General features: G+C 61.8%; 58 protein-coding genes, 2 tRNA genes and 1 other RNA gene (1 of these 61 running past the window's edge). 22 read left to right on the top strand and 39 right to left on the bottom strand.

Annotated elements, in window-relative coordinates; translation table 11 throughout:
* On the bottom strand, window positions 1-269 hold the 5' portion of the coding sequence (locus ADU59_RS04725) for a TIGR02300 family protein (RefSeq protein ID WP_068952611.1). 121 nt of this gene lie to the left of the window's left edge; 269 of the gene's 390 nt are visible here — the first part of the coding sequence; its start codon is at window positions 267-269; the stop codon falls past the left edge of the window.
* Between the two features lie 361 nt (window positions 270-630).
* Here ADU59_RS04725 and cmk point away from each other — a divergent pair, with 361 nt between their 5' ends.
* Window positions 631-1,254, top strand: a complete 624-nt coding sequence (cmk, locus tag ADU59_RS04720) for a (d)CMP kinase (protein WP_068952117.1) — start codon at window positions 631-633, stop codon at window positions 1,252-1,254.
* Between the two features lie 128 nt (window positions 1,255-1,382).
* Window positions 1,383-3,086, top strand: coding sequence for a 30S ribosomal protein S1 (gene rpsA / locus ADU59_RS04715; RefSeq protein WP_068952114.1), 1,704 nt, complete (start codon window positions 1,383-1,385; stop codon window positions 3,084-3,086).
* Between the two features lie 88 nt (window positions 3,087-3,174).
* Here the strand turns inward: rpsA and ADU59_RS04710 are convergent, their stop codons facing one another.
* Complete coding sequence (locus ADU59_RS04710) at window positions 3,175-5,229, bottom strand: hypothetical protein (RefSeq protein WP_139093141.1); 2,055 nt, start codon at window positions 5,227-5,229, stop codon at window positions 3,175-3,177.
* A 365-nt stretch (window positions 5,230-5,594) separates the two neighbouring features.
* On the opposite strand from ADU59_RS04710, the gene ADU59_RS04705 reads away from it, so the two are divergent.
* Window positions 5,595-6,977: a nicotinate phosphoribosyltransferase gene (locus ADU59_RS04705; RefSeq protein ID WP_068952109.1), complete on the top strand. Its 1,383-nt coding sequence runs from the start codon at window positions 5,595-5,597 to the stop codon at window positions 6,975-6,977.
* 58 nt (window positions 6,978-7,035) lie between these two features.
* A complete protein-coding gene (locus ADU59_RS04700; RefSeq protein WP_068952106.1) occupies window positions 7,036-7,371 on the top strand; it encodes a DUF6665 family protein in 336 nt (111 codons plus the stop codon).
* Here ADU59_RS04700 and ADU59_RS04695 read toward each other — a convergent pair whose 3' ends face one another.
* The 4 genes from ADU59_RS04695 to ADU59_RS04680 all read right to left on the bottom strand — a co-directional run bounded on the left by ADU59_RS04695 (window position 7,372) and on the right by ADU59_RS04680 (window position 11,508).
* Entirely contained in the window at window positions 7,372-8,430 is a 1,059-nt protein-coding gene (locus ADU59_RS04695; protein WP_068952104.1) for a BAR domain-containing protein, read from the bottom strand.
* Between the two features lie 70 nt (window positions 8,431-8,500).
* The gene (locus ADU59_RS04690; RefSeq protein WP_068952102.1) at window positions 8,501-9,871 is read right to left on the bottom strand and encodes a hypothetical protein; all 1,371 of its coding nucleotides are present in this window, start codon (window positions 9,869-9,871) and stop codon (window positions 8,501-8,503) included.
* Window positions 9,872-10,006: 135 nt separating this feature from the next.
* Window positions 10,007-10,882, bottom strand: a complete 876-nt coding sequence (locus ADU59_RS04685; protein ID WP_068952100.1) for a DUF817 domain-containing protein — start codon at window positions 10,880-10,882, stop codon at window positions 10,007-10,009.
* The gene (locus ADU59_RS04680; RefSeq protein WP_068952098.1) at window positions 10,882-11,508 is read right to left on the bottom strand and encodes a ribonuclease D; all 627 of its coding nucleotides are present in this window, start codon (window positions 11,506-11,508) and stop codon (window positions 10,882-10,884) included. Before ADU59_RS04680 ends, ADU59_RS04685 begins: the two co-directional genes overlap by 1 nt.
* A gap of 143 nt (window positions 11,509-11,651) precedes the next feature.
* Here ADU59_RS04680 and ADU59_RS04675 point away from each other — a divergent pair, with 143 nt between their 5' ends.
* Window positions 11,652-11,963 carry a hypothetical protein gene (locus tag ADU59_RS04675; protein WP_139093140.1) on the top strand — a complete coding sequence of 104 codons (312 nt, stop codon included), beginning with the start codon at window positions 11,652-11,654 and terminating at the stop codon, window positions 11,961-11,963.
* A gap of 103 nt (window positions 11,964-12,066) precedes the next feature.
* Window positions 12,067-13,098 carry a hydroxyacid dehydrogenase gene (locus ADU59_RS04670; protein ID WP_068952609.1) on the top strand — a complete coding sequence of 344 codons (1,032 nt, stop codon included), beginning with the start codon at window positions 12,067-12,069 and terminating at the stop codon, window positions 13,096-13,098.
* Between the two features lie 6 nt (window positions 13,099-13,104).
* On the opposite strand, the gene ADU59_RS04665 is transcribed toward ADU59_RS04670, so the two are convergent.
* The 9 genes from ADU59_RS04665 to ADU59_RS04620 form a co-directional block, all read right to left on the bottom strand.
* Window positions 13,105-14,382 carry an MFS transporter gene (locus ADU59_RS04665; protein ID WP_068952094.1) on the bottom strand — a complete coding sequence of 426 codons (1,278 nt, stop codon included), beginning with the start codon at window positions 14,380-14,382 and terminating at the stop codon, window positions 13,105-13,107.
* Between the two features lie 241 nt (window positions 14,383-14,623).
* On the bottom strand, window positions 14,624-15,070 hold the full coding sequence (locus tag ADU59_RS04660) for a winged helix-turn-helix transcriptional regulator (RefSeq protein WP_068952092.1): 447 nt from the start codon (window positions 15,068-15,070) through the stop codon (window positions 14,624-14,626).
* Window positions 15,071-15,151: 81 nt separating this feature from the next.
* Window positions 15,152-15,334, bottom strand: a complete 183-nt coding sequence (locus tag ADU59_RS04655) for a hypothetical protein (protein WP_139093139.1) — start codon at window positions 15,332-15,334, stop codon at window positions 15,152-15,154.
* Between the two features lie 177 nt (window positions 15,335-15,511).
* Window positions 15,512-15,700, bottom strand: a complete 189-nt coding sequence (locus tag ADU59_RS04650) for a hypothetical protein (protein ID WP_068952088.1) — start codon at window positions 15,698-15,700, stop codon at window positions 15,512-15,514.
* Between the two features lie 759 nt (window positions 15,701-16,459).
* Complete coding sequence (locus tag ADU59_RS04640; RefSeq protein ID WP_068952084.1) at window positions 16,460-16,873, bottom strand: hypothetical protein; 414 nt, start codon at window positions 16,871-16,873, stop codon at window positions 16,460-16,462.
* A 4-nt stretch (window positions 16,874-16,877) separates the two neighbouring features.
* Window positions 16,878-17,255, bottom strand: coding sequence for a hypothetical protein (locus ADU59_RS04635; protein ID WP_068952081.1), 378 nt, complete (start codon window positions 17,253-17,255; stop codon window positions 16,878-16,880).
* Between the two features lie 10 nt (window positions 17,256-17,265).
* Window positions 17,266-18,177, bottom strand: coding sequence for a glutathione-dependent disulfide-bond oxidoreductase (yghU, locus tag ADU59_RS04630; protein ID WP_068952079.1), 912 nt, complete (start codon window positions 18,175-18,177; stop codon window positions 17,266-17,268).
* Window positions 18,178-18,311: 134 nt separating this feature from the next.
* A complete protein-coding gene (locus tag ADU59_RS04625; protein WP_068952077.1) occupies window positions 18,312-18,860 on the bottom strand; it encodes an RNA 2'-phosphotransferase in 549 nt (182 codons plus the stop codon).
* 34 nt (window positions 18,861-18,894) lie between these two features.
* The gene (locus tag ADU59_RS04620) at window positions 18,895-20,427 is read right to left on the bottom strand and encodes an acyl-CoA carboxylase subunit beta (RefSeq protein ID WP_068952075.1); all 1,533 of its coding nucleotides are present in this window, start codon (window positions 20,425-20,427) and stop codon (window positions 18,895-18,897) included.
* A gap of 540 nt (window positions 20,428-20,967) precedes the next feature.
* On the opposite strand from ADU59_RS04620, the gene ADU59_RS04615 reads away from it, so the two are divergent.
* Window positions 20,968-21,993, top strand: a complete 1,026-nt coding sequence (locus ADU59_RS04615) for a porin (RefSeq protein ID WP_068952073.1) — start codon at window positions 20,968-20,970, stop codon at window positions 21,991-21,993.
* A gap of 137 nt (window positions 21,994-22,130) precedes the next feature.
* Here ADU59_RS04615 and ADU59_RS04610 read toward each other — a convergent pair whose 3' ends face one another.
* The 3 genes from ADU59_RS04610 to ADU59_RS04600 form a co-directional block, all read right to left on the bottom strand.
* Complete coding sequence (locus ADU59_RS04610; RefSeq protein WP_139093138.1) at window positions 22,131-22,727, bottom strand: RrF2 family transcriptional regulator; 597 nt, start codon at window positions 22,725-22,727, stop codon at window positions 22,131-22,133.
* A gap of 392 nt (window positions 22,728-23,119) precedes the next feature.
* A tRNA-Leu gene (locus tag ADU59_RS04605) sits at window positions 23,120-23,206 on the bottom strand.
* A gap of 150 nt (window positions 23,207-23,356) precedes the next feature.
* On the bottom strand, window positions 23,357-24,790 hold the full coding sequence (locus ADU59_RS04600; protein WP_068952069.1) for a phosphomannomutase: 1,434 nt from the start codon (window positions 24,788-24,790) through the stop codon (window positions 23,357-23,359).
* A gap of 218 nt (window positions 24,791-25,008) precedes the next feature.
* On the opposite strand from ADU59_RS04600, the gene ADU59_RS29505 reads away from it, so the two are divergent.
* The gene (locus ADU59_RS29505) at window positions 25,009-25,404 is read left to right on the top strand and encodes a BA14K family protein (RefSeq protein ID WP_083198135.1); all 396 of its coding nucleotides are present in this window, start codon (window positions 25,009-25,011) and stop codon (window positions 25,402-25,404) included.
* Between the two features lie 76 nt (window positions 25,405-25,480).
* Here ADU59_RS29505 and ADU59_RS04595 read toward each other — a convergent pair whose 3' ends face one another.
* Window positions 25,481-25,918 (bottom strand): YqaA family protein, encoded by a 438-nt coding sequence (locus ADU59_RS04595; protein ID WP_083198119.1) that lies wholly within the window; start codon window positions 25,916-25,918, stop codon window positions 25,481-25,483.
* A gap of 4 nt (window positions 25,919-25,922) precedes the next feature.
* Complete coding sequence (locus ADU59_RS04590; RefSeq protein ID WP_068952066.1) at window positions 25,923-26,204, bottom strand: Rdx family protein; 282 nt, start codon at window positions 26,202-26,204, stop codon at window positions 25,923-25,925.
* 189 nt (window positions 26,205-26,393) lie between these two features.
* On the opposite strand from ADU59_RS04590, the gene ADU59_RS04585 reads away from it, so the two are divergent.
* Window positions 26,394-26,843 (top strand): DoxX family protein, encoded by a 450-nt coding sequence (locus tag ADU59_RS04585; protein WP_068952605.1) that lies wholly within the window; start codon window positions 26,394-26,396, stop codon window positions 26,841-26,843.
* Window positions 26,844-26,989: 146 nt separating this feature from the next.
* On the opposite strand, the gene infB is transcribed toward ADU59_RS04585, so the two are convergent.
* From infB to rimP, 4 genes are all read right to left on the bottom strand, one after another.
* Window positions 26,990-29,692, bottom strand: coding sequence for a translation initiation factor IF-2 (infB, locus tag ADU59_RS04580; protein WP_068952064.1), 2,703 nt, complete (start codon window positions 29,690-29,692; stop codon window positions 26,990-26,992).
* Between the two features lie 104 nt (window positions 29,693-29,796).
* Entirely contained in the window at window positions 29,797-30,483 is a 687-nt protein-coding gene (locus ADU59_RS04575) for an RNA-binding protein (protein ID WP_068952062.1), read from the bottom strand.
* Between the two features lie 45 nt (window positions 30,484-30,528).
* Window positions 30,529-32,136, bottom strand: a complete 1,608-nt coding sequence (gene nusA / locus ADU59_RS04570) for a transcription termination factor NusA (RefSeq protein WP_068952060.1) — start codon at window positions 32,134-32,136, stop codon at window positions 30,529-30,531.
* A 58-nt stretch (window positions 32,137-32,194) separates the two neighbouring features.
* A complete protein-coding gene (gene rimP, locus ADU59_RS04565) occupies window positions 32,195-32,812 on the bottom strand; it encodes a ribosome maturation factor RimP (RefSeq protein WP_068952058.1) in 618 nt (205 codons plus the stop codon).
* A 267-nt stretch (window positions 32,813-33,079) separates the two neighbouring features.
* Between rimP and ADU59_RS04560 the strand changes: the two genes are divergently transcribed.
* The 3 genes from ADU59_RS04560 to ADU59_RS04550 all read left to right on the top strand — a co-directional run bounded on the left by ADU59_RS04560 (window position 33,080) and on the right by ADU59_RS04550 (window position 35,620).
* Window positions 33,080-34,708, top strand: a complete 1,629-nt coding sequence (locus ADU59_RS04560; RefSeq protein ID WP_068952056.1) for an MFS transporter — start codon at window positions 33,080-33,082, stop codon at window positions 34,706-34,708.
* A gap of 155 nt (window positions 34,709-34,863) precedes the next feature.
* A complete protein-coding gene (locus tag ADU59_RS04555; RefSeq protein WP_068952054.1) occupies window positions 34,864-35,199 on the top strand; it encodes an ArsR/SmtB family transcription factor in 336 nt (111 codons plus the stop codon).
* On the top strand, window positions 35,192-35,620 hold the full coding sequence (locus ADU59_RS04550; protein WP_068952052.1) for an SRPBCC family protein: 429 nt from the start codon (window positions 35,192-35,194) through the stop codon (window positions 35,618-35,620). Before ADU59_RS04555 ends, ADU59_RS04550 begins: the two co-directional genes overlap by 8 nt.
* Window positions 35,621-35,668: 48 nt before the next feature.
* Here ADU59_RS04550 and ADU59_RS04545 read toward each other — a convergent pair whose 3' ends face one another.
* The gene (locus ADU59_RS04545; RefSeq protein ID WP_083198118.1) at window positions 35,669-36,952 is read right to left on the bottom strand and encodes a lytic murein transglycosylase; all 1,284 of its coding nucleotides are present in this window, start codon (window positions 36,950-36,952) and stop codon (window positions 35,669-35,671) included.
* Between the two features lie 206 nt (window positions 36,953-37,158).
* Window positions 37,159-37,764, bottom strand: a complete 606-nt coding sequence (gene recR, locus ADU59_RS04540) for a recombination mediator RecR (protein ID WP_037104101.1) — start codon at window positions 37,762-37,764, stop codon at window positions 37,159-37,161.
* Between the two features lie 58 nt (window positions 37,765-37,822).
* On the opposite strand from recR, the gene ADU59_RS04535 reads away from it, so the two are divergent.
* Window positions 37,823-38,437 (top strand): MOSC domain-containing protein, encoded by a 615-nt coding sequence (locus ADU59_RS04535; protein ID WP_068952050.1) that lies wholly within the window; start codon window positions 37,823-37,825, stop codon window positions 38,435-38,437.
* 240 nt (window positions 38,438-38,677) lie between these two features.
* Window positions 38,678-39,526, top strand: coding sequence for a DUF2865 domain-containing protein (locus ADU59_RS04530; protein WP_068952048.1), 849 nt, complete (start codon window positions 38,678-38,680; stop codon window positions 39,524-39,526).
* Between the two features lie 51 nt (window positions 39,527-39,577).
* Here ADU59_RS04530 and ADU59_RS04525 read toward each other — a convergent pair whose 3' ends face one another.
* From ADU59_RS04525 to ffs, 3 genes are all read right to left on the bottom strand, one after another.
* The gene (locus ADU59_RS04525; protein ID WP_068952046.1) at window positions 39,578-39,901 is read right to left on the bottom strand and encodes a YbaB/EbfC family nucleoid-associated protein; all 324 of its coding nucleotides are present in this window, start codon (window positions 39,899-39,901) and stop codon (window positions 39,578-39,580) included.
* Window positions 39,902-39,940: 39 nt separating this feature from the next.
* Entirely contained in the window at window positions 39,941-41,815 is a 1,875-nt protein-coding gene (locus tag ADU59_RS04520) for a DNA polymerase III subunit gamma/tau (RefSeq protein ID WP_068952044.1), read from the bottom strand.
* 69 nt (window positions 41,816-41,884) lie between these two features.
* Window positions 41,885-41,981, bottom strand: an RNA gene (gene ffs / locus ADU59_RS04515) — signal recognition particle sRNA small type.
* A 62-nt stretch (window positions 41,982-42,043) separates the two neighbouring features.
* Between ffs and ADU59_RS04510 the strand changes: the two genes are divergently transcribed.
* Together ADU59_RS04510 and nudC are read left to right on the top strand one after the other, a co-directional pair.
* Entirely contained in the window at window positions 42,044-42,490 is a 447-nt protein-coding gene (locus tag ADU59_RS04510) for an HIT domain-containing protein (protein WP_068952042.1), read from the top strand.
* Between the two features lie 2 nt (window positions 42,491-42,492).
* A complete protein-coding gene (gene nudC, locus ADU59_RS04505; RefSeq protein WP_068952040.1) occupies window positions 42,493-43,467 on the top strand; it encodes an NAD(+) diphosphatase in 975 nt (324 codons plus the stop codon).
* Between the two features lie 60 nt (window positions 43,468-43,527).
* Here the strand turns inward: nudC and ADU59_RS04500 are convergent, their stop codons facing one another.
* The 3 genes from ADU59_RS04500 to ADU59_RS04490 form a co-directional block, all read right to left on the bottom strand.
* Entirely contained in the window at window positions 43,528-44,601 is a 1,074-nt protein-coding gene (locus ADU59_RS04500) for a porin (protein WP_068952038.1), read from the bottom strand.
* A gap of 183 nt (window positions 44,602-44,784) precedes the next feature.
* Window positions 44,785-45,639 (bottom strand): prephenate dehydratase, encoded by an 855-nt coding sequence (locus ADU59_RS04495; protein ID WP_068952600.1) that lies wholly within the window; start codon window positions 45,637-45,639, stop codon window positions 44,785-44,787.
* A gap of 11 nt (window positions 45,640-45,650) precedes the next feature.
* Window positions 45,651-46,403, bottom strand: coding sequence for a 3-deoxy-manno-octulosonate cytidylyltransferase (locus tag ADU59_RS04490; protein WP_068952036.1), 753 nt, complete (start codon window positions 46,401-46,403; stop codon window positions 45,651-45,653).
* Between the two features lie 157 nt (window positions 46,404-46,560).
* On the opposite strand from ADU59_RS04490, the gene ADU59_RS04485 reads away from it, so the two are divergent.
* Complete coding sequence (locus ADU59_RS04485; protein WP_068952035.1) at window positions 46,561-47,205, top strand: c-type cytochrome; 645 nt, start codon at window positions 46,561-46,563, stop codon at window positions 47,203-47,205.
* A gap of 83 nt (window positions 47,206-47,288) precedes the next feature.
* On the opposite strand, the gene ADU59_RS04480 is transcribed toward ADU59_RS04485, so the two are convergent.
* On the bottom strand, window positions 47,289-48,233 hold the full coding sequence (locus ADU59_RS04480) for an AEC family transporter (protein WP_068952033.1): 945 nt from the start codon (window positions 48,231-48,233) through the stop codon (window positions 47,289-47,291).
* Window positions 48,234-48,375: 142 nt separating this feature from the next.
* On the opposite strand from ADU59_RS04480, the gene ADU59_RS04475 reads away from it, so the two are divergent.
* Together ADU59_RS04475 and ADU59_RS04470 are read left to right on the top strand one after the other, a co-directional pair.
* Entirely contained in the window at window positions 48,376-48,624 is a 249-nt protein-coding gene (locus ADU59_RS04475; protein ID WP_068952031.1) for a DUF982 domain-containing protein, read from the top strand.
* A 49-nt stretch (window positions 48,625-48,673) separates the two neighbouring features.
* Window positions 48,674-48,937 carry a BON domain-containing protein gene (locus ADU59_RS04470; protein WP_068952029.1) on the top strand — a complete coding sequence of 88 codons (264 nt, stop codon included), beginning with the start codon at window positions 48,674-48,676 and terminating at the stop codon, window positions 48,935-48,937.
* Between the two features lie 42 nt (window positions 48,938-48,979).
* Here the strand turns inward: ADU59_RS04470 and ADU59_RS04465 are convergent, their stop codons facing one another.
* From ADU59_RS04465 to ADU59_RS04445, 5 genes are all read right to left on the bottom strand, one after another.
* Window positions 48,980-50,194, bottom strand: coding sequence for an alpha/beta hydrolase (locus ADU59_RS04465; RefSeq protein WP_244506354.1), 1,215 nt, complete (start codon window positions 50,192-50,194; stop codon window positions 48,980-48,982).
* A 374-nt stretch (window positions 50,195-50,568) separates the two neighbouring features.
* Window positions 50,569-50,811, bottom strand: coding sequence for a hypothetical protein (locus ADU59_RS04460; protein WP_068952025.1), 243 nt, complete (start codon window positions 50,809-50,811; stop codon window positions 50,569-50,571).
* A 111-nt stretch (window positions 50,812-50,922) separates the two neighbouring features.
* Window positions 50,923-51,528, bottom strand: coding sequence for a DUF4865 family protein (locus ADU59_RS04455; RefSeq protein ID WP_068952023.1), 606 nt, complete (start codon window positions 51,526-51,528; stop codon window positions 50,923-50,925).
* A complete protein-coding gene (locus ADU59_RS04450; protein WP_068952021.1) occupies window positions 51,525-51,959 on the bottom strand; it encodes a cupin domain-containing protein in 435 nt (144 codons plus the stop codon). Before ADU59_RS04450 ends, ADU59_RS04455 begins: the two co-directional genes overlap by 4 nt.
* On the bottom strand, window positions 51,959-52,357 hold the full coding sequence (locus tag ADU59_RS04445) for a tautomerase family protein (protein ID WP_068952019.1): 399 nt from the start codon (window positions 52,355-52,357) through the stop codon (window positions 51,959-51,961). Before ADU59_RS04445 ends, ADU59_RS04450 begins: the two co-directional genes overlap by 1 nt.
* A 105-nt stretch (window positions 52,358-52,462) precedes the next feature.
* Here ADU59_RS04445 and ADU59_RS04440 point away from each other — a divergent pair, with 105 nt between their 5' ends.
* The gene (locus ADU59_RS04440; RefSeq protein WP_068952598.1) at window positions 52,463-53,395 is read left to right on the top strand and encodes a LysR substrate-binding domain-containing protein; all 933 of its coding nucleotides are present in this window, start codon (window positions 52,463-52,465) and stop codon (window positions 53,393-53,395) included.
* Window positions 53,396-53,597: 202 nt separating this feature from the next.
* Here ADU59_RS04440 and ADU59_RS04435 read toward each other — a convergent pair.
* A tRNA-Ser gene (locus ADU59_RS04435) sits at window positions 53,598-53,687 on the bottom strand.
* A 302-nt stretch (window positions 53,688-53,989) separates the two neighbouring features.
* On the opposite strand from ADU59_RS04435, the gene ADU59_RS04430 reads away from it, so the two are divergent.
* On the top strand, window positions 53,990-54,307 hold the full coding sequence (locus ADU59_RS04430) for a hypothetical protein (RefSeq protein ID WP_068952017.1): 318 nt from the start codon (window positions 53,990-53,992) through the stop codon (window positions 54,305-54,307).
* 131 nt (window positions 54,308-54,438) lie between these two features.
* Window positions 54,439-55,086 (top strand): peptide-methionine (S)-S-oxide reductase MsrA, encoded by a 648-nt coding sequence (gene msrA / locus ADU59_RS04425; RefSeq protein WP_068952015.1) that lies wholly within the window; start codon window positions 54,439-54,441, stop codon window positions 55,084-55,086.
* Window positions 55,087-55,118: the final 32 nt, after the last annotated feature.

Genomic DNA, 55,118 nt, shown 5'->3' with positions numbered 1-55,118 from the left:
AGATCCGGAATGTCGTCGCCGCCGGCTGCTTCGCTGTCGGCATCCTCGAGCGAAACCAGTTCGACTTCGGTGTTCTCCGCGTCGACTTCCTGGACCTCGTCCTCCTCGGCAGCCTTCTCCATGACCTTGGCGACGGATGTTTCCTCGAAGAAGGACAGGGGATAGGATTTGCCGGTATAGGGAGAAACGATCGGATCCTTGTTCAGGTCGTAGAATTTACGGCCTGTCTCCGGATCGATGCGTTTTGTTCCAAGTTCCGCTTTTGCCACAGTCAAAGCCTCTTGAATGGCCGGGGTTACCGGCATTTGCCGGAATACCGGCGTTGAACGTAAAAAGAATTAGCCGGTCCCCATAATGGTCTTGGCCTGTTCTGTCAAAGCCTAACTTTCCGATCTCCCGCCCACGCGGGCAAGAGGGCTGCCGGATGGTCATTTTTACCATGCAAAGCCCGATATTGTGCCTGTACCTGGGGTGCGTGCGCGAGAAGGTCAATGATCGGCATGATGTTCTATAATGTGCGAGAGGGGGCGGGTATGGGCTGTTGACGTTGCTCTTGCTGCATTGGCATTTCGCGCCAGTTTCCGCTAACTGTGCCGGATATTTGAGAAGAGCAGTTCTGAAGGACATTCCATGATCATCGCCATCGATGGACCCGCGGCGGCGGGCAAGGGGACCTTGTCGCGCCGGATCGCCGGGGAATACGGGTTTCATCATCTCGACACCGGCCTGACCTATCGCGCCACGGCCAAGGCGCTGCTCGATGCCGGCCTGCCGCTCGACGACGAAACCATTGCCGAGCAGATGGCGCGGGACGTGGAGCTTGCCGGGCTCGACCGCGGCGTGCTGTCGGCGCATTCGATCGGCGAGGCGGCCTCAAAGATTGCGGTCATGCCGCTGGTGCGTCAGGCTCTGGTCGAAACCCAGCGCGCCTTTGCCGTCCGTGCGCCCGGAACGGTGCTCGACGGCCGCGATATCGGCACGGTCGTCTGCCCGGATGCGCCGGTGAAGCTCTATGTCACGGCATCGGCCGAGGTGCGTGCGCGCCGCCGCTTCGACGAGATCGTCGGCAACGGCACGCCGGCTGATTTTCTCGAGGTCCTGGCCGATATCGTCAAGCGCGACGAGCGCGACATGGGACGGGCCGACAGCCCGCTGCGCCCGGCCGCCGATGCGCACTTGCTAGATACGTCCGAAATGAGTATAGAGGCCGCATTCTTGGCGGCAAAGACCATCATCGATGCCGCATTGAAATAATGAAATAGTCCGAACCACCATCCCCGCGCCGGATTTGCTCCTCATCTGAATGGAGCGGATGGTTTTCGGACCTGTCAACGCTAACCCCCGGCGCCTGTGCCCCATATGAAGGCACATCAGGAGTATTCATGTCTCAAGCTAACCCCACCCGCGACGATTTTGCCGCGCTGCTGCAGGAATCCTTTGCCACGCAGGATCTTGCCGAAGGCTACGTCACCAAGGGTATCGTAACGGCCATCGAGAAGGACGTCGCAATCGTTGACGTCGGCCTCAAGGTCGAAGGCCGCATCGCTCTGAAGGAATTCGGCGCGAAGGCCAAGGACGGCACGCTGAAGGTCGGCGATGAAGTCGAAGTTTATGTCGAGCGCATCGAAAATGCGATGGGCGAAGCTGTTCTGTCGCGCGAGAAGGCTCGCCGCGAGGAAAGCTGGATCCGTCTCGAAGTCAAGTTCGAAGCCGGCGAACGCGTCGAAGGCGTCATCTTCAACCAGGTCAAGGGTGGTTTCACCGTCGATCTGGATGGTGCCGTTGCCTTCCTGCCGCGCTCCCAGGTCGACATCCGTCCGATCCGCGACGTCACCCCGCTGATGCACAACCCGCAGCCCTTCGAAATCCTCAAGATGGACAAGCGCCGCGGCAACATCGTGGTTTCGCGCCGCACGGTTCTCGAAGAATCGCGTGCTGAACAGCGTTCGGAAATCGTCCAGAACCTCGAAGAAGGCCAGGTTGTTGACGGCGTCGTCAAGAACATCACCGATTACGGTGCGTTCGTTGACCTCGGCGGCATCGACGGCCTGCTGCACGTCACCGACATGGCATGGCGCCGCGTCAACCATCCGTCGGAAATCCTGAACATCGGCCAGCAGGTCAAGGTTCAGATCATCCGCATCAACCAGGAAACCCACCGCATCTCGCTCGGCATGAAGCAGCTCGAGTCGGATCCTTGGGATGGCATCGGTGCCAAGTACCCGGTCGGCAAGAAGATCTCCGGTACCGTCACCAACATCACCGACTACGGTGCATTCGTAGAGCTGGAGCCGGGCATCGAAGGCCTGATCCACATCTCCGAAATGTCCTGGACCAAGAAGAACGTACACCCCGGCAAGATCCTGTCCACGACGCAGGAAGTCGACGTTGTCGTTCTCGAAGTCGACCCGACCAAGCGCCGCATCTCGCTCGGCCTCAAGCAGACGCTCGAGAATCCGTGGCAGGCATTCGCGCACAGCCATCCGGCTGGCACGGAAGTTGAAGGCGAAGTCAAGAACAAGACCGAATTCGGCCTGTTCATCGGTCTCGACGGCGACGTTGACGGCATGGTGCATCTCTCCGACCTCGACTGGAACCGTCCGGGCGAACAGGTCATCGAAGAGTTCAACAAGGGCGACGTCGTCAAGGCTGTCGTTCTGGATGTGGACGTCGAAAAGGAACGCATCTCGCTCGGCATCAAGCAGCTCGGCAAGGATGCGGTCGGCGACGCCGCTGCATCGGGCGATCTGCGCAAGAACGCCGTTGTCTCGTGCGAAGTCCTGGCCGTCAACGACGGTGGCATCGAAGTGAAGCTCGTCAACCACGAAGACCTCACCTCGTTCATCCGCCGTGCCGATCTGTCGCGTGACCGCGACGAACAGCGTCCGGAGCGTTTCTCCGTTGGTCAGGTTGTCGACGCCCGCGTCACCAACTTCTCCAAGAAGGACCGCAAGGTCATGCTGTCGATCAAGGCACTGGAAATCGCTGAAGAGAAGGAAGCCGTCGCACAGTTCGGTTCGTCCGACTCGGGCGCTTCGCTCGGCGACATCCTGGGCGCAGCCCTGAAGAACCGCGGCGGCGAATAAGCCTTAGCCGTTGGAATGAAAGAGCCCGCGGAAAGCGATTTCCGCGGGCTTTTGTTTGTCTTGTCCTTGCCGGTGACGGCCCGTCCGTTCAGCCAAGTCCGCCCATGCGGCGGTAGAGATCGTAGGCGACGTCGGTGTTGCTCTCGTCCGCTTCTGGCTGCGATGCGGCAGCGGCACCGTTGTCGCGGTTCTCCGGCTGATCGCCACTTTCTCCACGCTGGCCTTCGTCCTCGTCGTTGGCAAACGTCGGTTGCTCCTCGTCTTCAGCCTTTGCGGTTCGCGTATCCTGCCCCTTTGCCGGCAGGTAGGGGATCATCGCGAACGGGATAATATCCCGGACAATGGCCGTATCCGGCAGCCGGGGCATTTGCGGTTCGCGCGCGGCCTCCTCGGGAGCGATGGGACGCGGGAGGACCTGCCGGTTGACGGTGTTTTCCTCCGGTCCGTCCAGCATTGCGCTCCAGGCTTCGGCTTCAAGGCCCGGCAGGTCCGCCGGGTCGCCGATATCGCCGGTCAGCAGCGCCCTGTCCGGCAGCGCACCGGCATCGTCAGCGGCCTCAAGCTGCGCAAACAGGATTTCGGCGCCCATATCCGCCGTCTCGCCGGCCAGCGCCGCAAACAGCGTATCGGCGCCACCGGTGGCTCCTCCCGGCAGCGGCAGGCTGGCTTCGACCAGTGCCTTCAGCGTTTGAGCAAGAGCCCTTTCCGGGCGGCTCATCTCGGGTTCGTCCGCCGGAAGCGGGATCTCTTCCGCAACCGTTGCGGATCGGCCCTCAACCTCGGTTTCCAGCTCCCATTCGCCCAGATCATGGCCCTTGAAGCCATTGACCTCATTGACCGTCCGGGCAAGCGGTGGTCTGGCGGAGGAAACGGGGGGCTCTGCCCCATCCTCGATATCGGTGGAGACATCCTCCATATCGGCGGAGACAAGGCTCGCCGGCTCGGCGTCGATGTCCGGCGAAGGCAGGTCTTGCACGGAAGGCAATTCTTCTCGCGGAGGCAAGTTTTCCAGCGAGGGAAAGTCTTCCGGCAGAGGCAAGTCGCGTGCGCCGGTGGACCGATTGTCAAGTGTCGCCGGTTCCTTGCCGTTGTCCGCGCGGGTTTCGGGGGCCGGCCTGTTTTCTGCTGCCGAATGCTCGGCGGGCTTCTGTGGTTCCGATTGTGCCGGCTGCTCCAGCGGCTCCGTTGGCTCGAAAAGATCGAGCCCCAGTTCCTGCTCCAGCTCGCTCTTGAGCCGGCTATCGATATCGCCGGTGGCAATCGCGGCAACCAGCGACAATGCCTCCGGATCGGCCGCCAGGAATGCGGCTGCGGCGCGCAGCAGAGGGATCGTCTCGGCACCGGCCTTGGCAGGCTGCTGCGGCTGCATGTTCGCAGCGGCAGTGTCGTTGCCGCGCGCTGTCGGCGCCTTTGCCGGTTGATCGTCCCGGCGCGTCGTCGTCACCGGACTTTGCTCCGGTTCGTTCCCGTCTGCTGTAATGATCGCTGGTGCGATGTCGTCGTCATCGCCGAAGGCCTTTTTCAAGGCTGCCTGCAACAGGCCGGGGCTGGGCACGACCGCCGTCCCGGGTGGAAGCATTTGGGTTACCGCTTGAGGCGGCGGCAATGTCGTCTGCCTGCCCGGAACCGTCGTTTGGCCGTGCGGCGCAGGCAGCGGCGGAACCGGCCTTGCATCCGTCTGGCCGATGAAGGATCGCGTGATGGGGGTAGCTGTGAAAAGCCTGTCCAGCAGGCGCGGCGCGTCGATGACCGAGGGGTTTTTCAGCACCTCGGCGAGGATGCGGATCGAGACGGCCAGATTGCGCTGCCCCAGCTGCTTTTCCAGCGCCAGACGGGCCGCCGGCGGCAGCGTTTCGAGAAACACGGCCAGCCGCTTGCTGAAATCGCGCAGGGTCTCCTGCGGCAGCGGCGGAAATTTCAGGATTTTCGCCAGCGTGTCGAGCAGCCGGATCAGCGCTTCCTTCGGCAGCGGCTCGCTTCCGAGCAGATGCCGGTTCAGCGTTTCCAGGATCTTGAGCACCGCTTCAGACTGGTTTCCCGAAATCCGCACCGGTACCGGCGCGCGTTCCTTCGGCGTGACGATCTCCACCACGGCAGCCGCCTGCGCGGCGGCGACGGACGTCTTGACTGTGAGAATGGGCATCAGCATCGCAATCTCCGTCAGGTTCGGTTGAGGTCAAAGGGGCCTATGCATTCCGGCATGCCGGTCATGGGGCCAAGTGTCTATCGAAGGATGAGGGCGCTTCATGCGCATGCCGGGCGGCTCGTTCAAGGCCAGACCAGGTTGCGGCGGCTGCTGCGGGACCATAGGTGGCCGAGCATCTTATCCATCAAGACTAGGGCAGAATGATTGATAGAATGTTAACCATACCGAAGGTAGGACCGGCTTGGGTGCCGCAGCCGCAGGACACCATTTGCGCTTGCCGCCTTTTTGCCGGTCGCGTACATCTTGAGGCTGCGCTGCCGTCGTTGCAGCGCAGATATGGAATTGCTTTCGGGGGGAATGCGATGAATCCGGCCAATCTGATCCTCAACACCGACAGCTACAAGTTCAGCCATTTCCTCCAGTATCCGCCGGGCACGCGGGGTATCTCCGCCTATATCGAGACGCGCGGGCATCCGGATCAGGCCGACGTGCTGTTCTTCGGCCTGCAGATGTTCCTCAAGGAATATCTCGGCAAGCCGGTGACGCGGGCCGATGTCGATGAGGCCGAGGCGATTGTCCTTGCCCATGGCCTGCCGTTCAACCGGGTTGGCTGGATGCGCATCGTCGAGCATTTCGGCGGCTACCTGCCGCTTGAGATCCAGGCCCTGCCGGAAGGCACCCTGCTGCGCCGTGGCGTGCCGATGGTACAGGTGGTCAATACCGATCCGGAATCGTTCTGGTTGACCTCCTATATCGAGACTGCGCTGCTGCGCGCCGTCTGGTATCCGTCCTCCGTCGCCAGCAATGCCCGCAAGGTCAAACAGATCATCCGGCCGATGCTCGAAAAGACCTGCGACGATCCGGAGGCCGTGTTGCCCTTCCGCCTGCATGATTTCGGCGCCCGCGGTGTCGGCGCTTTCGAACAGGCCGGCATCGGCGGGGCCGCCCATCTGGTCAATTTCATGGGCACCGATACCGTGACCGGCGTGCTCTACGCCCGGCGCTATTATGGCGCCGACATGGCCGGTTTCTCCATTCCCGCGTCCGAACATTCGACGATGACCGCATGGGGCGTCGAGCGGGAGGCGGAGGCCTATTCCAATATGATCGACCGTTTCGCCGCCGGCGGCATGTTCGCCGTCGTCTCCGACAGCTACGACATCAATTACGCGGTCTCGGAAATCTGGGGCCAGCAGCTGCGCGAGAAGGTCAGGGCCAGCGGCGGCACCGTGGTCATCCGGCCCGACAGTGGCGATCCGATCGAGACGCCGGTGCATGTGGTCAAGCAACTCGACTACCACTTCGGCTCGACGCTGAACGGCAAGGGCTACAAGGTGCTCGATACATCCGTCCGCGTCATCCAGGGCGACGGTATCTCCAATGCCGATATCGGCCAGATCCTCGGCCGGCTGGAAGCCTTCGGCTTTTCCGCCGAGAACATCGCCTTCGGCATGGGCGGCGGCCTGTTGCAGAAGGTCAACCGCGATACCTATTCCTTCGCCATGAAGACCAATGCCCGGCTGGATGAGACCGGCATATGGCACGATGTCTTCAAGCGCCCCGCCACCATGAATGTCAAGGCATCGAAGGCAGGCCGTCAAGCGGTTGTCAGCGGTCTCGGCGGCCTTGAAGCGGCCCGTCTCGATGAGCTCAAGGACCGCCGCAATCATCTGGAAACGGTCTGGAGGAATGGCGAATTGCTGAGGGACTGGAGTTTCGAGGACATTCGCGCCCGGGCAAAATAGCGCTTGCCTGAGCGTCGGCTCCGTCCCATCCTTGCTCCGGTTTATACCGGAGCCGCCGATGACCGTTCGCCCGCCTCAATCGCTGTCCCCGTCCTTTTCCAGGGATATCGGGTTCAACCTCCTGGAATACGAGCTGATGTCGGAGCGGGCGGATGCGCTCGGGCGGCACGGTCTGAAGGTCGAGAAGGCCATCGCGGCGCTCGGTGCGCTGAAGGATGTGGAGATGACGCCGGCGCGGCGCGAGCAGTTGCTCGATGATGCCGCCGATGTCGTCTGGGCCTTCTTCATCCAGCGCGAAATCTGCGGCCTGCGTTCCAATCGCGATGCCGTCCAGCGGTATGGCATCCCGAAGGAAGTGATGGCGCGCCTGGGGATCGTCAGGCGCACGCCATAGTCAGGCGGCCTGCTTCTTGGCAAGCAGTGCGTAGATGCCGTTCTCATCAACCTGAATGGCCAGAATGGGCGTGCCGGTTGTATCCGTCATGTCGGGGCCGTTGGTCGAAAGCAGGTACACTTCCTCCTCCTCGCTGAGCGAGATATCGTTCTTGCCATTGGCGCCCGCCGGACCTCTGTCGGCCATCGCGCTGGCAAGGCCCTCATCGGTTCCTGCCGTGTCCGGAGCTTCAGCCATGTCGATCGCCTCCGCGCCCGCGGCCAGAACCTGTATCGTCTTGATCGCCATGTCCGCCGGGTTTTCGGCGGTTGCCGTTTCGGCCGCCCCTGATCCGAGCGCCTGTTCGTTCTGGGCTTTCACGATTGCGTGCAGGTCCTTGACGTCCTCCAGCTTTTCCTTGGCCTCCAGCGCGCCAATTTCCTCTTCGCGCTCCGCCTTCGTTTCGGCATCCTCGATCTTTGTCGGATCGCTGGTCTTGCCGGCACGTTCGAGCTTCAGCTCCTCCAGTGTCTTGGGATCGGCAACGGTTTCCAGCCTCTGCAAAGCCTTTGTTCGTGACTGGGCGGTTCCCGCAATGCCGGTGGCGCGTTCTTCCAGCGCGGCCTCGAGCTTGTCGTCTTCCTCGCCGTAGGGATTCTTGATCGCCTTGATGAGATCGCCGACGGAAATTTTGAGATCGACAAGCCCAAGCGCCTCGTTGAGGGCAAACAGCCCTTTCGAATCGAGCTGGGCGATCGCATTTTCGAGCTGCCGTCCGTAGCCGAAGCTGGACTGCCCCTCCTGCTTTTCGATGCCGAGCATCTTTCCGAGCGATAGAATGAGGTTGACCTTCAGCTCGTTGACGTCGAGGCCCTGCGTGTTGAAAAAATGCGCGTTGATTTTCTCATTGGCCGCGCGCTGCGCCTCGTTTGTGCGCTGGCCTGCCTTGAGGACCTTGTCTTCCTTCTTGCCCTTGAGCTTTTCCTCCTCCTCGATACGGCGCTTTTCGGCGTCGTCGATGACCGACTGCATGAGGGATGTGACGGCAGTGAAGCCGGCTTGCTGTGTGGGAAGCAGCATGTCAAATCGATCCACTTCGGAGAGGCGTCATGGAAGACGCACAGTTTTGTCGTTCGACGCCGGTTGCCGGTCAGGCTGCCAGCGCGCGCGTCTCCTCGGACTGGCGCTTGAGAATTTCGTAAATTCCGTTTTCGTCGATGCCGACGGCCAAAATGCCGCTCGCCGCTGCATCTTCACCCACGGGTGCCGCCGCATCGCCGGGGCCCGAACGCGCGAGGAGGACGGCCGCATCGGCCTCGTCCCTGGCTTCCTGGGAGACCTCGGTCGTTCCTGCGTCCGTATCGATGGCTTCGATCCGTGCCGCGCCGGCATCGGCGGCGGTGCTTTCCGCTTTTTCGACCACCTCAGCCATTTCGGCGCCGGCGGCCAGCGTCACCAGCAGATCGCCGGATGTGACGGCGGCAGCGGCCGGCTGTCCTTCGGCCGTGGTGCCGGTGGCCGGGGCGGATGGCGTGTTGAGGATCGCCTCATTGACCTTGGCGATCGTTTCCTGCACGTCCTTGACATCCTCGAGTTTCTCGGCCGCTTCGAGCTTGTGAATATCCTCTTCGCGCTCCTTGCGTGTTTCCTCGTTTTCGACGCGGGTCGGATCCGGCTGGTGGGTTCGTTCGAGCTTGAGTTCTGCGATCGATTTCGGATTGGCGATATCTTCCAGCCGCTGGATCGCAATCTGTGCGTCCTGCGTCGAGATACCGTCGGCGCGCGCCTTGTCGTCAAGGACTTCCTGGATGATTTTCATCTGCGTGCCGGACGGGTTTTTGATCGCCTCGACCATCTGGGCGGCGGTCAGGCCGAGATCCCTGAGACCCGCCTTGGTTTCAAGCACCGCGATGCTGGCCGGCATCGACTTGCGCACGTTCGCCATCGTCTCGCCGATGCGCTTGCTGTACTGTATATCGCTCTCGTCTTCGTTCTGGGTCAGCCCGTAGCGGGTGACGAAGCGGGCCGCCATTTTCGTCATTTCCGTCGGCTGTTCGGCGGAGCCGTCCAGCACCGCATCAATGCCATCGACGCTGACCTGGAAGCGGGCCAGCGTGATGTTCTGCTCTCTGCCGGGGATGGACGAGGTAACGGGAAGGTTGGCTTCATCCTTGCCGATCATCGAGATCAGCGTCAGGCTATCCGCAATGCGGGTGCCGAAATCGGCATCGGTTTCACCCTCGTCGCGGGTGACGCCCAGAATGTTCAAGAAACGCGAGATCAGCTCGGCTACGGCGTTGTCGTCGCCTTTCAAGGCCCCGAAGAAATGCGCGTTGACCTTGTCGTTCAGCGCCGCATGGCTCTTGCTCGCCGACACGCGCGCCTTGAGGATGTCTTCCTCCTTGGTCTCCTTACGTGCCTTCTTTTCGTCCTCGATGCGGTTTTCTTCCGCCTGGTCGATCATCGACTGCATAAGGGTGGTGCTGACGGTTCCGGCACTCGTCTGCAGGGGGGTAATCATGGCTGCTCCGCGCGGTTTGCAACGTGGGATATCGATCACTATCGATCGGCAACCGTTAAAGCATGATTAACCGGTTTTTGATTGTATAAACATTAGGATACCTTCACGTATCCCCCATGCGGTCGAGGCGTTATCTCAGCGCGCCGGCGTCGCGAGGGCGGCCCAGCCTTCCGGTGGCTTCGGTTTGCAGACAAGCGTTACCAGCACGAAGCTGACATAGAGCAGCAGATACCACGACCCCATCTTCTGCAGCGACACCATGTGCCATTCGGTCTGGCCGGGATAAAGCCATATACCCGTTGCCGTGCCGATATTCTCTGCAATCCAGAGAAAGATGCTGGTGAAGAAGGCGGCCAGCACCAGCGGCATCCAGCGGGCTTTGCGCTCCACCGTGAAATAGATGCGCACCCGGCCGAACAGCAGAAGCGTGGCGGCGAAAAGCCCGAAGCGCATATCCGCCATATAGTGATGGCTGTAGAAGTTCACATAGATCGCCACGGCCAGCAGCGCGGTCAGCGCGACAGGCGGATAGCGGGTAAACCGCATGTCGAAGATGCGGATGGCGCGTGCCATGTAGCTGCCGACGGAGGCGTACATGAAGCCGGAGAACAGCGGCACACCGGCAATCTGGAAGAGCGCATGCTCGGGATAGACCCAGGATCCCATATGGACCTTGAAGATTTCCATGCAGGTGCCGGTGACATGGTAGATCAGAATGACCCTTGCCTCTTCCCAGCTCTCCATCCTCAGCCGCAGAAAGACGATCTGCGCCGCCAGTGCCATCAGAAACAGCGCGTCATAGCGATTGATCGCCCATTCCGCGTTCCAGACGAGCTTGGTAACGATGATCAGGAACAGGACAAGCGCGCCGAAGAGGCAGGCCCATGCCTGTTTCAGCCCGAAAAGCACGAATTCGGCCAGACCCGGCGGCAATCTCTTGAGCAGCCGGCGGATAAACACCCGCACCGGTTCGAGGAACGGGCCGGTCTGGTGATCTGCGGCTGGCCGCATCAGCTATGCGCGAAGATGTCGGTTTCGTCCCAGCCGAGCAGGTCGAGCTTGCAGCGCGTCGGCAGGAAGGCGAAGCAGGCGTCGGCATGGTCGTTGCGGCCGTCGCGGATGAGGCGGGCGGTCAGCTTGTCGCGCAGCGCATGCAGATGCAGCACGTCGGACGCGGCATATTCCAGCTGCGCCGGCGACAGTTTCTCGGCTGCCCAGTCGGAAGACTGCTGATGCTTGGAAATATCGACGTCGAGCAGTTCCTTCAGATTGTCCTTCAGCCCGTGCCGGTCCGTATAGGTCCGCGTCAGGCGGGAAGCGATCTTGGTGCAGAACACCGGCGTCGTGGTGACGCCGAAGGTTTGGAACAGCACGGCGATGTCGAAGCGGCCGAAGTGGAAAATCTTCTGGCGCGTGGGGTCCTCCAGCATGGCGACGAGGTTCGGGGCCTGTGTCTGGCCCTTGGCGATCTGGATCACGTCGGCAGTACCGTCGCCCGGCGAAAGCTGGACGACGCAGAGCCGGTCGCGGCGCGGAATGAGGCCGAGGGTCTCGGTATCGATGGCGATCGCGCCCTTGTAGCGTGCAGCGTCCGCCGCCGGGATATCACCTTGGTGAAACCGTATTGTATTTGCCATGGAAATCCCCACATCAGCCGGGCAGGTGCCGCGCGTTGGTTCAAGGTGTTGGGCTATAGCGCAACTTTGCCGGAAACGATACCGTGTCTCATGCCCGGATGCGCGTTATGATGTCTGTATCGGGCAAACGTTATGGAATGCACATGTTGATCCCACAGGCCGTCCTCCTGTCCATGGCGCTGATCGCCGCCGACATCCCTCCCGTCGCGGTTTTGCCGGCGCCGGTGCAGCTTGCCCAGGTCTATACCGATCTGCCCGGCGTGAAGACGCCGGAGGAGGCGGAGGATGCCAAGCGGGTATTCTGCGAACAATCCGTCATCAAGGCGGAGGGGCATCCCACCTTTGCGCCGCGCTACCGCACCGTCAACAACTGCCGCCGCGGCAACGGGCCTGTGTTCCAGTCGCCCGGCACGCCCCGGTCGATCGAGCGCCAGCTGCGCGGACTGGACTATTAGCCTGCGCGGCTGATCGGCCTCCTTGCAAATTGCCGGATCATCAATACAACTTCCCGCAACGAGGAGTGCCGGGTTTCCCATGCCCGGCCTGGGAGACGATATCATGCCTGAAACGCAACGACCCCTGGTCATCTGCGCGCCGGAGCCGCGCACGCTCGATCTGATCTTCACGCCGGCGGCGCTGGATGCCCTGAAGGCGAAATACCGGATCATCGAAGCGGAAGAGGGCGCCATTGCCAGTCTCGGCGACGAAATCCTGGGACAGGCGCGTTACATCATCGGCCAGCCGCCTTTGAGTGCCGAAACGCTGGCCCGCATGCCGCAGCTGCGCTGCATCCTCAATGTCGAGAGCAACCTGATCAACAACATGCCCTATGAGGTGCTGTTTGCCCGCGGTATCCATGTGGTGACGACGGGGCAGGTTTTCGCCGAGCCCGTTGCCGAGATGGGTCTTGCCATGGCACTCAACATCGCCCGCGGCATCGTCGATGCGGATGTCGATTTTCGTAAGGGCCGCGAGCTCTGGGGCGGCGAGGGCAATGCCGGGGCGCGGCTGCTCTCCGGCGCCGATGTCGGCATCATCGGCTTCGGCGATCTCGGCAAGGCGCTGAACCGCGTGCTGTCCGGCTTCCGCACCCATACCCGCGTCTACGATCCCTGGATGCCGGCCTCGATCCTGATCGACAACGGCGTCAAGCCGTCGAGCCTGGAAGAGGTGCTGACGCAGAGCGATTTCATCTTCGTCGTCGCGGCCGTCACCAGCGAGAACCAGCATTTCCTTGGCGCTGACGCCTTTGCCAGCATGCGGCCGGGGGCTGCCTTCATCCTGCTCAGTCGCGCCAATGTCGTTGATTTCGATGCGCTGATGGCGGCGGTTGCAAGTGGCCATATCGTTGCGGCAAGCGATGTCTATCCCGACGAGCCGCTTCCGCTGGATCATCCTGTCCGCAGCCTCAAGGGTTTCCTGCGTTCTGCCCACCGGGCCGGCGCGCTCGACAGCGCCTTCAAGAAGATGGGCGACATGGTGCTGGAGGACATGGACCTGATGGACCGCAACCTGCCACCGATGCGCTGCAAGCGGGCGGAGCGCGAGACCGTGTCGCGCATGCGTTCCAAGCCCGTCAGCGTGAATTGACCAGCGTCAACTGACCGTTGCCGGTTTCAGCTTTGTCGTGCCGGCCGAAAGCACCAGAGGGGCCGCCATCAGGCAAAGCGCACCGGCAATCATCAGGGCGGGCAGATAGCTGGCGTAGGTGTCGCGGATGAAGCCGCCGCCGAAGGCCGCGAAGGCGGCGCCGATCTGGTGGCCGGTGAACACCCAGCCGAACACCATGTTGGCCCGCTCGCGGCCAAAGTGCCGGGCGGTGAGCTTCACCGTCGGCGGAACGGTCGCCACCCAGTCGAGCCCATAGAAAATGGCGAAGATCGACAGGCCGAGGAATTCGAAGCCGGTGAAGGGCAGCCAGAGCAGCGACAGGCCGCGCAGGCCGTAGTACCAGAACAGCAGCCAGCGATTGTCGTAGCGGTCGGATAGCCAGCCGGAGGCGACGGTGCCGGCGAAATCGAACAGGCCGATCATGGCGAGAATGCCGGTCGCGGTGATCGCCGTCATGCCGTAATCGGCGCAGAGCGAGACGAAATGCGTCTGGATGAGGCCGTTGGTCGAGGCGCCGCAGACGAAGAACGACAGGAACAGCACCCAGAATATCCGCGTTTTCGATGCCTCGATCAGCGTGTCGATCGGGGAATTGGTCTTGAGTGTACTGGTCGCGGGCGGATCGTCCACCACCTGGCCATAGGGCCGCAGGCCGAGATCCGACGGACGGTCGCGCATGAACAGCAGCATGGCAGCGGCAGAAACGAACAGCATGCCGAGAATGAACAGGATCGCCGCGCGCCAGCCGTAAGCCTCCGTCAGGGCGGCGATCAGCGGCATGAAGACGAGTTGGCCCGTTGCCGTGCTGGCCGTCAGAAGACCGACGACGAGGCCGCGCCGGGCCGTAAACCAGCGGGTGGCGACCGTTGCGCCCATCACCATGGCCGTCAGCCCTGTACCCGTGCCGACGACGAAGCCCCAGAGCACCACCAGCTGCCAGACCTCGCGCATGAACAGCGACAGCCCCATGCCGGTGAAGACGACGGTCAGCGCCGTGAGTGCCATCGACCGCATGCCGAAACGGTTCATCAGGGCGGCGGCAAAGGGCGCCATCAGCCCGAACAGGATGAAGCGCATGGCCAGTGCTGCCGAGATTTCCGTTGCCTCCCAGCCGAATTCCTTCTGCAGCGGCAGGATCAGCACGGACGGCGCGCCGATGGTGCCGGCGGTGACCAGCATGGTGAGGAATGCCGTGGCGGCAACGATCCAGCCATAGTGGATTTCTCGTTGTTCAAGCCGTCTGGAAAGCGTTGTGGAGAGCATGGGCAGGGTTCTCAACGGGCGCCTGCATCAGAAGCGATGCGGGTCTTGTAACTATCGACATGCAAGTCACTAATGTAAAAGCTTTCATTATGCAAGTTGCCGGCGGAGCGAGGAAGATCGGTCCGGGGGGCCGCCGCGACGGTAAAAGGTCTCGAGAACTGCAGGAGCGGAAAGCGCAAAGAAATGAACTCCACTGATAATCTCAGAGGAGTCTACCGCAGTCTCAGGGACCGGGGAAAATTCACGACTGGCGGATTGATGTCAGGGAGAAATTTTCGGCATCGATCGGCTTGCCGGTCAGGCTGTCGACATAGACCGGCTTGGCAACGTCTCCGGTTTCCCGGTCGGTGATCCGCATCGTCACGCCGCGATCGGCGAAATGGCGATTGCCGAACATCGAGAGCGCGATCAAAAGCGGTTGCAACTCGCGGCCCATGTCGGTCAGCAGATATTCGTGGCGGACGGGGCGATCCTGATAGGCGCGCTTTTCCAGCAAACCTGCTTCGACCAGCGACTTCAGTCGCCGCGTCAGGATATTCGGGGCGATGCCGGTGCTTTTCTGGAATTCATCGAATTTGGTGCGGCCGAAGAAGACATCACGCAGGATGAGAATGCTCCACCATTCGCCGACGCGGTCGAGGGTGCGGGCAATCGGACAGGCCATGTCATCGAAGCTCTTGCGCTGCATGGCCCTTATGTAGAGCCGGGACTTGCACGATGCAAGCCGGGTCTGCACGATGCAGGCCGGGCTCACTCAATGTAAGCCGGGCTACCCGATGTTGACCCGGCGCATGGCTTCGAGAATGGAGCCCTTGGTTTCATGGCCGGTCTTGTACAGGCCGAGCATCACGGCGGCGGCATCGCGTCCGTCATCGCTGTTGAGGGCGGTGCGTGTTTCCTTGCACCATTCCTCAAGTGCGCCGCAGACCGTTTCGATATCATTCTGGTTCAAGGCCATGTCCGATAGTAACGACATTACTCCAACCCCATCGTTCCAAACACACCCGGTTTGTCACGACAGTGTAAAGCCTTTCAATTCGTTGACAATTCCCAAATTTAAGGGGAAACGCGCCGGAGGTCGGGCCGGAGCGCTGCAATTGGATTGTGAGCCGGACAACCTTTTCCCGGGTTATTCGGCCCTGACGGCGGATGCCTCGACCAGCGAGGCAGCGATGGCCATTGCCAGCAGCTTGCCCTTGGCCCGGATTGTCGTGCTGTCGAAATCCCGGGCGGAGAGCGCCAGATCCATGCCCTCACGCATCAGAATTTCCTGTGCCCTGTAGACTGCCCAGTTCTCGACGTCGTCGCGCTTCCGCATTGCGCTTGCCCCCACAGCTAAATTGCCGTCCAGCTCTCAATCCGGCCTGAACGCGGGCACCTGGGCGAATCACCTGAACGTGTGAACAGAATGCGACTTTTCCGCCAATTCGGAAGCATAAATTTTCAACCGTCATAAATGAGGGTATTTCGGCTTCTCTCATATGTTGCGGATTTTTCCTTCGATGACGTCGCCACCGCCTTCGTCCACGCGCGGGTTACCGGCGTGGGGTGGTGCATGCAAAGGACAGGGCGCTCAAAGCTGCCGTATTGGGTAGTTGGAAAAATGACACCTTTCAGCGCCCCGTTCGGTGGTTTTTGCCGGCAACTCCGGTTCCTCTGCGATGGCATTCCCGCCCATCTTCTGTGCCGCACAGGCACGTCCGCAGCCGCGACAGCCTGCGGAGGGGAACCATTTTCTGCTGACCCCGGATGAAAGAGCCTGCGTCGCTCTCTTCCACCCGGCACCGGCCCCGCCTCGCTGCCACGCCTGGCAGCGTATCCATGGGCGGAACGGAAACAAGGATGGCACGAATGCCACGGGCGGGGATGAAAAAATATTCGATGTCCGGTAAGTTGTTGTTTTCTCTCAGGGAGACCGGGATTTGCGTCCCCGATCCCCTCACCAACAAAATCTAAGACTTGGCTGAAGCTAAGGTCCAGATTTTATAGGTGAGGGGCTCACTTCCCCCCCCACCACTGGCTCTACTCGAACTCCAGGATCAACGCGTCCACCGCAAGGCTCGCACCGGCCGGACCGTTATTCTGCGCGCGATTTCCCGGTACTGCGCGAAGCGCCTGCATCCTTCTTCTCATCCTCGAAAGCCTGCGGGAAGTTCTTGCGGGCCAAGGCCTCGTTGAGTTTCAGCAGCCCCTCGTATGAGGTCGGATCGAAGCCTCTTTCCGCCGGCAGGAGTTCGCGCCCGAACAGGCGGCACAGCCGTTCTCCGTCCAGATTGCCGCGCTGGAACGGCGTCGTGCCGAAATATTGCCAGAGGGCCTGCACGAAGCCGATGTCGGCCAGCGCGACCGTCTGATCCATGGTCCGTTGCCGCGGCCAGGCCGTCAACGGGGTGACCTTGGAATTGGCCCGGCGCAGGGTGAATTGCCACTGGGTTCCGAGCAGGCCGGGTGGAAAGCCGCGATGCTTGGGCATTTCAGGGGTTTTGGCCATGGCGTCACACCTCAAACACGTCTTCGAACGATTCCGGAAAGCTCTTTCGCGCCACCCTTTCGTCGATCTGCAGCAAAGCCTCATAGGAGGCCGGGTCGAAGGGACTTTCGCCGGGCACGACCTCGCGGCCGAACAGCAGGTTCAATCGTCCGGCATCGAGGTTGCCGCGTTCGAACGGTTCGGCACCGAAATGGTGCCAGAGCGCATGCAGGAAGGCTGCATCCACCTTGGCCTCGATCGAGTTCGGGCGGGCGAGGCGCTGCAAGGGCTTGAGCGGCGTCACCCCCTTCTCGTTCGCCCGCCGGATGGTGAAATGATGGCCGTGGCCCGGCATGCCGGAGGGAAAGCCCCTGTGTTTTGTCATCTCGGGCCGCTTGGCCATCCTGGTCTCCTTACGCCTTGGCTGTGCCGGCTGCAGCGATCTTGTCCTGCGTCTTCGTGTCGAAGTCGGAGGCGTCGTGGCGCTCGTGCAGCTGCTCGGATGGTTCGCCGAAGACGCGATTGACGATGCGGCCGCGCTTGACCGCCGGACGCTCTGCGATCTCGGCAGTCCAGCGCTGCAGGTGCTTGTAGCTCTGAACGTCGAGGAAGGTACCGGATTCGCCATACTGCTTGCCCAGCGCCAGATTGCCGTACCAGGGCCAGATGGCGATATCGGCGATGGAATAGTCCGATCCGGCCATGTACCGGTTGTCGGCAAGATGCCGGTCGAGCACGTCGAGCTGGCGCTTCACCTCCATCGCAAAGCGGTCGATCGCATATTGGATATGCATCGGCGCATAGGCATAGAAATGGCCGAAACCGCCGCCGAGATAGGGCGCCGACGCCATCTGCCAGAACAGCCAGTTCATCGTCTCGGTGCGCGCCTTGTGGTCCTTCGGCAGGAAGGCGTCGAACTTGTTGGCAAGATAGAGCAGGATCGAGCCTGATTCGAAGACGCGGGTCGGCTCCGGTGTGGAGCGGTCCATCAGGGCCGGGATCTTCGAGTTCGGGTTGACGTCGACGAAGCCGGAGCCGAACTGGTCGCCATCGCCGATCTTGATCAGCCAGGCGTCGTATTCCGCGCCCGTGTGACCGGCAGCCAGAAGCTCCTCCAGCATGATGGTGACCTTGACGCCGTTCGGCGTCGCCAGCGAATAGAGCTGCAGCGGATGTTTGCCGACCGGCAGCTCCTTCTCATGGGTGGGACCGGCGATCGGCCGGTTGATATTGGCGAATTGTCCGCCATTGCCCTTCTCCCAGGTCCAGACCTTGGGAACTTCGTAGCCGGCGGGAAAGTTGTTGGCGGGGGATTTTTCGGTCATGCGTGTTGGTCCTTGATATTGGGAGCGCTTGAAAGGTCAAATGCGACAGGGAGGATATAGGAACCGGTCGGGCGCATTGTTGCCGGGTCAACGACAAATTTCCTCATAAGCGATGGCGAGAGTTCTGGAGGTCATCAATATTCCCCGTCTGGCGCAACGGCAAGATAGGCGGGAGGAACCGTATCGGTCAGCCAGACGCCATTGTCCGCCCGAAAGAACGCAAAGCCCGCCGCGGCCATCTTCTGGGCATCAATCGTCAACACAACGGGCTTGCCATGACGTTGTCCAACCGTCTTGGCGGTGAGCATATCGGATGAGAGATGGACCTGCTGGCGGCCACCGGCCAGAAGTCCTTGTGCCCGGATACTCTCCAGGAAACGGGTCGCCGTGCCGTGATAGAGGATTGGCGGCGGCGCAACAGGGGCATGACCAAGTTTCACGGATACGGAATGTCCCTGGGCCGCCCGGATACGTTTCCCGTCCTCGGATATCGTGAATCTCTTCTTGTCGCTGTCCGCGACAACGGCGTGAAGCGTGTCCACATCGAGCGCGTGGTTGGCTGCGTTTGCCTTGCTGATCAGTTCGGCAATATCCGCCCAGCCCTGCGCATCAAGCGTCAGACCGATGCTTTCCGGCGCATGGCGCAGCACATAGCTCAGAAATTTGCTTGTCTGTACCGACATCCGTTTTCTCCAGTCGATCGGGCGAGGATACCGCTCACAACGGTATCGTATCGTGCTTGCGCCACAGCTGTTCCTTGCGCTTGTTCCTGAGCGAGGCAAAGGCCCGGGCGATGCGGCGGCGCGACGAATGCGGCATGATCACCTCGTCGATGAAGCCGCGTTCGGCAGCGACGAAGGGGTTGGCGAAGCGCTCCTCATATTCCTTGGTGCGCGCCGCGATCTTCTCCGGGTCGCCCAGTTCGGAACGGTAGAGGATTTCGGTGGCGCCCTTGGCACCCATGACGGCGATCTCGGCGGTTGGCCAGGCATAGTTGACGTCGGCGCCGATATGTTTCGACGCCATCACGTCATAGGCGCCGCCATAGGCTTTTCGCGTGATCAGCGTGACCATCGGCACGGTTGCCTGGCTATAGGCGAACAGCAGCTTGGCGCCGTGCTTGATGACGCCGCCATATTCCTGCGCCACGCCCGGCAGGAAGCCGGGCACGTCGACCAGCGTCAGGATCGGGATCGAGAAGGCATCGCAGAAGCGGACGAAACGGGCGGCCTTGCGCGATGAGTCGATATCCAGGCAGCCGGCCAGCACCGTCGGCTGGTTGGCGACAACGCCGATTGTCTGTCCTTCGATCCTTATGAAGCCGGTGATGATGTTGCGGGCAAAGGCCTCCTGCAGCTCGAAGAAATCGCCTTCGTCGGCGATCGCGTGAATGAGCTCCTTCATGTCGTAGGGCTTGGCCGACGAATCGGGAATCAGCGTGTCGAGACGCATCTCGATACGGGCCGGATCGTCGTGGAAGGGGCGGACAGGCGGCTTTTCGCGATTGTTGGCGGGCAGGAAATCGAACAGCAGGCGCACCTGCTCCAGCGTCTCGACGTCATTCTCATAGGCCGCGTCGGCAACGGAGGATTTTTTCGTATGGGTCCCGGCACCGCCTAACTCCTCGGCCGTGACGATCTCGTTGGTGACGGTCTTGACCACGTCCGGACCGGTCACGAACATGTAGGATGTATCGCGCACCATGAAGATGAAATCGGTCATCGCCGGCGAATAGACAGCGCCGCCGGCGCAGGGGCCCATGATGACGGAGATCTGCGGGATGACGCCGGAGGCCTCGGCATTGCGGCGGAAAACCTCGGCATAGCCGGCAAGCGAGGCCACACCTTCCTGGATGCGGGCGCCGCCCGAATCGTTCAGCCCGATGACGGGCGCGCCGTTGCGCACTGCCATGTCCATGATCTTGCAGATTTTCTGCGCATGCGTCTCGGAGAGGGAGCCGCCGAGCACGGTGAAATCCTGGGAGAAGACGTAAGTTTGACGGCCGTTGATCGTGCCCCAGCCGGTGACGACGCCGTCGCCCGCGACCTTCTGTTCAGCCATACCGAAATCGACCGCGCGATGCGTGACGTACATATCGTATTCTTCGAACGAGCCTTCATCGAGCAAGACCTCGATCCGTTCGCGGGCCGTCAGCTTGCCCTTTGCATGTTGGGCATCGATGCGCTTCTGCCCACCGCCAAGACGCGCTTCGGCGCGTCGCGCCTCCACGGTTTCGATGATATTGCGCATGTGGCCTCCCGTCGTCTCTGCATCTTGCTTAGCCGGAAACGGGATCGAAGGAAATCGCCGATCGCGCAAGTGGCTGGAGTAAAGGTATTATCCGCTTACTCCGGGAGTGCGATTGACGTATGGGCAGACGATTGCCGTCGCGTGTGATTCGCCGGGCCTGGCTGCGTCAATTTGACGTTCTTCACGAAATAGTCAGAGGACCCCACTTGCTGTTTGGCGGAACCGGGACTATTTGATCTGCAGATATGTTACCGGTCACACCCTGTGTGCAGGATGTGCCGTCATGTCGGCTGGCGGAGGCGTTGAGTCCCGGTCTGTCTTGCCCCACGAGGGCCGTTGCGTTTCGGCAACAGTGAAAATCCCAACATGCGATTATGACGAAAGAAGACTGTGATTCTTATTGTTACAGTCTTTTCCCCATGTAATCTGAACGTGCGGTTTTGACCGCTGCCATTGGGGCTTGAATCGATATTTGGGGTGGGGGATGCTGATTTTCAGCCATGGAAACCTGCGCCCAATCGAAACTTGATTGGATCCGAAATGACTATAAAGGCTTTTCTCTTTGCGTCCGCTGCGGCGCTGAGCACGGCAAGCGGCGCAGTTGCCGCCGACGCGATCGTCGCGGCTGAACCGGAGCCGCTGGAATATGTTCGCGTGTGCGACGCATTCGGCACCGGCTACTTCTACATCCCCGGCACGGAAACCTGCCTGAAGATCGGCGGTTACATCCGTTTCCAGACCGACTTCGGCCGTGATCAGTCCGGCACGTCCGACTGGAACACGTTCACCCGCGCGCAGCTCGAGTTCACGGCAAAGAACGATACCGAATTCGGCACGCTGACGAGCCTCGTCGCCCTGCGCACGAACGCCCGTAATTCCTCCGGCTCTTCGGCCAACGACACATTCCTCGATCAGGGCTATTTTGAGATCGCCGGTTTCCGCGTTGGTATGCAGTACAGCTGGTGGGATGACGATCTGAGCGGCGAGACCGACTTCATTGCCAGCAACGAGACTCGCCACAACGCTATTCGCTACCAGTACGAGACCGACGCCTTCAAGGCCGGTATCGCTGTGGAAGAACTGGAAGATTCCTACGCCACCAAGCGGGGCGAAGGTCCGAACAACGTCGGTGTAACCGGGCAGATTTCCGGCACTGTTGGCGGCGTCAGCGCTTACCTGCTTGGCGGTTATGATACCGATACGGAAGAAGGCGCCATCCGCGCCATCGTCTATGCCGATATCGGACCGGGCCAGCTCGGCGTTTATGGTGCCTATGCCACCGGTGCCAACTACTATTACGAAGAATCCGAATGGACTGCCGGCGCTCAGTACGAACTGAAGGTCAACGACAAGTTCGCCATCACCCCCGGCTTCCAGTACTTCGGCAAAATCGCCCTCAGCGATAACGGCGAAGGTTTCCGCGGCGGTGACGCGTGGAGAGCCGGCGTCACGGTTGATTACAAGATCACCGACGGTCTCAAGACGAAGCTGAGCGTCCAGTATCAGGACGTAGACAATGCCGACGACGAAGTATTCGGCTTCCTGCGTCTTCAGCGCGATTTCTAAGTCATCTCGCAGAGATAAGGCTGGCCGCTGTTAGGCGGCCAGCCCATGGTTCGTCACGGATTTGATTGACCTCCGATCAGTGACGGGGGCGGTCCGGCTCCCTGCCGGCCGTCCCGCATTGCCTGAGAGTTTCCATCTCAGGCAGTGAGCGTTCTTCCCATCGGGCACTTGCCGCCATCGATGGTCGCCAGTTCTGCAATGGCATCCTCCACGGACTTTTCGCCCAGCAGCCCCAGAAGCGCCCGCTCCGCTTCCTTGCTGAGTTGCGCCGACCATTCGTTCATATTGCTGGAAATGAAGCAATCGGCAGGAATGTCGTCGCGCGTACCCCAGATTTTCTTGTCTGGCGTCACGGCAAGATAGATTTCGCTCAAATAGATCGCATTGGCGGGCCTGCCGAGCCGGTAGCCGCCCTGATATCCTTCGGACGACACGAGGATATTCTTCTGCATCAACGGCGCAGCCAGCTTGCGCACAAGGCTGGGCTTGGCATCGAGTTTCGCTGCCAATACATCGCTCGTTGAGCGCGTGCTATTCTTTTCATTGACGGCAACTGTAATAATGATCTGCAGAGCCGAAGAGAAGCGTGTGTCCATCATGGGGACGCATACTAATGCAGGCTTTTGAAAAAGCCAGACGCTAAGTGCAGACACAGAAAAACTCTCCGGCAGTTGAGAGCCAGAGGGCAAAGTCACCAGTAGAACAAAGCCTGCCGCAGTCTGATCGTCGATCACATCGCCAAGCGTTGCCCGGTTTCACGTCGAAAGCCGGTACCAATAGCAGATAGGGTTTGATAAAAGCCATTTCAATAGGCGAGTTACTCATATTGAGGCCCCTCCGTGTATATTTTTGCCTGCGGCGCAAGGAGTGACGGGCGGGATCGGCAATTCTTCGCCCGGTGTATCCGCGCAGGCGGCGGCGCGCAGAGCCTGCTTGTCGCGGAATGGGTAATTGCTCTGGAAAGGGTATGTCGAGGTTCGGGGAGGGTCTTGCTCGGGTGGTCTATCGATCATCCGGTTCCGGAAGGGATCGCTGCTGTGCCCGGTGTTCGCATCGTGATGGCGTGTGATCCGCCAAAAATGAAAAAGCTCTGCATCCTTTTGGGATTGCAGAGCTTTTTGGAATTTGGTGCCCAGAAGAGGACTCGAACCTCCACACCCTTTCGAGTACCAGCACCTGAAGCTGGCGCGTCTACCAATTCCGCCATCTGGGCGACGAGCGGGGATGTACGGGGCTCGCGCTTTTGTGTCAACAGGGTTTTTGAAGTTTTCTTGAAAATGTGCCGGAAAGTTGAGCAAACTGTTGGATCGCAAGGGTTTTCCACGGAAACGAATTCAGCGGCTCTCACGGCCGCCCATCGGCCTCACCCGGATTGCTGCGCAAACGCGCGGATGCGGTCCAGCCCCTGTTCGAGAAGCGCCTGTGCCTGACCGGCATTTTCCGCCTCGACATAGCAGCGCATCTCCGGCGCGTTGCCCGACGGGCGGAAATGAATGACGCTCCGGTCGGTCAGCGTTACCCGCAATCCGTCGATGTCGCTGATGGTCTCCGGCTTGCCGATCGAAGCAAGAAAGGCGGAGAGATTGTCCGTGCCGGCGCGCAGATAGGCCATCAGCGCGGCACTTGTCTCAAGCGGGAAATTCTCGATCCGGTCGCTCAGCGCCACCGGCAGGGCATAGCTCGCTGCAAGCACCGAGAGAGGCTCACCACTGCGGGCAGCGAGCGACAGCACGGCAAGTGCCGGCAGGAAGCTGTCGCGCGTCGGCAGGGCCCTGAGCACGGTGCCGTTGAGGGTGAAGTCGGTGGCGGTCAGCGTGCCGCCATTGGCCTCGAAGCCGACGACGCCCTTCGTGCCGCCACGGACGGCCTCCTGCATGGCTTCGATGACGAAGGGTGAGCCGACACGGGTGCGCAGGATGGAAAGGCCCTGCTGGCGCTCCAGGCCGGAATTGGAGGTCACCGGCGTGACGGCGACCGAGGCTCCGGTAAACTGGGCGGTGATCAGGCCCAGCAGGTCGCCGCGCAGCGGCAGGCCCGTTTCGTCGCTGACGAGCGGCCGGTCGCCGTCACCATCGGCCGAGACGATCGCATCGAGGCCGTATTCCTCCGCCCAGCCCTTGAGCAGATCGATCGTTGCCGGCGGAACGGCTTCCGTATCGACCGGAATGAAATCGGCCGAGCGGCCGAGCGGGACCACGTCCGCGCCATAGTGGGCGAGCACCTCGACGAACAGGTCGCGCGCCACGCTGCTGTGCTGATAGACGCCGATCTTCAACCCGGACAATGCGCCGGCGGACAGGATCGCCGTGTTGCGGGCGAGGAAAAGTGCCGTCGCCTGCTTGGAGTGATCGGCGGCAGTCCCCGGCGTTGCGTCGATCGGCACGGGCTGCGCTTTGATTCGGTCGGCCTCAGTGCCGATCGCCTGCTCGTCGGCCTTGGCGATCTCGCCGTCCGGCCGATAGAACTTGATGCCGTTGCGGTCGGCGGGGATATGCGAGCCGGTGATCATCAAACCTGCAGCGTGCTTTTCCAGGCCGTAGAGCGCCAGTGCCGGTGTCGGCACGGGGCCGCAATCCAGAACGGTTAGACCGGCGCGGGTCAAAGCACCGGCGCAGATGGCCGAAATCTGCGGGCTGGAAGGGCGAAAATCCCGCGCGAGCAGGATCGGATCGCCAGGTCCGGCCTGGCCGGACGACAGCAGGTAGTGCGCAAAGGCGGTCGCGTAGATGGCCGCGGCAGGCCCGTTCAGGTCCGTGGAAAGGCCGCGCAGGCCGCTGGTGCCGAATTTCAGACTCAATCTATCCTCCGTCTGCTTGACAGGGTTTTGATAACCGGGAGAGTGACTTGCGGGGAATATTGGCGCATTCTGCCGGTTTGGAAGGGGCTGGATATCAAATGACGCCAGATTTACAGTCGGGAAATCAACGAAAACACGAATAAAACGAAAACACTGATCGTAATATGAAACAGGGACAGCAACCGAAGCAAACCCTTTTGGGAGAAATGAGGAAACAAATGGCGGGATTTCGACGTTTCGTTATTGGCTGCGTGCTGAGTGCGGCCTCCATCATGACACCTGTGGTCTCCGCGCAAGCGGTGCCTCTGGCGGTTCCGGACGTCAAGGTGGCGCAGCAATCCGATGTGCAGACGGTCGTCCATCGTCGCGGCCACGGTCACTATAGGCCAAGGCCCCACTACCGGCCGCGCCCGCACTACCGGCCCCATTATGGCCACCGGCGCCACTATCGCCCCGGTTACCGCGTCTATATCGCACCACCGGTCGTTCACCGGCGTTACGGTGGCTCCCACGTGCAGTGGTGCCTGTCCCGGTATCGCTCCTACAATCCGTCGACCAATCGCTTCCTGGCCTATGGCGGCGTCTACAGGGTTTGCCGCTCGCCTTACCGGTGAGCAGGCGTTTCATGTCTGATGACGGCGGGGATTTTCCCCGCCGTTTGTCTTTGCAGACATGTCTGCGTGAAAAAGCTTATCCTGCCAGTGTCGTGTATGCCCAGAGCAGCACGGCGTACCGCGCCGCCTTGCCGATCGTCACATAGAGCAGAAAGACGGGAAGAGGGGTGCGCAGCAACCCGGCCGCCAGGGTCAGCGGATCGCCGATCACCGGCAGCCACGAGAAAAGCAGGACAAGCCGGCCATAGCGGTTAAACAGCGCCTCGGCTCTCTGCCGGTTGGCCGGGCTGACGGGAAACCATCGGTTATGCTCGAAGCGCAGCAGAAAGCGGCCGAGCACGAAATTGACCACGGCTCCCAGCACATTGCCCGCAGTCGCGGCCAGGAAGAGCTCGAGCAACGGCGCGTCCGGCTGTCCGGCCGCAAGGATCAATGCCGCCTCGGAGACGCCGACCAGCAAGGTGGCCGAAAGGAAGGCGGCGCTGAAAACGCCGAAAAGAAGCCCTGCCGTCAAAATCTCAGGTCCGGTCGGTGTGGCCGAGATCGCGCCCGGGTTCGATCACGTCGCGCACGCGCTGCTTCAACTCCTTGGGCCCCGGAAAGCCGCCATCGCGCTTACGTTCCCAGATCAGCGTCTCGCCCACATGGATTTCGAAATTGCCGCCGGTGCCGGGAATAAGGGCAACCTCACCCAGACTGTCGCCAAAGGTGGAGAGCAGTTCCTGCGCCATCCAGGCGGCGCGCAGCAGCCAGTTGCATTGGGTGCAATAGAGGATGGCGATGCGTGGCTTGTCTGTCATGTCGGCTTCCGTGGCGATTTGCGGTCGCGCGGACGTTATCGTCCGTTGACCGGGGCTGCAACCGGGCATGACCGGCAGTGTTCACGAAATTGTTAACTAAATTTATCAGGTTTTACGGCGATGCGTCTTGTCCCGTCGGTTGTCAGCCGCAAGAGAATGCTGCATTGCGAAAAAAACACAGGAGACGACATGACCGACCTCACATCAACTCGGCCGCCAGCCATGGTGCCTGCCCTGCAGCGGCTCTACCTGCCGTTCGATACCACGGTGGAAACGCTTCTGCGGGTTATCGCCGGCGTTCTTCTCGTCACACACGGCTACGGCAAGATCATCAATCCCTTCGGCGCCGTCGGCATGGTCGAAGGTCTCGGCTTCTATCCCGGCGTCTTCTGGTCGCCACTGCTGGCGGCTACGGAATTCTTCGGCGGCATCCTGGTCGCGATCGGCCTGTTCACCCGCCCGGCCGCCTTCGCGGCGATGATCGTCCTGCTGGTGACGGTCTATTTCCACGGCATCGTCACGGGTGATGGCCTTGCCGGTGCCGAAAAATCGATCCTCTGGGCCGCGATCTTCCTGTTCTTTGCCGTTCGCGGATCGAATGCGCAGTCGGTGGACGCCAAGATCGGCAAACAGATCTGATCCGTCTCAGAACGGACAATACAAACCGATAAGCCCGGAAGGCAGCCTTGCTTCTTTCCGGGCTTTTTATATTGCGAGGAAGCCGGACAGAAAAATGGCGGCTGAAGCCGCCATTCTGGATAGTGTCTCTGTCAGCCCGGCCGCCGTTACAGCGTGCGGGTGATGTGCTCGACGCGGAAGCACTCGATGGTGTCGCCGGCGCGGATGTCTTCGTAGTTTTCAAAGGCCATACCGCATTCCTGGCCCATCGGCACTTCGGAGACTTCGTCCTTGAAGCGCTTGAGGGTCTTGAGCTTGCCTTCGTGAATAACGACGTTGTCGCGCACCAGGCGGACGCCCGCACCCCGTTCGACCTTGCCTTCGATGACGCGGCAACCCGCGACCTTGCCGGTCTTGGTGATGTTGAACACTTCCAGGATTTCGGCATTGCCGAGGAAGGTTTCGCGTCTTTCTGGAGAAAGAAGACCGGACATCGCTGCCTTCACGTCATCCACCAGATCGTAGATGATGTTGTAGTAGCGGATCTCGATGCCGGCGCGTTCTGCGGCGGTCCGCGCCTGTGCGTTTGCACGGACGTTGAAGCCGATGATCGCCGCATTCGAGGCTTCCGCCAGCGAGATGTCGGACTCGGTGATGCCACCGGCACCCGAATGGACGATGCGGGCGCGAACCTCGTCGGTTCCCAGCTTGTCGAGGGCACCGGCAATGGCTTCGATCGAGCCCTGCACGTCGCCCTTGATGACCAGCGGGAATTCCTTCAGGCCGGTATTCTGCAGCGTCATCATCATCTGCTCGAGCGAACCGCGCTGGCCGGATGCACGGGCAACGGCCTTGTCGCGGGTGAGCCGCTGACGGTACTCGGAGATCTCGCGGGCACGGCTTTCGTTCTCGACGACGGCGAACTTGTCGCCCGCCTGCGGCGTACCGGACAGACCGAGAATTTCGACCGGCATCGACGGCGGCGCTTCCTTGACGTGTTCGCCCTTGTCGTTGACGAGCGCGCGAACGCGGCCCCACTGGTCGCCGGCAACGATGATCTGGCCGGGCTTCAGCGTACCCTTGTGAACGAGAACCGTGGCAACGGCGCCGCGGCCGCGATCGAGCTGGGCTTCGACGACGGTGCCTTCTGCCGTGCGATCCGCATCGGCACGCAGGTCGAGGATTTCGGCCTGCAGCAGGATGGCTTCGAGCAGCTTGTCGAGGCCGAGGCCGGTCTTGGCCGAGACTTCGACGTCGAGCACTTCACCGCCCATGGTTTCGACGAACACTTCATGCTGCAGCAGCTGGTTGCGCACCTTCTGCGGATCGGCTTCGTGCTTGTCGATCTTGTTGATCGCTACGATGATCGGCACACCGGCAGCCTTGGCATGGCTGATCGATTCGATCGTCTGCGGCATGACGCTGTCATCGGCCGCAACCACGAGGATCGCGATGTCGGTCGCCTGGGCGCCGCGGGCACGCATGGCCGTAAAGGCGGCATGGCCGGGAGTATCGATGAAGGTGATCTTGTGGCCGTTCTGCTCCACCTGATAGGCGCCGATATGCTGGGTGATGCCACCGGCTTCGCCCGAGACGACGTGCGTCTTGCGGATGGCGTCGAGCAGCGAGGTCTTGCCGTGGTCGACGTGACCCATGATGGTCACGATCGGCGGACGCGGCTGCATATCGCCATCGTCGTTGGTGTTGAACAGGCCTTCTTCGACGTCGGATTCCGAAACGCGCTTGACCGTATGGCCGAATTCGCCGGCGATGAGTTCGGCAAGGTCGGCGTCGATGACGTCGCCCGGCTTCATCATCTGGCCTTCCTTCATCAGGTACTTGATCACGTCGACGGCTCGTTCAGCCATACGCTGCGACAGTTCCTGAATGGTGATGGTTTCCGGAAGGATCACTTCGCGCATGACCTTTTCGCGGGTTTCCTGCATCTGGCTGCGGCGGAACTTTTCCTGGCGGCGGCGCATGGCGGCCATCGAGCGGCCGCGCGGATTGCCGTCGTCGTCGAGAGCGGCCGTCAGCGTCAGCTTGCCCTTGCGGCGTTCTTCTTCCGTCTTCGGACGGGCAGGGGCCTTGGCAGGTTCCGGGCGAACGACCTTGCCGCGCACCGGTGCGGTGGCGCCACGGTTCGGACGGGCTTCTTCCTCTTCGCCTTCCGCCTTGCGGCGGGCGCCGAGTGCCGGGGTTACCGTCGATGGCGTCGTTGCGGGCTTTGCTGCCTGGGCGCGGGCCTGGTCTTCCGCCTTGCGGGCAGCAACGGCTGCCGCTTCGGCTTCCGCGGCAGCGGCCGCTTCGACGGCTGCCTTCTCGGCTTCGCGTTCCGCAGGCGTGCGGGCGGCTTCTTCCGCGGCAAGACGGGCTGCTTCAGCCTGCTCGGCCTTCAGACGCTCTGCCTCTTCGGCGGCGCGGCGGGCCTCTTCGGCGGCGCGGCGCTTGGCGTCTTCGGCATCGCGGATCTGGGCTTCGGCAAGCGCACGGCGGCGGGCGTCGATCTCACCGGCCGACAGCTGGTTGAGAACCACGCCGACACGCGGGCGATTGTTGTTGTCCTGGCGATTGTCCTGCTGGCGCGGCTGCTGTTGCTGCGGGGCAGGGCGTGATGGCTGCTGCTGCTGGACCGGCGCCGGGCGCTGCGGCTCGGCAACGCGGACCACAGGTGCCGGCGTTGCAATCGGAACGACCGGCTTTTCGTCTTCCGGCCGCATCGGCCGCCGCTTGCGCGTCTCGACCACGACTGCCTTTGTCCGGCCGCGACCCATGTCCTGGCGAACAGTTCCCTGGCTGACCCCGGAGGGCTTCAGGGTCAGCGTCTTCTTGGCTCCGCCGAATGTCTTGTCGTCGTTGTTGTCGGTCATTCCGTTCCGTTCCTAAGATCAGGGCCGGATGCGTATCACCAGACCCCGCCGTTCAATTTCTGTTTTGCAATCGCGGTTGTGCCGGCCTGCGCCGGTGACCCGCGTCATTGTGTCGGCAAGCCAGTTTCGGCGCCAACGGCTCGAGCGGGGACGGTTCCCCGGTATCTTTCGAGCATGTTTGCGCGCTTCACTACACCCTCACCCGCCTGCCCTGCAAGCGCGCAAGCATGGATAAAAGCATTCTGGCCTAAAAGCCCTTCCATTTCCGCTTCGGTGAAGAAGCGGAAGGAGGGTATTTCCTGTCCGTCATCGACGACAAAGCTCATCGCCTTGCGCGCCTGGTCTATCTTGCGTACCCCGTCCGGTGCGGCATCCACCGCATGGAAGGTGGCGAGCGCCGCAAGCCCGCGCACCGCCTGTTCGACTTTCGAGGCGCCGCTGACGAACTGCGCGGCCTTGCGCGCCAGGTTCATCATGCCGCCAAGCTGGCTCGACAGCAGCCGGTCCACCTCGTCGGCAAGCTCCGGTCCGGCGGTCACATCCGCCTTCTTGAGGCCGCGGGCAAACAGCTTTTTGGCGATTGCCTTTTCCAGCACCGCCCGTTCGGCCGTCACCCAGCAGCCCCGTCCGGGCAGCTGTTTCTTCAGGTCGGGCACCACCCGGCCGTCCGGACCGGCGACAAAGCGGATCAGCGTTTCCGGCGTTCCGCTCTGCCGTGTCACGATGCACATGCGGCCGTTCACTGCTTCACCATCAATGTCCCCGGCAGGGTCCTTGTCTTCAGTCAACATGGCGGTCTTCAAGCAGCATCAGCCTGGTTCACGGACAGAACGCCTTCAGGCGTCCTGTTCCGCGCCTTCCACGACTTCGAGGGCTTCTTCTTCACGCGCCAGATCTTCTTCCGTGATCCAGCCGGCGGCAAGACGCGCCTGCAGGACCATGCGTTCGGCTTCGACGCGCGAGATTTCGAGCTTGGAGAACAGGCCTTCGAACTTCTTCGTTTCGCCGTCCTTGCGCTCGGACCAGCCGACGAGATCGTCAGCGGCGCAGCCTGCAAAGTCTTCCATCGTCTTGATGCCGTCTTCGCCCAGCGCCACCAGCATCTGGCTGGTCATGCCGTTGATGGTGCGCAGTTCGTCGGAGACGCCGAGCGCGACACGCTTGGCATCCAGTTCGCCTTCCAGCCGCTCGAGATATTCGCGGGCGCGGGTCTGTAGTTCGCTGGCCGTGTCTTCGTCGAAACCCTCGATCGAGGCGATTTCGTCCAGCTCGACATAGGCAAGTTCCTCGACGGCGGCAAAGCCTTCCGAGGCCAGGACCTGGCCGACCATTTCGTCGACGTCGAGCGCTTCCATGAACAGGTTGGTACGCTCGTTGAATTCCTTCTGGCGGCGCTCGGACTCTTCCGCTTCCGTCATGATGTCGATATCCCAGCCGGTCAGCTGCGACGCGAGGCGGACGTTCTGGCCGCGGCGGCCGATGGCCAGCGACAGCTGCTCGTCCGGTACCACGACTTCGATGCGTTCTGCATCTTCATCGAGAACGACCTTGGAAACTTCGGCCGGCTGCAGCGCGTTGACGATGAACGATGCCGGGTCCTGGGACCACGGGATGATGTCGATCTTCTCGCCCTGCAATTCGCCGACAACGGCCTGAACGCGCGAACCGCGCATACCGACGCAGGCGCCGACCGGATCGATCGACGAATCGTTCGAGATCACGGCGATCTTGGCGCGCGAGCCCGGGTCACGGGCAACCGAGCGGATCTGGATGATGCCGTCGTAGATTTCCGGAACTTCCATGGTGAACAGCTTCACCATGAACTGCGGATGGGTCCGCGACAGGAAAATCTGCGGGCCGCGCTGTTCGCGGCGCACGTCGTAGACATAGGAGCGAACACGGTCGCCGTAGCGCATGTTTTCCCGCGGGATCATTTCGTCGCGGCGGATGATGCCTTCGCCACGGCCGAGATCGACGATGACATTGCCGTATTCGACGCGCTTGACCGTGCCGTTGACGATTTCGCCGATGCGATCCTTGAATTCGTCGAACTGGCGGTCACGCTCGGCTTCGCGCACCTTCTGGACGATGACCTGCTTGGCCGACTGGGCAGCGATGCGACCGAAATCCATCGGCGGCAGCGGATCGGCGATGAAGTCGCCGAGAATGGCGTCGGGGTTGCGGTCGCGGGCCAGTTCCAGCGGGATCTGCGTCGAGTAGTCCTCGGCGACCTCGACGACTTCGAGCAGGCGCTGAAGCCGGATTTCGCCGGTCTTGGAATTGATGTCGGCGCGGATGTTGCTCTCCGAACCATAGCGCGAGCGCGCCGCTTTCTGGATCGCATCGGCCATGGCGGCCAGAACGATTTCGCGGTCGATCACTTTTTCGCGCGCGACGGCATCCGCGATCTGCAGAAGTTCGAGCCGGTTAGCACTCACTGCCATATTCAAGTCTCCGTCTGATTGCCGGGGCCTCGTATCGAGGCGTCCCGCGCCCATAAACTCAATTGATCGGCGAATCTTCGTCTTCGAAGTTTTCGTTGGCGGCCTGTGCCGCCTTCGCCTTCTTGTCTGCTGTCAATGCATCGCGGATCAGATCGTCCGTGAGGATCAGCCTGCCCTCGGCCAGCGCCGTGAACGGGATGACCACGCGCGGCTCCTCGCCGGCGGCCGGCTGATCGCGCTCGATCGTGAAGCCTTCGTCGTCCGCCGAAACGATCTTGCCGCGAAACCGCTTGCGGTTATCGACTAGGACCGATGTTTCGAACTTGATCAGGTGGCCGCTCCAGCGGCTGAAATCCGATTTGCGCACCATCGGCCGGTCGATGCCGGGCGACGACACTTCCAGATGATACTCCCGATCGACCGGATCTTCCACATCCAGGACTGGCGAGATTGCCGTCGAGATCGCTTCGCAATCTTCCACGGTCATCGTGCCGTCAAGCCGCTCGGCCATGATCTGCAATGTCGCGCCGTTCTGCGACGAGAGGCGGACGCGCACCAGCTGGTATCCCATCGGAACGAGCACCGGCTCGATGATGTCGGCGATGCGCCGGTCGATGCCGGTCTCGGTGATCAGGCGTGGTTCCTGTGTATTTTCTGCCGCTGTCGTATCGGACAAACGATGCTCTCCCAAAACATCGGGTAATAAAAAAGAGCGGGTCCTGACGGGCCCACTCTTCATCAACCGATCAAGAATTTGAGGGTCATATACCCTCGATCATCCGCAAATGCAAGATATGACGCCATTCGCCACGCAAAAGCCGGATGTGATGGCTGAAGTGACAAAATCATGCCGGCGTCAGTGCTTTTGCTTGCCCGGCAGATCGTCTGGCCTAGATTGGGCATCACAAAGACGACTCGAAAGACAGACAGGGTGGGAAAGCGCTTGCCGCATCGATTATCGCCATTGGCGCCGTTCAAGCACGACACGTTTCGGATCATCTGGGTGGCAAGCCTTGCCTCCAATTTCGGCGGCCTCGTCCAGGCGGTGGGTGCCGCGTGGATGATGACCTCGATCACGGATTCGGTGAACATGGTGGCGCTGGTGCAGGCCTCGACCTCGCTGCCGATCATGCTGTTTTCGCTGGTCTCGGGCGCGCTCGCCGACAATTTCGACCGGCGGCGGATCATGCTGATCGCCCAGTGTTTCATGCTTTTCGTCTCTGCGCTTTTGACCGTCTGCGCCTATTTCGGCTTCATTTCGCCGTGGCTGCTTCTGTTCTTCACGTTTCTCATCGGCTGCGGCACGGCGCTCAACAATCCGTCCTGGCAGGCTTCGGTCGGCGATATGGTGCCGCGCGAGGTGCTTCCCGCCGCGGTGGCCCTCAACAGCATGGGCTTCAACATCACCCGCTCGGTCGGCCCGGCAATCGGCGGCGCCATCGTCGCAAGCGCCGGGGCGGCGGCGGCCTTCGCCGCCAATACGCTCAGCTATTTCGCCATCATCTTCGCGCTCGTCCGCTGGCGGCGCGAGGAGACGCTGAGCAAGTTGCCGCGCGAATCGATGGGCCGGGCGATTTCGGCGGGCCTGCGCTATGTCGCCATGTCGCCCAATATCGGCAAGGTGCTGTTTCGCGGCTTCGTCTTCGGCCTGTCGGCCAGCGCCATCCTCGCCCTTCTGCCGCTGGTCGCCCGCGATCTCGTCGCCGGCGGGCCGCTGACCTACGGCATCATGCTCGGTGCCTTCGGCCTCGGCGCCATCGGCGGCGCGCTTTTAAGCGCCCGGCTGCGGGAGCATATGTCCAGCGAGTGGGTCGTCCGCATCGCCTTTGCCGGTTTCGCGGTCTCGAGCCTGATCACGGCGCTGAGCCCCTATGGCTGGCTGACCAGCCTGGCGCTGCTTTTGTCGGGCGCCGGCTGGGTACTGGCGCTGTCGCTGTTCAACACCACCGTGCAGCTGTCCACGCCGCGCTGGGTCGTCGGCCGGGCGCTGTCGCTCTACCAGACCACCACCTTCGGCGGTATCGCCGCGGGCAGCTGGATGTGGGGGCAACTGGCGGAAAATTACGGACCGGCCAATGCGCTGATCGCCTCGGCCCTGCTGATGATCGTCGGCGCCGCTATCGGCCTTCGCCTGCCGCTGCCGGAATTCCAGTCGCTCAATCTCGATCCGCTCAACCGTTTCTCCGAGCCGCTGTTGAAGCTCGATCTCAAGCCGCGCAGCGGGCCGATCGTGGTGATGATCGATTACGAGATTGCCGATGAAGACGTGCCCGAATTCCTCACCGCCATGGCTGAGCGCCGCCGCGTCCGTATTCGTGACGGTGCCGGGCAATGGGGCCTGATGCGCGATCTGGAAAACCCGACGGTGTGGACGGAGACCTATCATGTGCCGACCTGGGTCGAATATGTCCGCCACAACCAGCGCCGCACGCAGGCCGATGCCGAAATCGGCGACCGTCTGACGGCGCTGCATCGCGGCGACGCGGCACCGCGCGTCCACCGGATGATCGAACGCCAGACCATCCTTCCCTACGACTACGAGCGCTACAAGCAGCAGGTGGACATGCACTGAGCGTCTTCTTCGTCCTGTATTTTTCTTCAAATCGCGAGCAATTCCACCGGCACTGCGAAAGTTTCCGGGGAGGATGGAGTTTGCCCGTTCAAAAGTATTCATCCATATGGTTGACTATTGGCTGTAATTTATATATTCAACCAATGGGATGAATAATGGACGATGATGATCTGTCACGAATTCTGAAAGCCGCGGGTGATACGACGCGGCGACAAATCTTGACGCTGCTCGTTCAGGAGGGGGCGTTGAGAGTGACGGCGCTCGCCGCCCATTTCGACATGTCGCTGAATTCCGTCTCCAAGCACATCAAGGTGCTGGAGGAAGCAGGACTTGTCACCCGCCGGACCCTGGGTCGCGAACATTTCATCGCGGCCGAGCTCGATCCGCTGAAGCTGACCGAGAACTGGTTCGCGCAATTGAAGTCCATCTGGGAGCTGCGCCTTGCGGCGCTGGAGAACCTACTCGTTTCAAAGGATGAAAGAGATGAATGAGCTTGAACTGATGGTGAACCGCAAAATAGCAGCGTCACGCGAGAAAGTGTTCAATGCCTGGCTTTCGCCTGAAATGCTGGCGAAATTCATGGCGGTGCCTTCAGGCGGCACCGAATTGTCCAAGGTCAGAAACGATCCGGTAAAGGGTGGCCGGTTTTCGATCGTCATGGTGACGGCCGAAAAGGAGATTCCGCATGCCGGCACCTATCTCGAGATCGATCCCTATTCGCGCCTGTCCTTCACTTGGGAATCGCCCTATTCGCTCGACGATAGCGTGGTGACCATCGATCTCACGGAAGTGGATGCTGGCACGACCGAAATCACGCTGAAACAGGTGAAATTCAAGAGTGAGGAGGCAAGGCAGGGCCATACAAGTGGATGGAACGCGATCCTCGACGCTCTCGAAGAAATCCTTGCCTGAAACCAGTCATTGGACCGGGTGAAATCCGGCAGGGTTTCGCCCGGTAGGCTAGAGTTTTCCAATCAGGTTCTCTTGCGGATAGCAGGTCGGGGCCAGGCCGTTCTTTGCCTGCCAGGCGCCGAGCGAGCGGCGCGTCTTGTAGCCGGCAAGACCATCGGCCTTGCCGATATCGTAGCCCTGGCCTTCCAGCGTCTTCTGCATCTTCAGCACATCCGAGCGCAGCATCTTGCCGACATCGCCGAACTGACCCTTGAAGGCCCCGCCGCCGGATGCAATCCGGTCGGCGAGATTGCCGATGAACAGCGCGTAGAGGTCGGAATTGTTGTATTCCTTGATAACGTAGAAGTTCGGCGTGACGATGAATTCCGGCCCGTGGCGGCCGGCGGGCACCAGCATCATGCCATCCGCTTTTGCTTCACCGGACGGAAAGGCCTTGCCGGAAACCCGGGTAATGCCGCTCGACGCCCATTGCGCGATCGGTTTGGCCAGATCCGGGCCTTCCTGCGCGCAGGAAACATTTTGGGGAATGTTGACCTCGAAGCCCCAGTCGCGGCCGCGCTGCCAGCCCTTCTTGGCCAGGTAATTGGCGATGGAGGCCAGCGTATCGGGCGTCGATTTCCAGATGTCGCGGCGTCCGTCGCCATCGAAATCGACGGCATATTTCAGGAAACTGGTCGGCAGGAACTGCGGCTGGCCCATGGCGCCGGCCCAGGAGCCCTTCATATCCGCCTCGCGCACGTCGCCGCTGTCGAGAATATGCAGGGCGGCGATCAGTTCGCGCGTGAACAGGTCGCCGCGCGTCGACATGAAGGCCTTGGTGGCAAGCACGTCCATGATCGGATGCGGGATTTTCGCCCGGCCAAAGCCGGATTCGCGGCCCCAGATGGCAAGAATGATGGGGCCTGGAACACCATAGGCCTTCTCTATCCGCGCAAGCGTCGCTGCATTTTCCTTGGCAAGGCTGCGGCCGGTCGCCGCCAGCCCCTGCAGCCGCTGCTCGGAAAAGTAGGCCCCGGGCGAGGAGAATTCCGCCTGGCTCTGCTTCCGCTCGCTCGGCGGCTTGGTGCCCGGGGGCACGAGATCCGGCAGATCCCAGTTGAGCTTCACATCGGCAAAGGCGGCCTTGAAGGATTTTTCGGAAATCCCGGATTTCTGCGCCTGCGGCCAGAGGTCGGTCTGCAGCCATTGGCGAAACTGCGCCTCGGTGTCGGCCTTGGAGGCGGCGAGGGCGGGCAGTGGTGTCAGGGTGATGAAGGCGGCTGCGATCAGCGACAGAATATGACGCGCCTTGCTGGCTGACGTTCGACGTGGCGTCTCCTCACACTCCGTCATCCTCGCCCTTGTGGCGGGGATCCAGCTGCGCCATGTCCATGGCGCAAGAGACTCTTTCACGCGACGTCCGTCGCGTGGCTGGATTCCTGTGACAGGCACAGGAATGACGGAAGAGAGTATTGCGGCTTTCCAGTTCCTGCCGGTGTTTGCCGTGGTTGCCTTGAACTCCGTAGCGTGGAGACTGTCTTTCACGAACGCGTTCTTCCTCAAATCGCCGTCCTCGCCCTCAATGCTGCCGTCAGCGTGCCTTCGTCCAGATAGTCCAGCTCGCCGCCGACGGGAACGCCGTGCGCCAGCCGGGTGATCTTGACGCCGAGACCGTCGAGCTGATCGGTGATGTAATGGGCCGTCGTCTGGCCTTCGACAGTCGCGTTGACGGCGATGATCAGTTCGCGCACGCCGCCCTTCGCCACGCGCTCGACGAGGCCTTTGATGTTCAGATCGTCCGGCCCGACGCCATCGAGCGGCGACAGCGTGCCGCCGAGCACGTGATAGGCGGTGTTCATCGCGCTGGCCCGCTCCAGCGCCCAGAGATCGGAAACATCCTCGACCACGATGATGACGGAATTGTCGCGCCGGTCGTCGGAGCAGACGCTGCACGGATCGATCGTGTCGACATTGCCGCAGCACGAGCAGATGCGGACCTTGCGGTGTGCTTCGCCCATGGCATCGGCCAGCGGGCCGAGCAGCTGGTCCTTCTTCTTGACGAGATGCAGGGCCGCGCGCCGGGCCGAGCGGGGCCCGAGCCCGGGCACCTTCGCCAGGAGCTGAATGAGTTTTTCGATTTCGGGGCCGGTGACTCGCTTTGCCATGCGGCGTTTCTACTCCATATCTGCGGGGAACGGAATCGCTGAAAGGAAGGTGTTGCCCATGAAAATCCTGGCCGTCTGCACCGGTAGCGCCGAAATCCTGCCCGGCAAATCCTACAGGACCGGCATTTTCAAGCACCCGGTCGATGCCGGCGTGATGATCGATCGCGAAGGGCTGGTCGGCGACAGGATCTGCAACCGCAAACACCATGGCGGACCCGACCAGGCGGTCTATGCTCTGGGTTCCGCCGATCTCGACTGGTGGTCGAAGGAGCTGGGGCGGGTTCTGCAGCCCGGTCTTTTCGGTGACAATCTGGTGATCGATGGTGCCGATAGCCGGACGATTTCGGTTGGCGACCGGTTTGCGACAGAGGCGGTCGAGCTCGAAGTCACCTCGGCGCGCATTCCGTGTGCGACGCTGGCGTCCCGGATGGGCGATCCGGGCTTTGCACGACGTTTCGCCAGGGCCGGACGGCCGGGCTTTTATTGCCGCGTGCTCAAGGACGGCGTCGTCAAGGCGGGCGATGCCGTGACCTATCACGCCTATACCGGCCTGCCGGTGCTGATGCCGGAAATGCTGGAAACCTTTGGCCGGAATCTGTCCGGCGAGGATCGGTCCCGCTATCTCGCAGCGCCTATCCATCACAAGCTGAGGGCAAAGCTCACCAGCATGTGAGGTTTGCGGGCCTGTTCCCGGGTATCGTGGGCGGCCTGCAATCGGTGGAATTAACCATTCACATAAATTTCACTTTCTTCCGGATCTTGTTCAACCTATGAGTGAGTTTGTTGTGGGCGCCACCGCATTCGGGGTGCCGCATCACGTTGATGATTGCGCAGACGACTTGAAACCGGTGAGTCCTTGCGAGGACAAGTACGCCAGGGAGCTTGCGGCTGTTTGCCGGGAGGGGCTGCCATCATGCATGGAATTCCGCGACGCGCGGCCCGTATCGGCCAAATGGGCGCCATGTTGCTGGTGGCGTTCGTGAGCGTGACCCTTGGCGGTCGCGTAGAGGCGGCCGATTGCGTGTCGAACAAGGCCGGCGCCGAAATGGCCGCCCTTCAGCGTCAGATCGCGGCCAACCGGGCTTTGCAGGTGAAGTATAGCTGCGCCACGGGATCGACGTTCGCATGCCGTGAAATTGCCGGCCGTATCGCGCAGGTGAGTACCCGTCTTGCCAGTCTGGCTGCGTCAGGCCAGAGCTGCTGGAAACCGGCGGTCACCAAGCGCGCGCCGCCTCGCCGTGCTGCAGATGCATTGCCGCGCCTTGCCGCGAAGATCGAGACCCGTTGTGTCCGGCTTTCGGACGGCTATTATTTTCCAACGCCGAACTCCGGATACAATACCGAAAAGGACGTTGATGTGATCGCCGCACAATGCAGGTTCATTTGCGATGATCCGGCGATGGAAGTCTACCGGATGACGGGTGAGGATCGGAATGCCGACGAGATGGTGTCGGTGACGACGGGCGCGCGTTATGCGGATCTGCCCCGTGCCGGTGTCTATCGTGACGCGGTGCCGTTCAAGGCCTGCGACATGGCCCGTTTCCACAAGACCGTGCTGGCAAAAATGGCGGAGGCCCGTGCATCTGCCCAGAAAGGCGCGTCTGCCCCGACGGTGAAGCGGCAAACCGTGCCATCGGCCGATGAGGCCGATGCGAAGGTGGTAAGCCCGGTGGATGCCGATTTTCGGGGCATGGCCAGCTTCGCGCCCATTCCGGAAAGAAAGGTCCGCATTGTCGGCCCGCCTTTCCTTCCCGAGGAATGAGAAAGTCGGGCGGGAAGCGGCCCGGGCTAACGAGCCGCCGGATGAACCGCTTTAGAACGGCAGCTTCATGCCGGGCGGGATCGGCAGGCCGGCGGTAAGCGCCTTGGTCTTTTCGGCGGTGATGGCCTCGGCCTTGTCCTTGCCGTCCTTGTGAGCGGCGACGATCAGGTCCTCGAGGATTTCGACATCGTCTTCCTTGAACAGCGACGGGTCGATCTTGATGCCCTTGAGATTGCCCTTGCCGTCCATGCGAACGGTCACGAGGCCGCCGCCGGACGAGCCATCGACTTCGAGCGCAGAAATCTCTTCCTGCATCTTCTCCATCTTGGCCTGCATTTCCTTGACCTTGCCCATCATGCCCATGATGTCGCGCATCGTCGTCTCCTCTTTGTATCCTGTGGTCGTGTTTGGAACCTAGTGCTCGATATCGTCGCCGGGAAGGATGTCGCCTTCATCGGATTCGGCGGCGGCCACGGCCACCGGCTCGTTTTCCTCCTCCGGCTCCGGTCCCTTGATGCGCACGTCGGTGATCTTGGCGCCGGGGAAACGGGCGAGAATGGCGGCGACGTCCGGGTCCTGGCGCGCATCGCTGACGCGCTTTTCCTGCGCCTGCGTTTCCGCTTCGATCAGCGTCGGTGCCCCGGGCTCGCGGCTGAGGATGACCATCCAGCGCATGCCGGTCCAGTCTTCCAACTTCTTCTGTAGCTCGGCAACCAGCGTCTTCGGCGCATCCTCCGGCAGGTTGATTTCCAGCCGTCCGGGTTCGAGATTGACCAGCCGCACGAAGCCGCGCACCAGCGTCTTCAGCTTGATGTCGCGATTGGTGCCGCAAAGCTCGGCGATGTCGCTCACCGATCGCAGCGCCACCTTGGGCTCGGCCTTGGCAACTTCGACCGGCCGTTCCTCGATCCTGCCGACAGGCATCGCCTGCAGCGGCGCCACGTCGGGTACCGCGCGCAGCATGGTTGCACCGTTTCCGGTGGTGCGCTGGGCCGGGGCCATGTCGTTGCCACGCGCCTGCACGGAGCCGGTCATCGCGGCCTGAGCCCCGCCACCATTGCCGCCATTCGGGGCGGAGGGCTGGCGCGGAGCGTCGCCGCTGGAGAGTTCGAGCAGCCGCCGCGCGGCATCTTCCGGCGAGGGAAGATGGGCGGCATGGGCAAGCCGGATCAGCACCATTTCGGCGGCGCCGGCCGGGCGCGACGAGCTTTCGGTTTCCGGAATACCCTTGAGGAGCATCTGCCAGATGCGCGACAGCGTCGTCACGGCGATACCAGAGGCGAATTCGGCGCCACGGGTGCGCTCGATCTCGCTCAGTGACTGGTCGCTGGCGGCATCCGGCACATATTTCAGCCGGGTGACGAGATGGGTGAAATCGGCAAGGTCGGTCAGCACGACGGAGGGGCTGGCGCCGGCCTCGTATTGCCCGGCGAATTCTTCAAGGGCCGCGGCAACATCGCCTTTGACGATATGCTGGAACAGATCGACGATGCGGGCGCGGTCGGCAAGGCCGAGCATCGAGCGCACCGCTTCGACTTCGACCACGCCGCCGCCATGGGCGATCGCCTGGTCGAGCAGCGACAGGCCGTCGCGAGCCGAGCCTTCGGCGGCACGGGCGATCATCGCCATGGCGTCCGGATCGGCCGAAATGCCTTCCTTGCCGAGAATGGTGGTGAACAGGCCGACCAGATCCGACGCGCCGATGCGGCGCAGGTCGAAGCGCTGGCAGCGCGACAGCACGGTGATCGGAACCTTGCGGATTTCGGTGGTAGCGAAGATGAATTTCACATGCTCGGGCGGCTCTTCGAGCGTCTTCAGCAGGCCGTTGAAGGCCTGGGTCGAGAGCATGTGCACTTCGTCGATGATATAGACTTTGTAGCGTGCCGAAACCGGCCGGTAGCGCACCTGCTCGATGATCTCGCGGATATCGTCGATGCCGGTATGGGAGGCGGCGTCCATCTCGATCACGTCGACATGGCGGCCTTCCATGATCGCCTGGCAATGCTCGCCGGGGATGCGCAGGTCGATGGTCGGCTTGTCGATCTCAGGGGTCTTGTAGTTCAGCGCACGGGCAAGGATGCGGGCGGTGGTCGTCTTGCCGACGCCGCGAACCCCGGTCAGCATATAGGCCTGGGCGATGCGGCCGGTCTCGAATGCGTTGGTGAGCGTGCGCACCATCGGTTCCTGGCCGACCATCAGGTCGGAGAAATCCTTCGGCCGGTACTTGCGGGCAAGCACGCGGTAGGCGGCGGGCTTCTCGGATGTCGGGATCAAGATATCTTCGCTCATCGCCCTTTTTTTCCCCAAGACGGGGCCGCTTGGCTGCAAATCGTGTCCAGACCGGACAGAAGGAAAAGGGTGGGAGGCTGGCACGATGACCCGTGCCTGGCTCGTTGGGGCTGCTTCCTTCCGGACCTGACCCGGTTGGCGAGTGGCTCGTCCACCACCAACCTCCCGGTTCTCATATCGGCAATATCGAAACCAAATGCAAGCCAAGCCTTCAAAAAACTGCTATCGATGTGCAAACAAACGAAAAATCACCGTCTATGGGAGACCTGCTTGCCCGCCTTCGAGATTGATGAACGCCTTCAGCGCGACGGATTGCTCGTCGCCACGCTCGGTCTTTGCCAGCTTCGTGTCGTGAACGACCGCCGCTGGCCCTGGCTGGTGCTTATTCCCCAGCGCGATGGCGTGTCCGAGGTCTTCGATCTGACGCCGCTCGACCAGACGATGCTGACATTCGAGACCAACATGGTCGGTTCGGCATTGAAAAAGGTGACGGGGGCGACGAAGATCAATGTCGGCGCGCTTGGCAACATCGTCCGCCAGCTCCATGTCCATGTGATCGCCCGCAGCGAGGGCGATGCCAACTGGCCGGGGCCGGTCTGGGGGTTCGGTTCGGCCGACCCCTGGAGCGATGACGAGCGCAAGGCATTCGCAGCACGGATAGTGGAAAATCTCTGACCATGACGACATCGATCTTCGACCTGCACAGCCCGCATCCCGAGCCGAGTACGCTCGTCGCATTCGCGGAAAATCATCTCGACAGGCAGTCCGAACACCGTACCGACGATTGTCTGGAGGTGGCGTTCCGCCAGGCCGGTGCCCATGTCTTTGCCTTCTCCGGCGGCAAGCTGGTCGTCAAGCACGACGAGAAGGTCATCGATCCGCTGTTTGCCCCCTATGAGCTGGCGGGCCTCGAACCCGATCTCGACGATGCCATCCTGCTCGGCTTCCTCGCCAATGGCGAGCCGCGGCTGGCCGTTCCCATCGGTCTCACCGAGGAAACGCTGCCCGAACCTTTCAAGCTGGCCGATGGCCGCACGCTCTATCGCCAGCAGATGCTGACCGACGAGCTGCTCGGCCAGTTCGCCCAGGCGTCGAGCCTGATCAGCTGGAACGCGACCAACCGTTTCTGCGGCAAATGCGGTTCGGCCATGGAAGGCAAGGCCGGCGGCTACCGCCGCGTCTGCACCGCTTGCGGCCACATGGTCTTCCCGCGCACCGATCCGGTCGTCATCATGCTGACCATCGATCTGGAGCGCGACCTCTGCCTGCTCGGCCGCAGCCCGCATTTCCCCGAAGGCATGTATTCCTGCCTCGCCGGTTTCGTCGAGCCGGGGGAAACGATCGAAAATGCCGTCCGGCGTGAAACGCTCGAGGAATCCGGCATCCGCCTCGGCCGCGTCCGCTATCATGCCTCGCAGCCCTGGCCGATGCCGCATACGCTGATGATTGGCTGTTATGCCGAGGCCAAGTCCCGCGATATCCACCGCGATGATCAGGAACTGGAGGATTGCCGCTGGTTCACGCGCGAGGAAACAGCAGCAATGCTGGCCCGTAACACCGGTGTGACGCTGGCGGCGGGCGAACTCGGTCCCCCGCCGAAAGGCGCCATCGCCCATCAGTTGATGCGCGACTGGCTGGACTGGCCGAAATAAACGAAAACGGCGTCCGCTGATGGCGGACGTCGGCCGATTCGGTTTCAGCCGTTTGGCAGGTCAGAAATTGCGCTGCAAGCGGATGGTCCCGCCAATGGCGCTGCCTTTTCCGCGCACGCCGCTGAAATCCGTATAGTTGATTTCCGGCTGCACCGTCAGGCCGTCGACAACGGTGTAGTCGACATTGAGGGCGCCGGCGAAAGTTCCGTCTTCCTCGTAGGCCGCCTGCACGTTCAGGGAGGCCTTTTCCGTCATTTGCGCGGCAAACCCACCCCAGACGGCCCAGTCGCCATCCCACGGGCCATAGTAGTTGCGTTCGCGCGAGCCGCCGGGGCCCTTGTCATTGTCCCAATCCGACTGATAGCCGCCCATCACGAAGACCGAGACCTTGTCGTTGAGCTTGACGTCGAGGCGGACCTTGCCGCCGAAGGCGTCGGCCCGGGTGTCGTAGCCACCGATCGCTGCGATTTCGCCCCAGTCTCCCACATATCTGACCCCGCCGATGACATGCGGAAAGTCGTTGCCGCGATAGGAGACCTCCGGCACGGCGGTAAAACCCGTCTCATAGCTGCCGGCGCCTTCCTCCAGGCCGATCAGCGCCGCAAATCCCGTGTCGCCGCCATAGACGTAGCTGACCTGCGAGGTCCGGTCGCCGGTATAGTCGATCACATCGTCGTTGATGATGTTGCCGGCAGAATTCAGCCAGGTGTCGTAGCGCGAATCGGCATAGCCGGCGCGGAAGCCCGCGATCTCGATATAGGCGGCGTTAAGATAGGTATTGGTGTCGGTGACGTTGTTTGCATCGCTGCGCAGTTCGATGAAGCTGCGCAATGTTCCGTATTCGGTGTCGGATCGCGCGTCGAACATGATCGTTCCGCGCGTAAAGGCATCCCAGCCGTTGCTTTCGCCCGTATACGGGCTTTCGCCATAGTTCGAATCGAAGCGCACGTAGCCGCTGATCTTCAGGCAGGTTTCCGTGCCCGGAATGTAGAAATAGCCTTTGCCGAAGGCATCGCAGACGCGGACATATTCCAGGGGTTCAGGGTCCGCCGCGACAATCGCGTCGGCCGCACGGGCGCCCGTCACAGTCATCAATGCTGCTGTCGAGCCGAGAAGGAATATCTTGATTGTCATGGGCTAACCTTTGCTGCGCACCGCCGCAAAAGCCGGCATGCGCCGTTGTTGTTGCCGGAAATCACGACGCATTTCCGAATCATCTGAACGCGGTGCCTTGCGGAAGGTCCGCCGCAAGACAACCATTTTCCGGTCAGAATTTCCAGTGGCCAGTTTTAGCCCATTCGGATCGTTGTGGTGTCCCTAAAGGACCAGCCGCATCGGATGGGCCGCGTAGGAACCGAGGATGCGGACCTTTTCGGAAAAATACCGCAGCTCGTCCAGCGCCTGGCGGACATGCGCATCGTCCGGATGCCCTTCGATATCGGCATAGAACTGCGTTGCGATGAACTTGCCGCCGAGCTGGTAGCTCTCCAGCTTGGTCATGTTGATGCCGTTGGTGGCAAAGCCGCCGAGCGCCTTGTAGAGGGCTGCCGGGATATTGCGGACGTTGAAAACGAAGGTGGTGACGATGACGTCGTTTTCCGCCTGCCGCTTGATGGTCTTCGGGTCGCGCGCCAGGATCACGAAACGCGTCACGTTGTTTTCCGTATCCTCGACATTCTCGGCGATGATGTCGAGCGTGTAGAGATCGGCGGCAAGCCTGGGGGCAAGGGCTGCCATCGACCGGTCGCCCATTTCGGACACGAGCTTGGCGGCTCCCGCCGTATCGCCCGCCACCACCGGCTTCCAGCCATTGGCGCGCACGATCTTGCGGCATTGGCCAAGCGCATGGATATGGCTGTGCACGGTGCGGATTTCGTCGCGCGAAACGCCCGGCAGCACCATCAGCTGGAAGCGGATCGGCATGAAATATTCGCCGATGATGTGCAGCCGCGACTCGGGCAGCAGGTGGTGGATATCGGCGACGCGGCCGGCGATCGTGTTCTCGATCGGGATCATCGCCAGATCGGCTTCACCGCTCTCGACCGCCAGGAACGCATCCTCGAAGGTCTGGCATGGCAGCGGCTCCATGTCCGGGAACATGTCGCGGCAGGCCATGTCGGAATTGGCGCCATAGTCGCCCTGAAAGGAAATCCGGTTGGTCTTGGTGGTCATTGCAGTTCCGATCATGCTTTTGCAGAAAGAAGGCGCCGGGCCTTTTCAAGGTCGGCCGGCGTATCGACGCCGAGCGGTATGGACTGGACGATTTCCACATCGATGCGCATGCCGGCCTCCAGCGCCCGCAACTGCTCCAGCGATTCGCGCTTTTCCAGCACGGAGGGCGGCAGCGACACGAATTTTTCCAGCGCGGCACGGCGATAGGCGTAGAGACCGATATGGTGATAGAGCGGCCCCTTGCCATACGGTGCGGTGGCGCGGGTAAAATAAAGGGCCTTCAGCCGCGTTTCGGACAGCGGCGCGCCGACGACCTTGACGACGTTCGGATTGGTCTTTTCGTCCTCGTCTTCGATTTCGACGGTCAGCGTGGCGATGTCGACCGCGGGATTCTCCAGCGGCCGCAGGGCGGCGCGGATGGTTTCCGGTTCGATGGTCGGAAGATCGCCCTGCACGTTGATGATGATTTCGGCCTTGCCGTGCGGGTCGCTTTTCAGCAGCGCTTCGTAGATGCGGTCGGACCCGGACTGGTGGTCGACCCGCGTCATCACGGCTTCGAAACCGGCGGCGGTGACCGCGTCGAACGTGTCCTGATGATCCACCGCAACGACGATCCGTCCGGCCTGTGCGTCCCGTGCCCGCAAGGCAACCTGAACGATCATCGGCAGGCCGCAAATGTCGGCAAGCGGCTTGCCCGGCAGTCGCGTCGAGGCCATGCGCGCGGGAATGAGAATGAGGGTTTTGTCCAAATTGTCGCTATTCATGCTTAGGCCTTCAAAACGCGCCGGAAAAGTGTCAAAAGGACTCAAGGCCGGGGCTTATAATGTCTGTTGCAACGTAAAGCCAAAAGACATAGGTTCCGCGCGATTTCAAGATAGGCTGGCGTTTTGTTCGCGCCGGTTGCAAGGGGAGCATTGGCGGATGAACTCATATGTGAACATGGGCGTGGGTGCCTTTCTTGGTACTGTCTTTGTTTTGATGTCCGTGTCGATCGCATCGGAAGGCATTTTCCATTCGGAAGTTCCTGAAAAGGAAGGCTTTGCCATCATTGCCGCGGAAGGCGCATCCGAAGCGGGCGGCGATGCGCAGGCCGAAGTCGAGGTTGATATCAAGCCGCTGCTGGCGGCAGCCGACGCGACCGCGGGCGCGACCGTGTTCAAGAAATGCGCGAGCTGTCACACCGCCGAGAAGGGAGGGCCCAACAAGGTTGGCCCTAACCTCTGGGGCGTCGTCGAGCGGCCGATCGCCTCGCATGAAGGCTTCAGCTATTCGGCCGGCATGAAGACATTCGCCGAAGCCAACAAGACCTGGACCTACGATCACCTGAGCTTCTTCGTCGAAGCGCCGAAGAAGCATGTTCCCGGCACCGCGATGGGCTTTGCCGGCGTCAAGAAGCCGGATGAACGCGCCAACCTGATTGCCTGGCTGCGCGAACAGTCCGATTCGCCGGTCGCATTGCCCGACGTATCCGCAGCCGCGGCGCCTGCCGCCGGAGGCGAAGCTGCCAAGCCTGCCACGGAAGGGGAGGCTGCAAAGCCGGCGACAGAGGCAGCACCTGCTCAATAAAAGCTGGCCTCCAGAGGCCGTTGAAAGAACCAGGCCCGGCCATGCGCCGGGCTTTTTCATGTCCGCGTTCAGGCCGCCGTTTGCTACAGCAGGAGATAGGCCCAGGCGGAAACCGAGACGACGCCGAGCGCGGTGGTGAGGGTGATCGTCGAGGAGGCGAGCCCGTGGCCGACGTTGAAATGATTGGCGATCAGCCAGGCGTTGACGCCCGTGGGGACCGATGAGGTCAGAACCAGCGCCGCCGTCCAGTGGCTGTTGAGGCCGAGCAGCTGGCAGGCGCCGTAGACGGCCGCCGGCAGGACGATCAGCTTCAGGGCGCTGGTGATCGAGGCAAGGCCGGTATTGCCGGCAAGGCCGTATTTATCGAGCGCCATGCCGATCGAGATCAGCGCGGCCGGGGCTGCCACGCCGGCCAGCTGGTCGACGACGATCTTGACCGGACCGCCGAGCGGCACGCCGATCAGATGGAACAGCGCTCCGAGCACCAGGCCGATGACCAGCGGATTGCGCACCAGATTGCGCAGGATGCCTTTCAGCAGTCTGAGCGGGCTCTGTCCGGGCTTGCCGCTGGTCTTGCGTTCGGCCCGCTCCATCAGGATCGTGCCGGTGATCATCATCACCGGCAGATGCACCGACAGCAGGATGGACAGGGCCACCACACCTTCCTCGCCAACGCTGCTCGAGACCAGCGGCAGGCCGATGAAGACGGTGTTGGCAAAGGCGGACGAGACGCCGGCAAGCACGCCGACGCGCGCATCCTTCTTGAAAAACAGCGTCGCGGCCAGATGTCCGAGCGTCCAGGTGACGGCGACGCCGGAGAAATAGGCGACCCAGAGCGGCCAGGGCGAACCGTCGCGGAAATCGGCTTCGGCAATGGTGCGAAACAGAAGCACCGGCACGGCGACCCGAAAGACGAAATCGCCGAGCCCGTCCCCGACCGCCGCCTTCAGATAGTTCATCCGCACGATCAGCCAGCCAAGCAGGATCAGCACGAAAATCGGCACGACATTCAGGAAGACATCGGACATCAGGCGCAGCCTTGTGGCAAAAGGAGTATCCGCCATAGACCCATTCGGCGGGATGCCGCAACCCGAGACGATGCCAAGTGCCGGGCAGGACGCATATTTCACGCAAGGCTCATGTGACAGAATGGCGACAGGAGGTGGCCCGATGATTGAAAAATGGTGGCAGGAACCTGTCGTCCTTGAACTCGACGGGATAGGAAAATACCGAACCATCCGCAATACGCGCGAAGCGGCGGAATGCCTTCTCGACACATGGCCCGTTCATGACGGCAACGCCTACAAGGCGGCAATCCGGATGTGCGGCCACGTGCTGCGCGGCGAACAGCCGGTCGACTACGCCCGCCAGGACTTCATCGCCGCGGCCGTCGAGGCATTCATCCATGTGAGAGCATAGAAGGCGGAACATTCGCGGAAAGCTTGCGTTGTGTCCTGGAAGGGACACCATGGCCATGCACAAGCAGATCTACATTCACCGGGACGATCACCCGGATCTTGCCGGTGATGACCTGGCCGGCAAGGTGCTGCGTTATCTCCGCTATGCCACGCTGATCGATACGTCCGGCCTGTCGGTGATGGCATTCGGCCGCATCGTCGTGCTCAGCGGTCATGTTTCCTGCGAAAGCGAGATCGGCTGTATCGGGGAAGCCGCCGCCGCGGTGGTCGGCGTGCATCGCATCGATAACCGGCTGGAAGCGCGGAAGGTGTAGCCGATCTGCAGACAGGCCTCGCACTCCGAATGGGCCGGCGGCTCAGTTCAGCGGCGCGCTTTCGCTCTGGAACGTTGCGCCGCTATCGGCGGGCTTCTTTTTGGGCAGCGGCCGGATGTTTCCGGAAAGAAGATCCACCGGCGTTGCCACCGTGGTTGCCGCGACCTTGCCGACGGTGTTGACGGTTCCGGCAACGATGGCCGTGATGCCGTCGCCGACGCCGATATCGGAATCCGTCAGCGTCTGGCCGGTAACCAGCCGCTGGCCGATCAGCTGCACGATCTGCGGGCTTTCGGCGAATTTTCCGTGGTTCAGCCGGTCGGTGGATTTCACCTTGGTCAGGTCGACGACGGTGATGCCGGCATTCTCCAGCTTGGTCCTGTAGGGTTCTTCCGCCGGATTGATCTGCCCCAGCCGCTGCACGTCGCCGGAAATATAGCGCGACAGGGCCAATGCCCGGTCGTCCTGCGAGACGAAGATGGTGAAGTTGGGCTTCCTGTCGCCCAGCTCGCTCCATTGCCGGGAAAACACATCGACATCGATATCCGGCGATGCGAGGATGACGTTCTCGATTTTCTTCGGCAGGCTGCCGTCGCGGATCGCCATCTGGCGGATCGATTCCATTGCCAGCCAGGTCCCCATCGAATGGGCGAGGATGGTGATGTCCTTGATATTCTTGTCTTCGACCAGCGCCTTCAGCGTCATTTCCAGCGCGGTGCGCGAATAGTTGGTGCTTTCCTTGTCGTAATTGTAGTCGAACACCTTGGCCCGGGATGGCCAGGTGAACAGGATTGGCGTCACATCGGCACCGGAATCGTGCACGATCTGGGCAAAGCGGAAGACCGAATCCTCATAGGTGTTGTTGAAGCCGTGGATGAACACCATCGCATGGCCGCCGGAGGCATGCCGGTGCACCCAGTCGCGGCCCTGCTGCGCGGTTGCCAGCGGCTGCACCCGGACCACGGCGAAATCCGTTTCCGGATTGGGCGGCAGTTTTTTCGGCCATTGCACGGTACCGGCGGCGCGCACCTTGCCGGATGGTATGGAGACGGCGACATCGGTGATCGACGGGAGCGCGCTGCGCTCGCCGGAAAACAGGGTGGCGGGATTGTCGGACGGCTGGCGGCTGGTCGCCACCAGCATGTCGACGACGGCATTGCCCCTTGGTTCGGCGGCAAGGTCAAGCGGCTGCATGACGCCCTTGACATGGCCGCCGCAGGCACTGAGCGCCAGGACGAGCGGCAGCGTGACGGCCATGCGCCGGAGAGATCCCGGCGATGCCGGCGTGACGGGCCTGCCGTTCGATACTGGGGTCATGGATAGGCTTCCAACGAAAACAGGACGTCACGAAACAGGCCGGAATTGCGAGCGCGACTCCGCCCATAGTCGGCTGCCGCCGTCAAGTCCGGCGTCTGCAACTTCGCCGGACGGATCGGCCCATGACGCAGCTTGCTATTGTATTTTTGACACAGCCTGCCAGCCGACGAGCGTCGTTCTGGCGGCTTTTCCGCTGCCGCGGCCGGATATTGATCGGCGGCTGGAAGTTTCCGGTCGAGCGGGAACAATGTGGGGCAGGTCGCCCGGGGAAAGACCGGCCGGGCCGAGGTGCAGACAAGGAACAGCCGGATCGTTTACCCGGACAGGCCCTGCAATCCCAGCGCCGCATTGCGGCGCAGGTCGGCGATCGCGGTGCGGAGTTCCTCCTCCTCCCAGCCTGCAGCCAGACCGCCCTGGACCAGCCGGGCTTCGATATCCTCTTCCCTGAGCGTCTCGTCCTCCGACAGGTGCCGGAGCGCCGTTTCGAGCGCTTCTTCACAATCGAGTGCACGGTCTGCGTCGCCGATCGGACGCTTGGGGGATGCAACATAGGTCATGCACATGTCTCCTTGAGCGGGAACATCGAGGCTATGGCGGACCGGCACGTTATAAGCCGGATCGCCCCGTTATACAGCATATGTGCCGTTGAAACGATGCTTGGGTGTGGATTACGACCGATCGCGGTCCGGCGGGCTTGGGCCTTCGTCTCGGGGCAAGGAAAGATGTCCGACCCTATAGGCTTGGACGTCTTTGGCTCCCTGATCTTGCCTTTCCGGCGGGACCTGCCAAAGCCGAAACTTCACCACTGTCCAACCGGTTGGATCGAAAGCCGCAACAGCCGCGAGCGCGCCACCGTGAACCGCCGTTTGTGCATCAGTGACGGCGTCGGTTCGCAATGACGCCAGATCGGAATGAGGGAGGATCGGTACGATCTCGCGGGTCGCGAACCGCGCTTCGCCAAGGTTGGGCTGGAGTTCGGCGTGCCAGACCACCCATGTCCGCACACTTGGCCATCCGAAATCCCGTGACACGGCGGCAAAGCCAGGACTGGTCAGAAACGCATCGAGCCCTTCCGGCTGATCCCAGAGGTAGAACGGCGCATAAAGGTTGTCCGCGGTTGTGACGTCGCTGTCGTGCTTGCGGGCAGAGAGATACGCCTTGAATCGCAGGCGTGGAAAACCGTCGAGCAACGGCCCCTTGTCGCGGATGCGCCGGTCGATGATCGTCATATCGTAGTCAGCCGGCAGGACGAAGCTATATTGCATCGCGATCATGAGCATTCCGCCATAGGCGCGACCGGCTCCATCCAGTGGACGGCGGTTCCATCCTTCACCGGCTGGACGCTGATATAACCGAAAGGGCTGGCAGGGCCCGCGCCGTGCCAATGGCGTTCGCCGGGACCAAACCAGATGCAGTCGCCCGCGCAGACTTCGACGACATCGCCGCCGTCGCGCTGGACGAGGCCAACGCCGTCCAAGACAAACAAAAGCTGTCCGCGCGGATGGCTGTGCCAATGGGTGACGACACCTGGGTCGATGAAGGCGCGCATGGCCGTCATCTCGCCCTCGGCCCTGCTTGAAAGCAGCATCTGCACGCGGAACGGGCCGCTTGCGATACTCTCCGGCGCGAGCGTGATTCCGACGCTGTCGCGCACGATGGTCATTGCCTGCGGGCAGACGGTCTCCATGTCGAATGGATTGCTCATCAGTCGCCGTCCCGTGCCGGCGCGGCGGCCGAAATGCCGGAAGCAAAAGACCAATCCTCGAAGGTCGAGTTGGCGATCACAATCATTACGTCTTCCGGCCTGACGCCCGGCGCTTCGGCGAGGTTATCGACCAGACGGCGAAAAAATCGCGCCTTGGTTTCCGCAGAGCGGTTCTTTCCCGTAGTGATGTGAAAGATCATATAGTCGTCCGAGCGCGGACCGCCACGATAGGTGCGATCGAACACAAGCTCTCCGGGTTGATGCGCGTGGAACACCGCGAAACGATCATTTTCCGGCACGTCAAAACACTCGACAAGGGCGCGGTCGAGGCTGTCGGAAACAGCGGAAATGTAGTGGGAAGACTTTCCCGCGAGCAGGGATATTCGGGTGAAGGGCATGGCAGACTCCGTGAGGGTGATTGACATGCACATTATCGGGCACCAAAATAATCCTGAAAATCAAATTATTCAGGACTAATAATCCTGTTAAACAGGATGATTGACGTGCGCCTTACCAACTTGGACATGGACGCCCTGCGCAGCTTCGCCATCGGCATGGAGGCCGGGTCCTTTGCCCAGGCTGCCGACCGGCTGGGGCGGTCGACCTCGGCGGTCAGCGCGCAACTCAAGAAACTCGAAGAGCAGGCCGGCGTAACGTTGGTGCGCAAGGCAGGGCGCGGACTGACGCTGACCGATAGCGGCGAAGTCCTTCTGTCCTATGCACGGCGACTGCTCGACCTCAACGATGAGGCGATGAGCGCTGTAAGGGGCGTGGAACTGGAGGGCTGGATCAGGTTCGGACTTCAAGAGGATTTCGGTGAAACCGTTCTGCCGGAGGTGCTCGGTCGCTTCGCGCGCGCCCATCCCAAAGTCAGGATCGAAGGACGGATCGCGCGCAACAGCGAACTCAAGGATAGGATCGCGTCAGGGCATCTCGATCTCGCGCTTGCCTGGGACGACGGCTCCCCATTCGCCGCCACCGCCGACCGGATCGCCGCCGTACCGCTGTGCTGGCTGGGCGCGGCAGGCCGTGAGCCTGCATGGCTTCCAGATGGCCGTGAACCACTGCCGCTCGCTGCCCTGGAAGCTCCATGCCTCCTGCGCACCATCGCGTGCGAGCATCTCGACCGGCAGGGCCTTGCCTGGCGTATCGCCTTTGTCAGTCCAAGCCTCGGTGGACTTTGGGCTGCCACCGCTGCGGGACTGGGCATCGCTTTGCGCACGCCCGTTGGACGACCGCAATCCATCCGCCAGCTTGAGCCGCGATCTCACGGCCTGCCAGACTTGCCGTCGCTCGGGTTGGCGCTCTTTCACGCCGGAAAGGAGCCCAGCCCCTTGACCGCACATCTGGCCGTGATCATCCGGCAGGCTCTTTGGGAAACACTGCCCGCCGAATGGCTGACGCAACAGGCCATCGAACGGTCACCGGCTGCCTGACGTCTCATACGCTTGCCCGCATGGGTCTTTAACTTGGTGTGCAACCGCACCGCCAATCGGCGCACGATGTGAGCGGCCTCCGATGCAAATCCGCCGGATCGAATGCGTTCACGATTTATTGGGTAAGTACCTGAGTCTGTTGCGGCGGCAATCGAGGGCGTTTGCGTACTTGCCGTGCGGAACATTGCGTAATCAGGGAAAATGGCGGACAGAGCGGGATTCGAACCCGCGATACGCTCTCACGTATACACACTTTCCAGGCGTGCGCCTTCAACCACTCGGCCACCTGTCCGTTTTGTCAATCGCACCGGCGGTTGGGTCCGGTGGATCAGAGACAAGCGCTTGCTTTCTCCTGAAACCCGTTCGGCGCTGCCAAGCCGGGTTGCCCGCCAGTTGAAAAACCTGCGGACCGGCGCGATATATACCGATGAACTCCGCAGGATCAACTGATTTCTGACAGTTTTTTGACTTCTTATGGTGCGGGCCTGTGAAAGGCCGGCATTGCACTTCTCCAGGCCTGTGCCTATGTCTTGTTATAGTTGGTAAAATGCAGTCCGGCCGGCGCGGAGGCGGGCTGGGGTGGAGAGAGGCGGAATGCGGTTTTTGCTGCGGTTTGCGAGTTTTCTGGCGCTCGTTGTCGCTGTCCTGGTGGCCTCGGTGGATGCCATCCAGTCGGTGTCGGCGTCACAACCGGTGCTGACACCGCTGGCAACGGTGCTTGCGGCGGGTGGTCCCTCGGCGCAGTCTCTGGTGCAGGCGCTGGAAGCGCCGCATGCGAGCGGCGCGTTTCTGGATCCGGTAATCCGATGGTCGCTGCAGCAGCCGGCCTTTGCCTTCTTCCTGCTGATCGCGCTGCTTTTGTGGATGATCGGCTACAAGCGGCCTCCGGTCGCGGGCCGGTTCTCGGCCTGAGCGCGTGCGGCATTCGCCGCGCCCCTTGACGGATTGACGCATGCGGTGCCGGCCCCAAGACCGGCGCGACCGGTCGGCGGCGGACTTATCCGCCCGATCGAAATGAGCGAAAAAGCGAAAAGGAGAGGGTCATGTTCCTGACCGAGATGTTCAACAAGAAGACCGTGATGCCGGATCCGCAGAGCGCCCTTCCGGGCCGCGAAGCCGAAATCCCGACATCCGCCACCCATTTCGTCAACGGTCATCCGCTCAAGGGACCGTATCCGGCGGGCTACAAGCAGGTGCTGCTGGGAATGGGCTGCTTCTGGGGTGCGGAGCGGCTGCTCTGGCAGATTCCGGGCGTCTACGTGACGGCCGCGGGCTATTCCGGCGGCTTCACGAAGAACCCCACCTACCAGGAAACAACGACGGGCCTCACCGGTCATACCGAAGTCGTGCTGGTCGTCTATGATCCGGTCAAGGTGTCGTTGCCTGCGTTGCTGAAAGTGTTCTTCGAGGAGCATGACCCGACCCAAGGCATGCGCCAGGGCAATGATATCGGCACCACCTATCGCTCGGCGATCTATGTCGAGGACGATGCACAGCTGGCGCAGGCCATTGCGGCCCGCGATGCGTTCCAGGCGGCCCTGAAGGCGGCGGGACACAATGGCGGGATCACTACGGAGATCGCCCGGGCCGGCCTCTTCTATTTCGCCGACGCGGATCATCAGCAGTATCTGGCCAAAAACCCGAACGGTTATTGCGGTCTGCGCGGCACCGGCGTCAGTTGCGCCATTTGAGGCGGCGGACGGGCCGCAGGCGAGGTTGCCCC

The organism is Pararhizobium polonicum (assembly GCF_001687365.1).
Lineage (GTDB): Bacteria > Pseudomonadota > Alphaproteobacteria > Rhizobiales > Rhizobiaceae > Pararhizobium > Pararhizobium polonicum.
The sequence above is the reverse complement of the archived record's forward strand: the minus strand, read 5'-3'. Positions and strand labels throughout refer to the sequence as shown.

Coding starts and splice junctions, on each gene's coding strand:
- cmk (WP_068952117.1), top strand. CDS start 631: ATGATCATCGCCATCGATGGACCCGCGGCGGCGGGCAAGGGGACCTTG.
- rpsA (WP_068952114.1), top strand. CDS start 1,383: ATGTCTCAAGCTAACCCCACCCGCGACGATTTTGCCGCGCTGCTGCAG.
- ADU59_RS04710 (WP_139093141.1), bottom strand. CDS start 5,229: ATGCCCATTCTCACAGTCAAGACGTCCGTCGCCGCCGCGCAGGCGGCT.
- ADU59_RS04705 (WP_068952109.1), top strand. CDS start 5,595: ATGAATCCGGCCAATCTGATCCTCAACACCGACAGCTACAAGTTCAGC.
- ADU59_RS04700 (WP_068952106.1), top strand. CDS start 7,036: ATGACCGTTCGCCCGCCTCAATCGCTGTCCCCGTCCTTTTCCAGGGAT.
- ADU59_RS04695 (WP_068952104.1), bottom strand. CDS start 8,430: ATGCTGCTTCCCACACAGCAAGCCGGCTTCACTGCCGTCACATCCCTC.
- ADU59_RS04690 (WP_068952102.1), bottom strand. CDS start 9,871: ATGATTACCCCCCTGCAGACGAGTGCCGGAACCGTCAGCACCACCCTT.
- ADU59_RS04685 (WP_068952100.1), bottom strand. CDS start 10,882: ATGCGGCCAGCCGCAGATCACCAGACCGGCCCGTTCCTCGAACCGGTG.
- ADU59_RS04680 (WP_068952098.1), bottom strand. CDS start 11,508: ATGGCAAATACAATACGGTTTCACCAAGGTGATATCCCGGCGGCGGAC.
- ADU59_RS04675 (WP_139093140.1), top strand. CDS start 11,652: ATGTTGATCCCACAGGCCGTCCTCCTGTCCATGGCGCTGATCGCCGCC.
- ADU59_RS04670 (WP_068952609.1), top strand. CDS start 12,067: ATGCCTGAAACGCAACGACCCCTGGTCATCTGCGCGCCGGAGCCGCGC.
- ADU59_RS04665 (WP_068952094.1), bottom strand. CDS start 14,382: ATGCTCTCCACAACGCTTTCCAGACGGCTTGAACAACGAGAAATCCAC.
- ADU59_RS04660 (WP_068952092.1), bottom strand. CDS start 15,070: ATGCAGCGCAAGAGCTTCGATGACATGGCCTGTCCGATTGCCCGCACC.
- ADU59_RS04650 (WP_068952088.1), bottom strand. CDS start 15,700: ATGCGGAAGCGCGACGACGTCGAGAACTGGGCAGTCTACAGGGCACAG.
- ADU59_RS04640 (WP_068952084.1), bottom strand. CDS start 16,873: ATGGCCAAAACCCCTGAAATGCCCAAGCATCGCGGCTTTCCACCCGGC.
- ADU59_RS04635 (WP_068952081.1), bottom strand. CDS start 17,255: ATGGCCAAGCGGCCCGAGATGACAAAACACAGGGGCTTTCCCTCCGGC.
- yghU (WP_068952079.1), bottom strand. CDS start 18,177: ATGACCGAAAAATCCCCCGCCAACAACTTTCCCGCCGGCTACGAAGTT.
- ADU59_RS04625 (WP_068952077.1), bottom strand. CDS start 18,860: ATGTCGGTACAGACAAGCAAATTTCTGAGCTATGTGCTGCGCCATGCG.
- ADU59_RS04620 (WP_068952075.1), bottom strand. CDS start 20,427: ATGCGCAATATCATCGAAACCGTGGAGGCGCGACGCGCCGAAGCGCGT.
- ADU59_RS04615 (WP_068952073.1), top strand. CDS start 20,968: ATGACTATAAAGGCTTTTCTCTTTGCGTCCGCTGCGGCGCTGAGCACG.
- ADU59_RS29505 (WP_083198135.1), top strand. CDS start 25,009: ATGGCGGGATTTCGACGTTTCGTTATTGGCTGCGTGCTGAGTGCGGCC.
- ADU59_RS04590 (WP_068952066.1), bottom strand. CDS start 26,204: ATGACAGACAAGCCACGCATCGCCATCCTCTATTGCACCCAATGCAAC.
- ADU59_RS04585 (WP_068952605.1), top strand. CDS start 26,394: ATGACCGACCTCACATCAACTCGGCCGCCAGCCATGGTGCCTGCCCTG.
- infB (WP_068952064.1), bottom strand. CDS start 29,692: ATGACCGACAACAACGACGACAAGACATTCGGCGGAGCCAAGAAGACG.
- ADU59_RS04575 (WP_068952062.1), bottom strand. CDS start 30,483: ATGTTGACTGAAGACAAGGACCCTGCCGGGGACATTGATGGTGAAGCA.
- nusA (WP_068952060.1), bottom strand. CDS start 32,136: ATGGCAGTGAGTGCTAACCGGCTCGAACTTCTGCAGATCGCGGATGCC.
- ADU59_RS04555 (WP_068952054.1), top strand. CDS start 34,864: ATGGACGATGATGATCTGTCACGAATTCTGAAAGCCGCGGGTGATACG.
- ADU59_RS04550 (WP_068952052.1), top strand. CDS start 35,192: ATGAATGAGCTTGAACTGATGGTGAACCGCAAAATAGCAGCGTCACGC.
- ADU59_RS04545 (WP_083198118.1), bottom strand. CDS start 36,952: ATGACGGAGTGTGAGGAGACGCCACGTCGAACGTCAGCCAGCAAGGCG.
- recR (WP_037104101.1), bottom strand. CDS start 37,764: ATGGCAAAGCGAGTCACCGGCCCCGAAATCGAAAAACTCATTCAGCTC.
- ADU59_RS04535 (WP_068952050.1), top strand. CDS start 37,823: ATGAAAATCCTGGCCGTCTGCACCGGTAGCGCCGAAATCCTGCCCGGC.
- ADU59_RS04530 (WP_068952048.1), top strand. CDS start 38,678: ATGCATGGAATTCCGCGACGCGCGGCCCGTATCGGCCAAATGGGCGCC.
- ADU59_RS04525 (WP_068952046.1), bottom strand. CDS start 39,901: ATGCGCGACATCATGGGCATGATGGGCAAGGTCAAGGAAATGCAGGCC.
- ADU59_RS04520 (WP_068952044.1), bottom strand. CDS start 41,815: ATGAGCGAAGATATCTTGATCCCGACATCCGAGAAGCCCGCCGCCTAC.
- ADU59_RS04510 (WP_068952042.1), top strand. CDS start 42,044: ATGTGCAAACAAACGAAAAATCACCGTCTATGGGAGACCTGCTTGCCC.
- nudC (WP_068952040.1), top strand. CDS start 42,493: ATGACGACATCGATCTTCGACCTGCACAGCCCGCATCCCGAGCCGAGT.
- ADU59_RS04500 (WP_068952038.1), bottom strand. CDS start 44,601: ATGACAATCAAGATATTCCTTCTCGGCTCGACAGCAGCATTGATGACT.
- ADU59_RS04495 (WP_068952600.1), bottom strand. CDS start 45,639: ATGACCACCAAGACCAACCGGATTTCCTTTCAGGGCGACTATGGCGCC.
- ADU59_RS04490 (WP_068952036.1), bottom strand. CDS start 46,403: ATGAATAGCGACAATTTGGACAAAACCCTCATTCTCATTCCCGCGCGC.
- ADU59_RS04485 (WP_068952035.1), top strand. CDS start 46,561: ATGAACTCATATGTGAACATGGGCGTGGGTGCCTTTCTTGGTACTGTC.
- ADU59_RS04480 (WP_068952033.1), bottom strand. CDS start 48,233: ATGTCCGATGTCTTCCTGAATGTCGTGCCGATTTTCGTGCTGATCCTG.
- ADU59_RS04475 (WP_068952031.1), top strand. CDS start 48,376: ATGATTGAAAAATGGTGGCAGGAACCTGTCGTCCTTGAACTCGACGGG.
- ADU59_RS04470 (WP_068952029.1), top strand. CDS start 48,674: ATGGCCATGCACAAGCAGATCTACATTCACCGGGACGATCACCCGGAT.
- ADU59_RS04465 (WP_244506354.1), bottom strand. CDS start 50,194: ATGGCCGTCACGCTGCCGCTCGTCCTGGCGCTCAGTGCCTGCGGCGGC.
- ADU59_RS04460 (WP_068952025.1), bottom strand. CDS start 50,811: ATGACCTATGTTGCATCCCCCAAGCGTCCGATCGGCGACGCAGACCGT.
- ADU59_RS04455 (WP_068952023.1), bottom strand. CDS start 51,528: ATGATCGCGATGCAATATAGCTTCGTCCTGCCGGCTGACTACGATATG.
- ADU59_RS04450 (WP_068952021.1), bottom strand. CDS start 51,959: ATGAGCAATCCATTCGACATGGAGACCGTCTGCCCGCAGGCAATGACC.
- ADU59_RS04445 (WP_068952019.1), bottom strand. CDS start 52,357: ATGCCCTTCACCCGAATATCCCTGCTCGCGGGAAAGTCTTCCCACTAC.
- ADU59_RS04430 (WP_068952017.1), top strand. CDS start 53,990: ATGCGGTTTTTGCTGCGGTTTGCGAGTTTTCTGGCGCTCGTTGTCGCT.
- msrA (WP_068952015.1), top strand. CDS start 54,439: ATGTTCCTGACCGAGATGTTCAACAAGAAGACCGTGATGCCGGATCCG.